This window comes from Pseudoalteromonas sp. 2CM41L (assembly GCF_023161905.1).
Taxonomy (GTDB): Bacteria; Pseudomonadota; Gammaproteobacteria; order Enterobacterales; family Alteromonadaceae; genus Pseudoalteromonas; species Pseudoalteromonas atlantica.
Map to the genome: position 1 here is coordinate 115,344 of NZ_JALNTN010000007.1, position 51,484 is coordinate 166,827.

The window sequence follows — 51,484 nt, forward strand, 5'->3', positions numbered from 1 at the left end:
TTCTTGCCCTACTTTTAGTGGCTCTTGTGGATCAAATACCATTAAATGGTAACCACCAGGCTCAAAGCTTAGGCTTTCATGGCCCTTAATAGTAACGGCTTTAACCTGTTGCATTTTCATCATGCCATTGACATGTTTGTGCTCATGTATTTCTACACGGCCTAAACCTTCGATGGTTGCTTTAGTTAATTTAGCAACACCACCACCGTGGTTAGAAATTGTTAAATAGCCAACACTCGACTTACTACCAGGCAAAAACGCCCTTACTTGTGCATGGCTTACTTCAAGCTTAGCTTCGTCTGTATCGTGGCTGTGCCCAGCATGTGCAGCAACCGATGACGAAAACACATTAATCATTAACGCCGAGGCCATAAAAAAGCACTGCTTCATCATCGCTTTATTCCTTGTGAAAGCATAAAATTTCACTTTAAATTTAACATAGTTAACTAATAATAGTCAGTTAAATTAAGGCTTAAGAGGTTACTTTTTTGTTATCGAGCACCAACCAGCACAGTACAGCTACAAATAATAATGGCCACGCTATCATGACTGAACCAAATAACAGTGCCAAAATGGTGCCAACCAGCGCGACAATCCCGGCGCCTATTAACCCCATAGTCACTAATGCCATTACGGCTACCACTGCAATAATAGCGACTAATACACCAGCCAGCTCAAGCCCCACCCAGCTCATATCTGCAATCCAAAGTGGAAACTGCCATGAATCAAAATGTATTAGCGACACAGTATCAGTAAAAAGTAACACATATACGACAACACATATTGCTAAGGTTTTCATATCCCTCTCCTAATACGCACGCTCTTCAAGGCAGCAGTGAGCAATCAAGTAACCAAGCGCCACTGCAAACGGAAAACTTATAAATAATAAAATAGTTACTAAGCGTGTTGACCACACTGGAAAATCAAGGCGACGCGCTAACCCACTGCATACGCCCGATATTTTTTTATTCAGTGAATCTTTGTACCAACCACGCTGTGTTTTAAAGTTATTCATACTCTACTCCTTAAGCGCTTGGCGCAGTTGTATTGGTATTACTTTGCTTAACACTGGCTTTTAAACGAGCCAGCTCTGCATCTATTTTTTCATTTTTTACTAAAGACTCAATTTGCTCAGCGGTTGATTGCGCTGTATTTGTAAGTTCATAAGCATCAACCTGTGCTTCTATGCCTTCCACTTTTTGCTCTATCATTTCAAAGCGAGACAAAGCATTTGCGACGTTGTCGCTGTGTAATTGCATGTTCACTTTTTCACGTGCAGCAAAAATATCGTGGCGTTTTATTAATTGAGTTTGTTTGCTTTTAGCTTGCGCCATTTTTTGCTGTAAACGCTCACAATCTGCCGTAATTTTCTCTATCGACTCTTTTAGAGTATTTAGCTGAGTGTTTTTTGCTGCAATTTGCTCATCTACTCGCTGCTTTTCTACTAACGCAGACTTGGCTAAATCGTCACGGTTTTTAGCAACTGCCAGCTCAGCTTTTGTTTGCCACAAAGTTAAGTCTTTTTGTTTTTGTGCAATTTGGCGTTTAAGCGTTTTCTCTTCGCACAGTAAGGCTGCGGCCGTGCTTCTACATTCGTTAAGCGCTTCTTGCATTTCACTTAGCATAAGGTTGAGGAGTTTTTCTGGGTCTTCTGCTTTATCCAGCATGGCAGCAATATTGGATTGGATAACATCATTTACGCGATTAAATATACTCATTGTTTTGTCCTGTTGTTTTTAATTGATAACAACAACAAGATTCCAAGAGTTATGCCAAGTAACAAAAAGTTATTTATAAACATTTGAATTCAATTAGTTAGACAACTAATAAGTTATTTTAAACTGACTAAAAACTGAATGCTAATAAGCGAAAATCACTAACTTATTTATCTTTTGACTAAATTTTAGTTATAAAAAAACCACTTTATAAAGTGGTTTTTTTATAACTGGTCAGCGCTTTAGTATTACTCAGGCACAAAACTTAATGCTTTATCCATTACCGACAAATCAGCCTGTTTACCGTGACCATTTTCTGAAAGGTGACGTCTAAATCCGCGCGCCCCTGGCTGCCCCTGAAAAATCCCCAGCATATGGCGTGCTATATGCCAAAAGTTAGCACCTAAACGCATTTCTTCTTCTATGTAATCATACATAGCGCGCACCACATCGTGACGAGTCTGAGTATTAGCCACCTCACCGTAAATCTTTTCATCCACCTCATTAAGCATAAATGGATTACTATATGCTTCGCGACCAATCATAACGCCGTCTATATGCGCTAAATGCGCTAGGCTTTCTTCAATTGTTTTAACGCCGCCATTAATGCTTAAATCGAGCTGTGGGTAGTCTTTCTTTAATTGGTAAACACGTGGGTAATCAAGAGGCGGTACTTCACGATTTTCTTTAGGGCTTAAACCATTTAACCACGCTTTACGGGCATGAATAATAAAGTCATCACAGCCAGCTTTATGGCTGGCTTCAATTAATGCGCATAAAAATTCATACGAGTCTTGCTCATCAATACCGATGCGTGTTTTTACCGTAACAGGAATACTAACTTCGCTTTTCATTGCCGCAACACACTGGGCAACCAGCTCAGGCTCGGCCATTAGGCATGCACCAAAGCGCCCGTTCTGTACTCTATCTGAAGGGCAGCCTACATTTAAGTTAATCTCATCGTAGCCACGCTCACCCGCAAGCTTTGCACACTTTGCTAGCGCCTCGGGATCAGACCCCCCCAGCTGCAAAGCAACCGGCCCCTCGTGCTGATTAAAGTGTAGGTAATCGCCGCGACCAAATAAAATCGCCCCCGTGGTGATCATCTCAGTGTATAAAACAGCGTGCTTACTCATCTTACGATGAAAAGTGCGACAATGACGATCAGTCCAATCAAGCATGGGTGCAACAGAAAAACGTCTGTTTAACGTTGGATTATCTAATGTGCGTTTTTGCAATGTAAAAGCCTCGGGGATTATAAGTAAATGCGCCCATAAAAAGGCGCTGTATTCTACACAAAAGCCTAATTAGCATCAATGTTAGCTGTATATTTGTAAACCAAAATAATGCGCGATACCGTTGAGTATATTTGTAACTGCCACAGAGCTTAAAATTAACCCCATGATTCTACTTATAATACTTGCGCCACTGTCGCCTATTAATTTATGCACATGATTTGCGAGTAACAACAGCACAAGCACAACAACTAATACAACCAACATCATCGACGATGTAGTAACTTGCTCAACCCACGTGTATTCTTCGTTGCGGGTCATCAGTACTGCGCCAAGCATGGCGCCTGGGCTTGCTATAGAGGGAATGGCTAGCGGAAAAATAGCGGTTTCTGTGCTGTCGCGCACACTTTTAATCTCAGACTCGGGCTTACTTTCACCAAAAATCATTGAAAGCGCAAAAATAAGCAGGACTATGCCCCCCGCTATTTGAAACGCCGACAGCGGTATTTCAATTGCATTTAATAGCTGCTCACCGGCAATAACAAAAAAGAGTAAAACCACAGCGGATACACCCACGGCCTTAAAAACAACTTTTCGTTTAAACTTTTCATCTTCCCCTCGTGTCACAGCAATAAATACAGGCACTGTACCTATAGGGTCTATCACCGCAAAAAAGAAAATAAATATAGCTACCAGTTCATGCATTAATGGGGTTCCTAGATAAAAAGTGTTTAATAAAAACGCTGCAAGTACAACACAGTATGTTAGTATATCACGGTAGCGTAAGGATAAGAGAATGATGAATATAGAATCACTCGTAAGTAAAGCAAAACAAGTTTGTGACAACCGTGGTGCGCGTTTTACGCCTATCCGCGAAAAAGTATTTCGCCTATTAGCTAGCGCCCAAGGCGGCGTTGGGGCGTACGATTTACTTGAACAATTAAAAGTAACAGAAACAGGCGCAAAACCTGCAACAATTTACCGTGCGCTAGACTTTTTATCAGAGCTGGGCTTTATTCACAAAATAGAAAGCACCAATGCATTTATGCTTTGCCATCACTTTGATCATATTCATCCTGTGCAGCTATTAATTTGTGACAGTTGTGGCTTTGTAAAAGAGCTGCACTCTACGGTTATTTCTCACGAGCTAAACAACTTAGCAGCAGAAAGCGGCTTTGTTGTATCAGGGCAAACTATTGAAGCACACGGTAAGTGTGAGTCTTGTAGAAGCTAAACCCAAAGTTTGTTTTAAAGCTATACTCATATTTAGATAGCCACTTTAGCACCAATTTTAAGAGTACCTAACATGAATGTTGAGTTCATTAATCCATTTTTATCTTCTTTGATCAATGTGTTATCTACAATGGCACAAACCGAGTTAAAACCAGGTAAGCCGCGCATAAAAACAGACGAAGTCGCCTGTGGCGATGTATCTGGTTTAATTGGCATGGTGGGCGCGCAAACTCGTGGCTCATTTTCAATTACCTTTGATGAAAACTTAGCTCTGACCATCATGGAGCGCATGCTTGGTGAGCGCCCTGACAACATAGACGATGAAGTAACTGATATGGTTGGGGAAATTACTAATATGGTTACCGGTGGAGCTAAAAACTTACTCGGCGAAAAAGGCTATGACTTTGATATGGCTACGCCAATTGTAGTTGCAGGTAAAGGCCACACCATCACACATAAAAGTAAGGGCAAAAAAATAATTATGCCATTTAGCTGTGATGCAGGCGATGCAAATATAGAAGTTAGCTTTGATAAGTTATGAGCTGGCAACAAACTCAAATAACCTTAAAACCGCGTGCTCGAGGATTTCATTTAATTGATGATGAAATACTCGCGCAGCTGAGCGAGCTGGCCAATTATAAAGTTGGCCTATTACATTTGTTTATTCAGCACACATCGGCAAGTTTAACCATAAACGAAAACGCCGATCCAACAGTGCGCATGGATATGGAAAGCCACTTTAACCATTTTGTTCCCGAGCGCCAACCTTACTATCGTCACGATTACGAAGGTGATGATGATATGCCAGCCCATATAAAAACCAGTACGTTAGGGTGTGAATTAAGTATTCCTATAAGCAATGGGCGCTTAGCGCTAGGTACATGGCAAGGTATTTACTTAGGCGAGCATCGCGACGCTGGCGGTGCAAGACGTATTATAGCGACCTTGCAAGGCGAAACCTTTTAACCTTGTATTGACCTCCCCTCCCTTTCTTTTACCCTCGTCACTTCGCATTATTTAAAACCCTTTATATCGCGCGGCGGCATGGGGCCACTCGTGCGTATAATATTTATAAATAATTTTCGTAGGTATAAATCAGATCAAAATATTGTTTTAAAGAAGTGTTTATTTTAGTGGGATATTTAGAGAGATTGGAGCGGCACACGAGGCTCGAACTCGTGACCTCGACCTTGGCAAGGTCGCGCTCTACCAACTGAGCTAGTGCCGCTTTATAGATTGTCAGTAATTTGTCCGTTGGTGCGCGACAGGTCGCGTCCTACGTTCTGGCAACTGAGCTAGTGCCGCTTTATAGATTGTCAGTAATTTGTCCGTTGGTACGCGACAGGTCGCGTCCTACATTCTGGCAACTGAACTAGTGCCGCTTTATAAATTGTCAGTAATTTGTCCGTTGGTGCGCGACAGGTCGCGTCCTACGTTCTGGCAACTGAGCTAGTGCCGCTTTATAGATTGTCAGTAATTTGTCCGTTGGTACGCGACGGGTCGCGTGCTACGTTCTGGCAACTGAGCTAGTGCCGCTTTATATTTTATTCGATACTTCAATTTCTTTGGTTAGAAATTGGAGCGGCACACGAGGCTCGAACTCGTGACCTCGACCTTGGCAAGGTCGCGCTCTACCAACTGAGCTAGTGCCGCTTCATAGTTAGTCAGTAATTTGTCCGTTGGTGCGCGACGGGTCGCGTCCTACGTTCTGGCAACTGAGCTAGTGCCGCATTAAATTTCATTCAATACTCCAATTTCTTTGGTGAGAAATTGGAGCGGCACACGAGGCTCGAACTCGTGACCTCGACCTTGGCAAGGTCGCGCTCTACCAACTGAGCTAGTGCCGCTTTAAAGTTAGTCAGTAATTTGTCCGTTGGTGCGCGACAGGTCGCGTCCTACGTTCTGGCAACTGAGCTAGTGCCGCTTCATAGTTAGTCAGTAATTTGTCCGTTGGTTCGCGACAAGTCGCGTTAAACGTTCTGGCAACTAAGCTAGAGCCGCAGTTACTGATGGTATTTAAACCACTCAAACACACCAACCCCGCGAGGGTTATCGTCTTGAGCGGGGCAGGATTCTACAATAATCTAATGTGTTTGCAAGTGTTTTTTACAAATTAAAGAATTTTTCTCTATACACCTTTAATTCCATAATAGAATCTTTAATGTCATCGAGAGCTAAATGAGAGCCTTTTTTATTTACCTGCTCTAGTACTTCAGGCTTCCAACGTCGGGCAAGCTCTTTAATTGTGCTTACATCTAAATTTCGATAATGAAAAAAGTCTTCAAGCTCGCGCATATACTTATTCATAAAGCGTCTGTCTTGACCTATTGAGTTACCACACATCGGTGATTTACCCGCAGGAACCCACTGCTTTAAAAAATTAAGCGTTTGATCAACCGCGTAAGCCTCATCATATGTACTGGCTTTACAACGAGCAGTCAGACCTGATTTCCCATGCTGTGTAGTACACCATTCGTCCATGCCATCTAACAACTCATCACTTTGGTGAATAGCTATAGTAGGCCCTTCCGCGAGTATATTTAAATCGGCATCAGTTACTACTGTTGCAATTTCGAGTATTTTATCTGTGGCCGGCTCAAGTCCAGTCATTTCCAGATCAAGCCAAATTAAATTAGATTCATTAATAGTCATAGTAACCTTAAACAGTGCTTTTCTTTAGATCCAACGCATTTCGATATATCATATTAGCATCAACCGTCGAGCTAAAGCTTTTTTATACGCAAAGCCGACATTTAAACCAAGGTTATAGGCCAAAAGTGGCAAAACAGAAAAAATTAAGTAAAGGCCAATCTCGCAGGATCAAGGCTAATCATCAAAAGCGCTTAAATAATGCCGATACAAAATTGGCAAAAGGTGGCGCACAAGAGTGGCAAACAGATAATCTGGGCGCAACCGAAAACGCTGTCGTGATCAGCCGTTTTGGCCAACACGCCGATGTAGAAACACAAGAAGGTGACGTATTACGCTGTAATATTCGCCGTACCGTTACTAACTTAGTGTGTGGTGATGAAGTACTATTTCGCCGCGCAAAAGTAAGTGAAGGCGACTTAGCAGGCGTTATTGAAGCAACACAAGAGCGCCGCTCACAGCTTACGCGTCCCGACTTTTACGATGGCGTAAAAGTAATCGCTGCAAATATTGATCAAATTTTAATGGTCTCAGCGGTACTACCAGAGTTTACGCCCAGTATTATCGACCGTTACTTAATTGCCTGTGAAGACATGGGTATAGAACCTATTTTAGTACTTAATAAAATCGATTTAATCGACGACGAAGGCCTAAATGAAATTCAAAAAGTACTCGATATATATCGAGGCCTTGGTTATCAGGTACTGCTTGTAAGTAGTGTAACTGGCGAAGGCATAGATGATTTAAAAAGCGTACTGGTTGATAAAAATAATATTTTTGTTGGTCAAAGTGGCGTAGGTAAATCAACCTTAGTTAACACTGTGCTTCCTGATGCCGAAATATTAACTAAAGAAGTATCAGAAAACAGTGGCTTAGGGCAACATACCACCACTGTATCGCGCTTACATCACCTACCAAGTGGTGGTAACCTAATTGACTCACCGGGAATACGTGAGTTTGGTTTATGGCACTTAGATATTGAACGGGTAACCTGGTGCTTTAAAGAGTTTAGAGAGTTTATAGGTGGATGTCGTTTTAGAGACTGTAAGCATTTAAACGACCCTGGCTGTATAATTCAACAAGCGGTAGCCGATGGCGATATTTCGCAATTGCGATTCGACAGCTACCACCGTATTTTAGAAACAATGGCCGATGGCCGTGCTGGTGCACGCGCACCTCGCGTTTAATTTAGGAAACAATCTGTGAGTTTAGATAAATTTAAAATTGCAATGCAGTATGCAATGCCAAAGCACTTTATTTCACGCGTAGTAGGTAAATTAGCAGCAGCAAAAGCAGGTGCTTTAACTACAACGCTTATTAAACTATTTATTAAACAATATAAAGTAGACATGAACGAGGCTTTGTATGAAGACCCAGCGCACTACAAAACGTTTAATGAATTTTTTACTCGCCCATTAAAAGATGGTGTGCGTCCAATGGCGCAAGGCGAGAACGTAATTACTCACCCTGTTGATGGTGCTATTAGCCAACTGGGCGACATTGTTGATGGGCAGCTAATACAAGCAAAAGGTCATGACTACAGTCTACAAGCACTATTAGGTGGCTCTGAAGATGATACAACACCATTTTTAGGCGGAAAATTTGCTACCATTTATTTAGCGCCAAAAGACTACCACCGTATTCATATGCCTATAGACGGCACACTAAGTAAAATGATTTACGTACCGGGCGACTTATTTTCGGTAAACCCGCTTACAGCGCGAAATGTCCCTAATTTATTTGCTCGTAACGAACGTGTAGTGGCTATTTTTGAAACCGAAATTGGCCCACTTGCTATGGTACTAGTAGGCGCAACCATTGTAGCCAGCATAGAGACCGTTTGGGCAGGCACAGTAACACCACCAGCCGGTAGCGATGTGTTTAGCTGGAACTACCCAACTAAAGGCGAAAACGCCATTACCCTTAAAAAAGGTGAAGAAATGGGCCGCTTTAAACTAGGCTCAACAGTGGTATTAGCATGGGGTGCAGATAAAGCAGACATTTTAGACGACCAACTGCCTGAAACAGTAACACGTTTAAACACCGCATTTGCAACAATTAAAGAAAGTGAAGAGCTGTAAGCCCTCTGAATAAAGACGTTTTATCACATTGCTCTGTTCTCGTAGTTCACGGTTTTGAGTTCAGAGCAATGTTAATCTATAAGCTAAGTTTGATTTCGCTGCACCTGATGATAATTTAAAACGGTTTAAATACAATCATTACTAAATTACGCTTAGCTCTGTAGCAACTTCAATAATACAATCAGCTTACGCTTATCAAGTTTACCCATTTGCTCACTATTACTGAGCGCAAAAATAACCCCTTCGTGTTCGGCGCAATTTATATCATCTCGCGATTCAACCACATTTGCCCATAGTTCTAAATCATCTATCTCTATTTCGTGGTTTACACAACGTGTTAGCACGTCAATCAATACCGGCTTTGTGAGTGTATAACCGGGAGCACCTTCCTCTGCTGGGGTAGAAATAATCACGCTAATAGCATCATCTCTTTGCTCACCAAAGGTAATAAATTCGGCCAATGCTTTTTGTATATTCATAATATTTGTTATTCTTGCTGCTCTACTGCTGATAAGACTTAAAATGACGAGATTAAACTGCTCACAATGCCACACTGCGCTTAGTTGTAATGTAAACGATATAAACGCATGTTGGTGTAACCAATTACCTGCTATTTTACCGCTTGAAGAGTCAGCAACAAGCTGTTTATGCCCGCAATGTACGCTTAATAAAATAAACGCTTATTTAGCGCATATTTATACTCAGCCAATCAAAGCACAAATTGAGTTTGCTAAAAAATTTAGAGGTAATGACAATTTAATCGAAGGGCTAGACTACACCATGCAAAATGGCTACATGGTGTTTAGTAAATGGTTTTTTTTAAAGCGAGGTACATGCTGTAAAAATGGCTGTAAAAATTGTCCTTACAGCTAAATCACAACATGTTGATATACAATACGCGGTTAAATAAGTTCGTTGGGCACATTGTTGCTGTATTGTGCAAATTTATCCGCCCCTTTAAAACGTAACTCAATTGCTTTGATATGCTCTTCTTCGGCGTGTTTCCAAACGCCCGGCACACTATACACATGCTTTAAATAGCAAAAAAACTTATCACGTAGCTGCGGATTAAACTGCCATCCTTGAGCTACATCTGTTACTTGGGCAGCTAAGCCCTCACGAGTATCAGCATGCTTAACTAAGCCTTCTATATTATAACAAGCCTGCCCTACAGTAATTACGCGCTTATTTAGTAACAGTGCTTCTAAACCGACCGTAGAGTTGATAGTGATCACCGCTTCTGCGCATTCAATAAGTTCACAGGTTTTATTGCCGTTTGCAAAAAGTGCAATTGGGTCTTTATTGTATAAATGGGTGTAATGCTTGTGCCACGACGGGTGCTCTTTAAAAACGACCTTTAAACTTGGATCGTTCAACGCTTTCACTGCGCTAACAACTTCATCGTATAGCATTTCCATTGAGTCAATCCATGGCGAAAAGCTCGCTAATTGCGTATCGTGAGGCACTTGAAAAGGCACAAATATGTATCGTTCAGGTATATTTTCAGCTGCAAAATCACAGCGTTTTTTATGGTTTTCTCGTGGGACAAGCGCCGGTGCATCAAAGTTTAAGGCATTATTTGCATTAAAATTTAAATAAAAATCAGGATCTCGACTTAGCGACGCATTAAAGTTAATTCCTTGAGGGTCTAAACTGGTGGTACCCGGAAGCAAACCATTTTCATAATAAAATTGCTTAATACCCAGTGCCTTGGCAGCCATAGCAACGGTAGTATTAGGCAGTTTATTTCCATTCCATATCACCATTACATCAGGGTTAACTTCCGTTAATAAAGCTAAATATTTTGCGTAACGTAAACGCTCAAAAAAGCGCAGCCCCACTTTGTAAACCGCCGATACTAAAGCATTGTTCCAAAGGTTATTACGGGCGCGCTTACGTTTTAGTTGTGCATTAATAACATCGTTAAAATCAACTTTAAACGCTTTACTTAAATAGTGTATAGCTGAAAGCTTTGGCGCCCCCATAACATGCAGTTGGCAATCCATACTCAGCTTTTTGATTATTTTTTTATAGTACTTTGCATGTACATTTTTGCGGGATATAAATAGGTAAGACATACGAGCTGTGCGCGCCAATTATTGTTTATCGGGAAATAATACTAAGTGGACACTATTACAAAAGTAAGGTTCACTGCTACGAGTAAATAATTTACAGATGTTGCCTAAATTCTTATTATTTTACTACGCAGCGGTGCCATCCTAGATAGAATCTCATTTTGTATGCTATGGCTAATATTTTGCTCTTCCATCGCATTTACAAGTAAGTCCACCACATGGTTAAAATCTTTCTCAGTTATGTGCATCCCAGTATGAATATCTACCATAGAGTCACCTTTATACTTGCATGGGCCATCAACTAGCATACACATATGCATAATAAAGCCTTCTCTAAAGTGGCTTATGTCGCTGTGTTCAAAATAATGCAGTACTTGTTCATCATTACCTATTTGGTAAATAAAACTGTCTACAATACGCGTAAGCCCCGCACGGCCATCAAGCTGTTGATAAAGCGATAAATTTGCTGAGCTTGCACACCCGGCCAGGGCACCTAAACACAACCATAAAATGACAACGTTTTTCATTACCAATACCCTGTTACCGATAAGTACCACCCTGTTTGATCGCTCGCACCTGCAATGCTACCTAAATCTAAGTATGCAGCGGTGACACTCACGTGTTTGTTTGGCATCCAAGCAACAAATAAATCTTTCCAGTCTTGTTCACCCAAATTAAGGTTATTAGACTTTTGCCTATACTCTATACCTACGGCAACACTTCGGCTCAAAAACACAGCGGTGCTGCCTTCAAATAAAATTTTTGCATCATCATTTGCCCCACCATAACCAAGCAAACCGAGTTGATTAGCCTCACTGTAGCGAGTTGTGACGTTCCAAAACCAGTTAAGCCCCCCTACTGCGCCTAAGTGGAGTTTACTCGCTGCGAGGTAGTAATCAGTGCCACTAGTATCTTGTGCACCTACGAGGGTCGCAACAGCGCCATCATCAAGGGATTTATGCTGTATACCCACACTCAATTGCGGCCAGTCACTGTAAACTATATCGCCGTATAAACGAATTTTAGCGCCCGTGATAGATTGCTCTATTTCGGTATCAAGTGCAGGCACGTCAAAACGTTGTTGAGCGTAGCTAAGTTCCACACGATTAAATAGGTTAACTTGTGCTCCACATACATCTAAAGTGTAGTCTGTTACATCTGCACGGCTACAAAAGCCATTCACAGAGAACTCGTCTTCGCTGGCGTAACCTGCAAGCTGTGCCCAAGGCACAATACCGCCGCCCCCGCTGCCTTCTATTTGCGAAACCCCGGGGGTCGCTAATAATTTACCCTCGCTTGCTAAACCAGAAAAGCTCGAGCTAAGTAATAACCCAAGTAATAAACACTTAACTTTTTTCATAATATTCCTTTAGCCACTGTTCTAATAATTCTGCTTTTAAAGGCCTACTTAGGTAGTAACCCTGAGCATGGTCACAATGCATAAGTTTAAGTAAGTCTAACGAATCTCTGTTTTCAACGCCCTCTGCAACAACGCTAAAGCCTAGTTGATGCCCTAAGGTAATAGACGACTGCACTATGTATTGATCCTTGCGCGACTCATCTAACTTTAAAATAAAGCACTTATCTAACTTTAGCTCATCAATAGGCAGCATTTTTAATCTCCCCAGTGATGTTTGCCCTACGCCATAATCATCCAATGAAATTTTTACACCGATGGCTTTTAAGTTTTGTAATGCTTTTATGCCTTTTTCTTCATTTTCAATCATGTCGCGCTCAGTTAATTCAACAGTAATGAGGGTTGGATCAACATTGTATTTTTTTAGAGTACGCACTAACGCTGAATGAAAACTCGGTGAGGCAATATCTTGTGCTGATACATTAATTGCTGCCTGCATTTCAATCCCTTTAGCCTGCCAATCAGCCACCTGAGAAACCACAGTGTTAACAACCCATGATGTAAGCTCAACAATAAGCCCCGATTGCTCGGCTAAATCAATAAACAGTTCTGGGTTTACCCAGCTGCCATCTTTACGTTGCCAGCGGATCAGTGATTCGACTTTATTTATTTTTTGTGTGTGTAAATGCAGTTTAGGCTGATAGGTCATAAATAATTGCCCATCATCATCGCTAATGGCTTGTTTAAGCTCATCTAACATTTTAAGACGATCTAAATGCGCTTCGTCTTCACCATTTTGGTAATAATGAATACTGTCTTGGCTATCTGTTGCATTGTCTACGGCAATAAGTACGCGTCGCATTAAATCATCGCTGGCAAGACCTTGCATAGGATACTCGACAACCCCAGCGCTAAAGCGTAAGTTAATTTTTAACGTTTTAATGGTATAACACGCTAATAGCTGTGCCATTAAACCAACTATACCGCTTTTTTTCTCTCTGGCAGCGGCACTTGGAAACACAGTTAAAAACTCATCGCCACCAATACGCGCATGAAAGCCGCCAAGTTCGTCCGAAAAGCCACTAATTCGATTGGCAACCGCTTTTAAACATTCATCGCCTACGCGTGGGCCTAGCTTATCGTTTATATGCCGTAAACCTTTTATATCAATAGCAACCAGGGTGTATTGTGTAGAGGGAGTCAGCTCATCATCGAGTACTTCAAGCATAGCCGAGCGATTATAAAAGCCTGTAAGCGAATCATGGCGTGCCTGAAAACTAATTTTTTGTTCACGCTCGTTAATATCGTTACCCATGTTATCAAAGGCGTTAGCAAGGGTTGCTATTTCGGTACTTTGTTTAGATGCATTAAATTCAAATGCGTAATTACCTTGTGCAAATTGCCTGGCAATAACTGCAAGCTGTGAGAGTGGGGTTGTTAAGTTATTTGCCAGTAAACTACTGGTAATAACCCCCACCAGCATCGTTAAAATGGCCATAATAATTAGCGTAAACAATAAGTTTTCAAAATCGTTATAGCTTTGCGTTAAATCAGCACTGAGCAAAATTGTTACCGCATCCCCTTGTAGGGAGGGCAACATAATATCTTGGTTTTTATATACAGGATAATCACCAAACAAACGCGTTGTTGTGGTGGTGTTAAAGTAGTTTTTAGGTGAAAAAAACTCTGGGCGATTAAGCAACGAGCTTCTTACGAGGTTGTCCTGCTCAGCAATAAAGCTGACATCCATTCCTGTTAGGTTTTTAAGTTCTAGGGCGACTTCGTCATCAATTTTAAAACCCACTAAGCTGTATGCGACCGTTCTAGGCGCCCTTACAGGTAGTAAAATAACTTGATATAACTGATTATTAAGAACAACAAAGCTCGATTGCTCTGGCGAAGTTAATAACTCATCCAGTAACGGCTTTAAATTTTGAGGGTACAAATCTGCATTAGTATTGGCTGAAATTAATTTACCTGATAAATCAATCAGTAGCATAAGCTCTGCATCAATACGCTGGCTGTGATTAAACAACACACTACTTATGGTGCCTGCATCGCGAGTGGCAACCGCTTGCTTAAAGCCAAAGTCGGCAGTGAGTACTTTAGCAGCAGTAAGCAGTAGGCTTTCTTTTGCGCTCAGATATTGCTTATATACATTTTGCGCTACGCTAATATCTTGATTTACTTTTTCTTCTTGAAACTTACTTGTAGACCACCAAAAGCTAGCAATGCTCACCATAGTGGTCAGTAACACTAAGCCTACACATAAAACAATAATGCGGTTTTTTAAACTGTTAGTCATTACCGCCCTTAAACTTACTACCAAAAGTATTTCGCGGTGCTGGGGTGGAGGTATTAATTTTAATTAGTAACTCATTGTTATTGTTTATTGTTATCATTTTTTTATTTTCCAACGGTGCAGTTTGTAGCGCATGCCACACACTCAGCGTAGTCGGTAACGGCGTTATGTCTAAGGATAACTTACCCGTATTATTCGTTTTATAAACGTGTTCACTATTGGCTACATAAATATAGCCAACCATAGAGTCATGAATATTACAGCCTAGTACAACAACACCTTGTTGATCAAAAATTACAGGCTCTTTAGGTTGGCCTGAATAGAGTTTTAGCTGAAAGGGCTTAGCCTGAGAAAAAGAGTAAACATGATGGCGAATATTATCGCTGTTAGGAAAGTTAACCTGCTGGCCTTTTTGCACCACTAGTAAATCAGGTAAAAACGCTTTATGTACTTGGTCCATTACCGCAACGGGTAACGTAGTGCGCTCTGACTTTGTCGCCTTATAAAGCTCAACGATTGCGTCTTTTAGTGGCTGACCATGCTGGTCTTGAATTACTAAATCAATATTTTCACCCAGTACGCCTTGGCTAAAAAATAAAGTAGCGGCGAGTAAATAACCTCTTTTATTAAAAACTTGCTGCACTTGCCTAAACATATCAATACCTAAAAGTTAATCTTAGGTTAAGTTAATTAGAGACCAGCACTAATTGCAAGGAATATAGCCCAGTAACTAAAAATAAAGACTGGGCTTTGTTTTTTTACATACTTTAGTTGTACTATTTTACAATAAGGTCGTAATCAGTATCTAAAATATTAATTACTTCTTGGCGAGGATCTTCAGGAATTACAATCTCTTTGCCAATGATTTTACTGGCAATGCCTACATAAGTGTTAGACACCTCAAGCATGACCGACTCTGGTAAAATAAAGTCTTTAGCAAGCTGCTCACGCTCATCCATGCGGTCTTTATTTAACAGCACGTCACTTTCTGGCACAGTAGAAATTAATAACTGGCGGAACCCTTCTTTAGAGTTTTCGATTATTTTACCATCGCGGTAAGCCGCGCCATCCCATATGCGCGAAGAATCTGGGGTGCCTACTTCATCAATATAAATAAGCTGTTGGTTACCGTCTAAATCCTCTACATAACCAAACTCAAATTTTGTATCTACAAATATTTGATCAAGCTTTGCCAGTTCTTCACTAATTAGCTTAAAGCCCTCAACCAATAGCTTTTCGTATTTAGTCACATCCTCTGCCGATTTAAAATTAAATACGTCTAAATTATCAGTGATATTAGCGCGCGTAATATTCACATCATCAACAGGTGGAATATCAGCCACGCCTTCGATAATACCTTTTGTAGAAGGGGTTATTAGTACGTTTTCAAGCTTTTGGTTTGCCGTTAAGCCCTCAGGTAAATCTATGCCACAAAAGCTGCGAACCCCTTTACTGTAATCACGCCACATGCTGCCGGTTATATATTGACGCGCAATCGCTTCTACTTTTACGGTACTTGCTTTGCGCACAATCCATACATAAGGATGTGGAATATCAACAATGTGGTTACCCGCAAGGCCAGCTTTATCAAATAACTTAAACCAATGAGATGCAACAGAGTTAAGCGCAATACCTTTTCCCGGCACGCCGTTTAAGCCATTTTCGCCTTGCCAAATACAATCAAAAGCAGAAATACGGTCTGAAATAACCATAATTGCCAGCTCAGTTCCTTGCGGAACTTTATAGTTTTTTTCTTTAATGAGGCGTGCGCTGTCTTCATCTGTTAGCCAATAAACCGAACGAACTTTACCGCTGTGTACGCCACCTTTAGTGCGAATGGGTAAGTCATCGTTTACGTCTAAAACTTTATAGCTAGTCATGCTATCTCCGGGGTTAGGGATGCTCATAGAGCAAAGTATGGTATGGGGTTATAAGCGCTATATAATAAATCAGCCTACCCTAAAGCTCAATCAGCACTGAAAACTAAATAACCTGAACTCTGGTTAAGAGACTGACTAGGGCGTGTTGTATTATGGTGATATTTAAATTTATTTTCTCTAGCCAAAGATTTTCAATGAAAGTAAGGCGAATTTACGCGTCAATAGCTGGCCTATTGCAAGTAAACTCAACGCAGTTAGCGCTGAAATAGCTGCTAGAAATAGGTTTATTACCCAGAGCTCAGTTTAAATAACCACGCAATATTTATATGACTGTAATAATGCGGTAAACTTAGCGTGCTAACTAGAGGAGTAACGCTTGGACTACCTAACTGCGACCGCAAATAAAAAATACCTAATGTATATTTCGCAAAATTATTCATACGCTATTTTAAGGCCGCTTCAGGCGCAAATTTTAGCTCATGGTGGAGAAGTTCGGTGGTTTTTAGCGGGTAATGAAGTAAACCCCGACTTTTTAGATGATGATGAGCAGCAACTTCACTCTATAAAAGATGTACATACTTGGAAACCCGACGCAACTTTCGCCCCAGCTAACCTAATACCTACATTCATCCCTGGGATAAAAGTAGCTGTATTTCATGGTTTTGATGCTCATAAAAGAGATACAAATGGTGAAAAAGGGCATTTTGCAATCAGAGGATGCTTTGACCTGTATTGTACGCAAGGTCCAAATACCACCAGGCGGTTTGCAAAATCAGCCATAAAGCATGGCCACTTCAAAGTAGCTGAAACTGGCTGGCCAACTCTAGATCCCTTATTTACAGCACAAGCTGACAACCCATATGCAAGCAATGATGCACGCCCGACATTACTTATTTGTTCCACCTTTTCACACAGGCTCACACTTGCACCTAGGCTTTATGAGCAAATTAAGCACTTTAGTAAGCAAGGGAAATGGCGAATATTGGTGCAATTTCATCCTAAAATGCCACAGGAGTGGGTAGATAAATACAAAGCCTTAAGTAATGAAAACTTAACTTTTGTAGAAACCGACAATGTACTGCCTTTACTTAAAGCTGCAGATGTTATGCTGTGCGACACCTCTTCTGTCTTGCAAATGTTCTTATTACAAAACAAACCGGTAGTAACGTATAGAACGAGGCAGCCTTTCCCGCATTTATTAGATGTTACGCAAGCTTCAGAAGTAGAAAAAAATATTGATTACGCCCTTACATACCCACAGGAGCTAATGGCAGCAATTAGCAACTACTCTAAAGAGCTTCATCCTTATACCGATGGGCAATCTAGCCTGCGTGTACTTAATGCGACAAATGAATTTTTGCATAGCGATAATAATTTGAAACCTAAACCTCTAAACCTTATTAGGCAATTTAAAATGAGAAAAATGTTAAATTATTGGGGTTGGTAACACCACACTGTATGATTGAGCTTGATAATGTAACCTTTAAATGGCATAAAAATGATGCCAAGCCTACGCTAAATATCCCAACCCTTAGAATTGATAAAGGCGAGCATATTTTTTTACATGGTCCCAGCGGCGTCGGTAAATCAACCCTGCTTGCGCTACTGGCAGGTATAAACACACCAAGTAGTGGCAACATACGTATTTTAAATCGTGATTTAAATACACTTAGCAATACGCAAAGAGATGTATTTAGAGCAGAGAATATTGGCTATATTTTTCAAAACTTTAATTTATTACCGTATTTAACACCCATTGAGAATGTCACGCTTGGTTGTGAATTTTCAAAAAGCAGAAAACAAAAAGCCTTACAGCAAACAACAGAGCCCAAGCCAAGCTTACAAAAAGAAGCGATACGCTTATTAACAGCATTAGGCTTAAGTGAGTCTTATCATAGTAAAGATGTTGCCTCGCTCAGCATTGGTCAGCAACAGCGGGTTGCCGCCGCTCGCGCATTTATTGGCAGCCCAGAGCTTATAATTGCTGATGAGCCTACCTCGGCACTCGATACCGCAAATAGAGAAAGCTTTATAAAACTGTTATTCGAACAGGCTAAGCGCGCCAACAGTACGTTAGTTTTTGTAAGCCATGACGAAACATTAAAACCGCTATTTAATCGTGCAATTAGCCTAGTTAGCTTGCAGGAGCAGTTATGATCCTGACTAAGTTAGCTTATAAAAGTTTGCTAAATCGCCGAGCAAGTGTACTGCTCACATTGTTTACCATTGCTATTAGCGTGATGCTTTTACTAAGTATTGAGCGAATTCGCGTGGATGCAAAAACCAGTTTTAGTAATACCATCTCTGGGACAGACCTAATTGTAGGCGCCCGCACAGGCGATATTCAATTACTGCTTTCCTCTGTATTTAGAATAGGTTACGCAAATAATGGGGTGAGCTGGCAAAGTTATCAGTACATCGCAGCTCAACGTGGTGTTAAATGGAGCATTCCTATTAGTTTAGGCGACAGCCACAAAGGCCAAACTGTACTAGGTACAAGCCGTGATTACTTTACCCACTATCGCTTTGGTAAAAAACAAACGTTAAGTTTTCAACAAGGCCACGCGTTTGAGCATTTAAACCAGGTGGTACTTGGCAGCGATGTAGCGAGCCGTTTAGGGTATACACTAGGAGATAACGTAGTAATCTCACACGGGATGGGTAATACGAGCTTTCATCATCATAAAGACAACCCATTCATTATCGTCGGTATTTTAAACGCCACTGGCACGCCAGTAGATAAAACCTTACACATACCTCTAGCAGCTATTGATTTAATACATGGTGGTTCACACTCTGCGAATAATGACGACGATGAGCACGATGAGCACGATGAGCACGATGAGCACGATGAGCACGATGAGCACGATGAGCACGATGAGCATAACAACCTAATCGGTGAGCCAAGTCAAATTACTGCGTTTTTAATGGGATTCGACTCGCCTTTATACACATTGCAAATTAGGCGTAATATCAACCAATACAAAAAAGAGCCACTTCTGGCCATTATGCCCACAGTTACTCTAAAAGAGCTGTGGCAAATGCTCGCCATTGTCGAAAAAGTACTCTTACTGTTTTCAGGCGTTGTTATATTAGTCAGTTTATTGGGCATGTTGACCACACTACTGGCCAATTTAAATCAACGCCGAAGAGAACTTGCTATATTGCGCTCAGTCGGCGCACGGCCATGGCAGCTATTTACACTAATAAGCATGGAATCGTTATTTACAACATTATTAGGCTGCCTAGTTGGCTGTGGTTTGTATTATGGCGTTATGCTTATCAGTAGCAGCTATTTGCAAAGCCATGCAGGCATAAGCGTTAATATTGCCATGCTCTCTTACTATGAACTCACTTTAATAGGCGTTATTATGGCCGCTGGGTTTATAATAGGCTTAATACCAGCTACCCGCGCTTACTTTTATTCGCTTAGCGATGGTATGAGTATAAAAACTTAACTTTAGGAATTTCATGATACTTTTTAAATCCGCGCTTTATTACTGCACGCTAGTAAGCTGCCTACTTATTAGCTTTGTCAGTAGTGCAAACCCGCCGAAAGAAATTTTTTGGGAAGACTTAATCCCGCAAGGGCATGTACAAATAGATACCCAAGCACAGGCTAACCACGAAGGCAGTGAACAAAACTGGGTGCAACCAGAGCTAGATGCTCCTGTGGTTGAAGCATTAAATGGCCAATCAGTGAGCTTACCGGGGTTTGTTGTCCCACTTGAGGGCGACAGTGAAGTTATTACTGAGTTTTTGCTTGTGCCATACTTTGGCGCGTGTATTCACGTACCGCCCCCGCCGCCAAATCAAATCGTTCATGTAACAGTAAAAGGCGGCGTACCCATAGAGAGCCTGTATGATGCGATTGTTGTTACCGGCGTTATCAGTACCGAAACCTGGTCTGGTGAAATAGCCCAAGTGGGCTATAAAATGAAAGCCGTCGGTGTGGCACCGTTTGAGCTATAACACGGCTATTTTTGGCAGTGCTTACAAAACACCGTACTGCGCTGCCCAAGCCTAATTTCTTCAAGTGGCGTTTTACACGTTACGCACGCCTCTCCTTTTCGCCCGTACACTAACAACTGCTGTGCAAAATAACCTGGTTTGCCATCACTTTGGGCAAAGTCTTTAAGGGTTGTACCGCCTTGTGTTATTGCCGCTGCTAGAGTGTCTTTAATAATAGGGATCAGGGTTTGATAACGCTTTAGCGATACTTTGCCTGCTTCGCGTTTTGGGTGTATTCCCGCCTTAAATAACGACTCATTGGCATAAATATTACCTACGCCCACCACCACCGCGTTATCCATAATAAATTGCTTCACGGGGACTTTTTTATTTCGCGATTGCTCGTATACACGCTTTGCAAAAAAATCATCCGTAAGCGGCTCAGGGCCAAGTTTTGAGAGTAACTTATGAACATCCCCCGGTGCTTGCCATAAACAGCAACCAAACCGGCGTGGGTCGTTTAATCTCAGCGCCTTGTCATTACTAAGAACAAACTCAACATGATCATGCTTTTTAAGCGGCTCGCGTCTATCAACAACGCGCAAATTACCCGACATTCCCAAATGTAAAATAGCACTCCCTAATTCGCAGTGCAGCAATAAATACTTTGCACGGCGCTCAATTCGCTCTACCCTCTGCCCTTCTAACTGATAAACATCATCGGGCACAGGCCATCGCATGCTGGCATTATAAATATTTACCTTCGTCACCACCTGGTTTTCTACATGCGGGGTGATCCCCAGTCTACTTACTTCTACCTCTGGTAATTCAGGCATTAATGCAACTCACTTTTTGAAAAATCAACACTTGGAAATAACTGCTTTGCAGTCGCTAAATCAAGCCCCATCACGCGCTGGCTATTTTTTTCCAACAAATAATACTTACCGTTACCTTTGTACAGTAAATAAACCCATGGTAAGCGCTCACCAGCCAACTCAAAGGTGGCCACATACAATGGTGAGTTTGGATTAAATACAACAGACTCATTTACCTGCATCAACGCAGCCGTTTGCCAATGGTTAATTAGCTCAGCTAATTGCTGCTGTGATGCATCCCAATCCCACCTCACGGGCGTATTTTCTTTTAATGCGGTTGTACGCCAACTTGTACCAATACGTTCAATTTTCTGATCAACAAAGCTCAGTGTTAACACAAAACTTTGCAATGGCAGTACCGGTTGTAATGTAGGCTCGTCTTCGCCCCCTAAAAACTGCTTATGCCAGCCATTTAAAAAGAAGATCATAATCAACATCGAAAAAATAATAACGTTGTTCCAACCTTTGCGGCCCAGTCGCATATTTATACACCCAGTAAATTCAAGATTTTAAAGTGTAACTAAAACTTAATTGCACTGTCTATATGTTAAAGGCCACAGACTTTGGTAGAATATCGGCAAATTTAAAGGAGTTCCGTCAATGTCTATGTATGTAGTGGGCCATAAAATCCCAGATTCAGATTCAATTTGTGGTGCAATTGCACTTGCTTATTTAAAAAACCAAATCGATGAGCCAGCAATTCCAACACGCCTTGGTGAAGTGTCACCAGAAACTCAATTTATCCTAGATAAATTTGGCTTCGAAGCACCTGAGCTTAAATTAAGCTACGCTGGCGAAGATGTATATATTGTTGACCACACAGAAAAAACACAAGCACCAGATGATATCGACCAAGCTCGTGTTGTTGGCGTAGTCGATCACCATAAACTAGGCGATTTAACGTCATCTACACCGCTTGAGTGTTGGATCCGTCCGGTAGGCTGTTCAAACACCATTATTAAAATGATGTATGACTTCTACAACGTAGAAATCCCTAAAGATATTGCTGGCATCATGCTATGTGCAATTTTAAGCGATACCGTTATTTTTAAATCGCCGACCTGTACAACGGCTGATATTAAATGTGTAGAAGCACTAGCAGAAATTGCCGGCATTGAAGACTTTAAAGAACTAGGCATGGACATGTTCCGTGTTAAGTCAGCTGTTGAAGACACCCCTGTGCGTGACTTAGTAATGCGTGACTTCAAAGACTTCAACATGAACGGTAACCTAGTAGGCATTGGCCAGCTAGAGGTTATTGACCTTGCAGTGTTTGACGAAATTAAAGCAGACTTAGAAGCCGATATTGCTAAGCTAAAAATTGAAGGCAACCGCCACTCAGTATTTTTACTGCTTACCGACATCATGAAAGAAGGCTCACAAATGCTGATCGCTTCAGATGATGCAAACCTTGTAGAGCAAGCTTACGGTGAAAAGCCGAGCGAAGATAAAGTATGGCTAGATGGCGTATTAAGCCGTAAAAAGCAAGTAGTGCCACCACTACAAGACGTGTTTGCCAAGCTGTAAGTAAAAATAAATATTAAGCACCGCGTTTATCATAAACGCGGTGCTTTTTTTATTGGTAGGCGTGAAGCTTGCTCACGCAAAAAAGGAAAAGCGTAAATAGATTTTATATCAACGGGCCAGCAAGAAAGGCGCCTATAGATGAATTTAACTACGATGCTAATTTTAGCTGTAGACGTAGAGCTTGCTTACGTTAGAAGCGCAGCTTCTCATGGCTTAACCCCGAGTTTAGCCCCGCGAATTACCGCATACTTTATTCACCGCACTCTTTGCAGTTTATATCTTTAATCATTTTAAATTGCTGTTGCTTTAAGCTCAGCGCATCAAAGCTGATAAACACACTACCTGCAACATGCCCTAGCAGCATATTAAGCGTAAGCTGTGCCTGCATAGAGCCTATAATTCCTAACAGTGGGCTTATTACACCCGCATTACTACAATTTACAGCGGGAGCGGCGTCACTTTTTGCAAAAACACAGCCATAACATGGGCTATTGTTTTGCCTAAAATCAAAGCCCATAAGTTGCCCACGACTTGCAATCGCGGCACCTGCAATTAAAGGCAACTTATGAGTAAAGCAATAACGGTTAACACTGTAACGTGTGGCAAAATTATCAGAGCAATCAAGTACTATGTCGGCATTTTTTAAAAGCTCCCCTGCGTTGTTATCATCGAGCTTTTTACAATGCGTCATTATTTCTATTTGATTATTAAGGCTTGTTAATACTTTGCCAGCAGCCGCGACCTTGTTTTGCCCTAAGTGATTAACTTTATACAGCACTTGGCGCTGCAAGTTAGAAAGCTCAACCGCATCATCATCTATTAAAATAAGTGTACCAATACCTGCCGCAGCTAAATACAAAAGTGCAGGGCTACCTAGCCCGCCAGCTCCCACTACTGCTACTGTGGCTGCTTTAAGTGCTAACTGCCCTTCTAGTCCCACTTCTTTTAATAATAAGTGGCGACTATAACGCAGAGTTTCTTTATCGCTAAGCTTATTCATTAGGCTGATTTATAGCACTTTTTAGCGCACTAATTGCTTCAATATAATCATCCGCTTCACTAATTGCTCGTACAACCGCAACACTGCCTACTCCTGTATTTGCCACCTCGCTTGCGCGGGTTAAATCTATGCCGCCAATGGCAACTGTTGGGTAGCTTTGCATTAATAGCACACACTTTTTAAGTTTATCGAGACCTTGTATCTGGCCGCTCATATCTTTGGTCGTGGTTGGGTAAATAGCACCAAATGCCATATAACTTGGTCGGTAGTTGTGCGCACGTAACATTTCGTAAAAGCCATGGGTAGAAAGCCCAAGCCTTAAACCTGCTTCTTTAATTGCTGCTAAATTAGCGGTTTCTAAATCTTCTTGGCCTAAGTGTACGCCGTAGGCACCGTGCTTTATAGCTAACTGCCAGTAGTCATTTATAAATACGTGAGCGTGGTACTTTTTACCCAGCTCTACAGCCTGCTTAATTAACTCATCAAGCTCAAGGTCGGTTTTATTTTTAACGCGAAGCTGCGCCGTAGTAATACCTTGCTGCAAACATTTATCTAGCCAATCTAGGCTATCGACCACAGCATATAGGCCCAGCTTTTTGCTCTCACAAGGTGCAAAATCAGCCGCCATATTAAATTCAAGCGGCACATCAAAATCAAGCTCATCACCAAGCCAGCTGCCAGGCTCTATTACTTGCGGGTAGTCATCTAACTGTGTAGGAAAAGCAGTATGTGCAACAGGGCCTATTCCTTCGCCGTATCTAACTGACTGCTTTAAGCCCTGATTTATATAAGCTTTAGCTAAAATAAAAGCATCTTTTAATGGGTAGTCTTTTGCTAAACACGCGGCAATAACCGAGGCCATGCTACAACCTGTACCATGACTATGAGGGCTTTGAATTTTTTTATTACCAAGCCAATACTCTTCGCCGTTTTGTGTGCAGTAATCTATACAATAACCTGTTGGGTAATCCCAGTGCCCGCCTTTAATAACAACCGCTTTTGCGCCCCAGCTTAATAGCTTTTTAGCAGCGTCTTTCACGGCGCTTGGGCCAATTAAATATACGCCTGTTAATAATTGAGTTTCGTGCGTGTTAGGCGTTATTACATCCACCAGCGGCATTAAGCATTCTTTAATGGCACTTACGGTATCTTCCTCTGTTAATACATCACCACTTGAAGCAATTGCAACGGGGTCGTAAACAATTACAGGCGGTACAGGCCATTTAGCTTTATAATGCGCTATATGCTCGCTTATCAATTGAATTTGCTGCACATTAGCCAGCATGCCAATTTTAATTACTTTGGCTTTCATGTCGCTTTCGAGTGCGAGTAATTGCGATTCAATAATATCGGTAGATACCGCGTTAATGGCCTCTACACCTAAGCTATTTTGCGCCGTAAGCGCGGTAATTGCAGTACAACCATGCACGCCAAAACTTTGCATTGCTTTTATATCGGCCTGAATGCCTGCGCCACCACCTGAGTCTGAGCCTGCAATTGTCCACACTAAATTATTCATACTCTTTATTTCCTTACTGCTGATGCCAAAACGGCATACCCATTGTAGGGGTTGAGGGGGCTGCTAAGTCTTTTTCAGGCATTGCTTTGGCATTATACGTAAAGCGCCCTGCCTCTACCGCGGCTTTAAATGCACGGCTCATCGTAATTGGGCAGCCAGCCCCTGCTATCGCTGAATTTAATAATACCGCATCATACCCTAATTCAAGCGCTTGACAGGCATGCGAAGGCAAACCAAGCCCCGCATCTACAATTAATGTTGTGTTTGGTAAGCGCTCACGAATTGTTTTTAAATTATAACTATTTAAAAGCCCCTTACCGGTGCCAATAGGCGCGCCCCAAGGCATAAGCACCTCACACCCTAGCTCGTTTAAACGCTGGCAAAGAACTAAATCATCGGTGCAGTAGGGTAATACTTTAAAGCCATCATCAATTAATATTTTTGTGGCTTCTAACAATGCGAATGGGTCAGGTTGTAAGTTGTAGTCATCACCTATTAGTTCAAGCTTAATCCAATCGGTTGCAAATACTTCACGGCACATTTTAGCAAGTGTTACGGCTTCTTTTACACTGTGGCACCCTGCGGTATTAGGCAGTATTTTAAGGCCGGTGTTTTTTATAAGCTGCCAAAAGTCATCCCCTGCGGCAGCGCTTTGCTGGCGCCTTAATGACACCGTTACTATTTGCGCGCCAGAGGCTTTTATAGACTCTTCCATCACTGCTGGAGAGGGGTAAAGCGCCGAGCCTATTAATAAACGGCTATTTAGTTGCTCGCCATAAATAGTTAAGCAATCGTTACCTTGCATAATGCTACCCGCCTTGAATAGGCGATAACAATTCAATGCTATCCCCTTCGTTAATTGTGGTGCTGGCGTGCAGACTTTGTGGAATAAATTCGCCATTTAGTGCCACCGCGAATGGAGGCTTTGCACCAAAATTTTGTAATACATCAACAAGCATTGCACTTTTAATAGTTAGCAGCTCACCATTAATTGTTATAGTCATTTATTACTCACCCTATTTGAGATAACGCATCAGCCACTAAGGCGGGCCCTAACATATAGCCATGACGATATAAGCCATTAATGCTAATTACGTTACCTGTTTTTAAAACCGCAGGGCGGTTATCGCTAAATGCGGGGCGTAACCCGCTTTGAATATTTAACAGCCGCGCTTCGGCAAACCCGCTGTGCACAGTGTAGGCCGACGAAAGTAGCTCAAGCGTGGAGCGTACTGTTGCAGGGCCGCTATCATCAGACTCTATTTCAGTTGCACCAATTACATACTCATTATTAGGTTTTGGCGCTATATAAATTGGGTAGCGCGGGTGCATTAAACGTACCGGCCGCGTTAAATTAACCTCAGGTGCATGTAATCTAGCCACTTCACCGCGCACGCCTCTAAGGTGTTTATCGCCTTTAGCACCTAAGCCACGACAGTCAATAATGTAATCAAACGCGCGGTTATTCACCTCGCCGTTTTGAATGCTAACGCGTTGGTTAAAAACAAACTTAACCTTACGTTTATTAAGCATGGTAAAGCTTGCTTTATAAAAGGCCTGGTTATCTATTTGCCCTTCGCAGGGTAAAAACACACCTTGGTTAAAACGATTAGCTAATTCGGGTTCTAACTGTGTTATTTGCTGAGCATTTAACGCCTGCGCGCTGTGCCCTGCTATAGGCTTAATACGCAGGCTAAAGCTTTGTAAGTCACCTTTATCTTGCTGGTGCGCCACAACCAGCGTGCCTTTTTGCTGATAAAAAACCTCGCCTTCAAGCTCGCTCACTATCTCTGGCCAGCGCTTGAGTGAATTTAGCCCCATGATGGCTAAATCCGTTTCACACAATACCGACTCAGCAAGCGGAGCAAGCATTGCCGCAGCCACTTTACCGGCACTATTTTGCGTGTGTTCGTCACTGGCTTCAAACACGGTTACATGATGCGCCTTACTAAGCTCAAGGGCGGCTAATCGCCCTGCTAAACCAAACCCCACAACAGCAATGTTGTAAAACATAAAACCTCCTTTTAGTAACAGGCTAGCAGCTATAAGCCGCTAGCCTGTTACTGGCTTATATTGCTTTGTGGTAAATTTCTGAGCCCGTTTGTTTAAACTCTTCAGATTTCGCTTTCATTTGCGCTTCTACATCAACCATTTTGATCTCAATTGCATCACCAACATTGTTAGGATCGATCCCGCGTGATTCGAGATCTTTGGCGTAATCGCGTACCTCTTGGGTAATTTTCATTGAGCAAAATTTAGGGCCACACATAGAGCAAAAGTGCGCTACTTTGCCAGACTCTTGCGGTAGGGTTTCGTCGTGATATTCACGGGCACGCTCTGGGTCTAAACCAATGTTAAATTGGTCGTGCCATCTAAATTCAAAGCGCGCTTTTGATAATGCATTATCGCGCTCTTGCGCGCCGGGGTGGCCTTTGGCTAAATCGGCCGCATGCGCTGCAATTTTGTAGGTAATTAAGCCCTCTTTTACATCTTCTTTATTGGGCAAACCTAAATGCTCTTTTGGTGTTACATAACACAGCATGGCACAGCCGTACCACGCTATTTGTGCAGCGCCTATACCCGATGTTATATGGTCGTACCCTGGTGCTATATCGGTCGTTAATGGGCCTAATGTGTAAAAAGGCGCTTCGCCACAATGCTCTAATTGTTCATCCATATTGGCTTTAATCATATGCATTGGCACATGGCCTGGGCCTTCAATAAATACTTGTACATCGTGTTTCCACGCAATTTTTGTAAGCTCCCCTAACGTACGTAGCTCACTAAATTGCGCTTCGTCGTTGGCATCGGCAATCGAGCCTGGACGAAGGCCATCTCCGAGCGAAAAACACACATCGTATTGTTTTAAAATTTCGCAAATATCTTCAAAGTGCGTATATAAAAAGTTTTCTTTATGATGCGCTAAACACCACTTAGCCATAATTGAACCACCGCGCGATACAATACCGGTTACTCGCTTTGCCGTCATTGGCACGTAACGCAGCAATACACCGGCATGAATAGTAAAGTAATCAACGCCCTGCTCGGCTTGTTCAATCAAGGTATCGCGAAATATCTCCCACGTTAGGTCTTCGGCCACTCCGTTTACTTTTTCAAGCGCTTGATAAATTGGTACAGTGCCAATGGGCACAGGCGAGTTACGTACTACCCATTCACGGGTTTCGTGAATGTAACGCCCGGTTGATAAATCCATTACGGTATCGGCACCCCAGCGGGTAGACCACACCATTTTTTCTACTTCTTCTTCGATTGATGAGCTTACCGATGAATTACCAATATTCGCGTTCACTTTAACTAAAAAGTTACGGCCAACTATCATGGGCTCGGTTTCGGGGTGGTTAATATTATTTGGTAAAATAGCGCGACCGCGGGCTATTTCGTCGCGTACAAATTCAGGGGTAATAAAATCGGGAATACTCGCCCCAAACGATTCGCCTTTATGCTGTGCTGCTAGCAGCTCTTCTCTAATTTGTGCACGACCCATGTTTTCGCGTATGGCTACGTATTCCATTTCAGGGGTAATAATGCCTTGGCGAGCATAATGCATTTGCGTCACGTTTTTGCCCGCTTTACCACGGCGAATTTTAGGTAAATGATCAAAGCGAATATGATCAAGGCCGTCATCGGCCATACGTTGCTGAGCAAATTGCGAAGTGACTGAGTCGAGCACTTCGGTGTCGTTGCGCTCTTTTATCCACTGCTCACGAAATTTAGGTAATCCCTTACGTACGTCTAATTCAAAGTTAGGGTCGGTATACGGGCCTGATGTATCGTAAACACGCAGTGGATCGTTTGGCTCATACACAGGGTTTTGCTCATCGCCACCAATAAACGTATCGCTTAATGTAATTTCGCGCATACCCACGCGTACACCGCTTTGGCTGCCCTCAACATACGCTTTTTGTGAGCTTGGAAATGGCTGACCCGTTAAATTATAAATGTAATCTGACGCAGCAGCGCGCGTTTCTCGTCGTGTAGACTTATTTGTAGTGTTTGACATGACTTACCTCATTGCTAAAGGGTTGTCTTGTCAGATATTCCATAAGGAATAGAGAAAGATCGTAAAGCAGTGGTTACGCTGCTTTGCGGCCTAAAATGGCTAGTTATTTTGTTGTGCGCATAAAAAAAGACGCACAAGCGTCCCATTTTAGGCAGCTTGTTCCCTACGCAGGTTTTAACCTGATCAGGTTCACGGATCCCGCTTTCGCGATCTCAGCCTTAATTATTTAAGGCACTCCGACAAGTAAAATTATGTTCGTTGATTTGCTATTTTTATCAAATCAGCGTTGAGTGTACGCCAGTTAAAAATTGCCTGCAAGGGGCAGTTTTAAATACTCATGCCACTACTTTGCAATAAATAAAAAAGTTTGATCGCCCTGCATAACTAACTGTGAGCCTTGCATGGTAAGCGTTGCACCTTCTCGTAGCGCTTGTAAAAACTGCTGCTCTAGCGCATCAACGTCTGCTCCGCACGACTTACGCGTCATGCCAAGTTTATTAACGCTAATACTGCTGTCTTTAAGCTCGCCTTCACCAAAAAACTTATTACATCCTGCAAACCCGTTTACTTGCAACGCTTCAATAAAGCTCATTGATGCACTGTAAGAGGCCGGCACAGCTAAACCATCAACCTTTGATAGTTGCCATTGTGTGTACTTTAGCTGCTCAGTGGTCACCGTCCCTGTGGCTGTACAACCAATACATAAACCGATTAAAAGCATCGGTAGTGCTGCTAATTTCATGCTATTTCTAACTAAATATTTAATTACCGTAATAGTAACAATTTTTATGCGGTTTATCCGTTAAAAATGCATGTTTTAAATGTAAATTTTTGTTCTATGATAGTTTAGAGAGTGTTGAACTTTGCAGATTAAAACATGTACACAGTAAGGGGGCTTTAATCGCCTTGCTTGATTTGTAACTTAGTGGGCTCGATAACAGCACCTACGCTACCCGCTATTTACGATAAACAATCCCACTACCTAGGCGCTGCTTTAAAACAAACTAGGTTAAATTTAATGCCAAAGGTCACAGCCCCTAAAAATTATACTCGCTAATCTTGGGTGTAATTTTTAAATAAATTATCTATTTCTGGAGGTAAAAAAGGGCGCCCTTTTTCATTAACCGAGGTGCCTATAACTTTGGCTTGTAGCATTACTTTGTTGTCGTGTTTACGCACTAAGGTTTGCTTAAACGCAAACTTTATACGGCTTATACGCTCAGGTTCAACTGCTATATAAAATTCATCATCTGGTACAAGCGAATGTTTATAATCAACCTCACTTCGTATCACTACTAAGTTAACTTTTTGCTTTGCTAGCAGTGCAAAATCAACCCCATTTGCAAATAAAAACTCATGGCGAGCATGCTCTAAATAATTAAAGTACACACTGTTATTTACAATTCCTTGTAGGTCACATTCGTAATGGCGCACTTTAAAATCAACTTTAAAGGTCATATTAGTAATCCTGATTATTTAACGTATAATCGCTGCGTTATAACACAAGTATTAAAATAATTGCTACCATACGAGTCCCCAAAATGGAGTTAAGTAACCTAATGAACTTACGTTTGTCTTTAATTACTGCGGCGTTATTACCGCTAATTAGTACACCACTTATAGCAAACGCTGATGACAGCGACCTAGAACGAATTGTTGTTACAGGCGACTTTCAACGTGAAAGCATTCAAACATTAAGCGCTAGCGCTAGCCTATTTAGCAAAGATGAAATTAATCAACGTGGTGCAAGTTACTTAGACGAAATGCTAGGTAGTACAGCCAACGTAAACTTTACATCTGGTGCCTCTCGTGGTCGTTATATTCAAATTCGTGGAGTGGGACTTCGTTCACAATTTGTAGATCCAATTAACCCATCGGTTGGCTTAGTTATTGACGGAATTAACTACTCGGGTTTAGGTGGCAGCTCATTATTATTTGATATAGACCAGGTAGAAATTTACCGCGGCCCGCAAGGCACTCGCTTTGGTGCAGACGGCATGGCCGGTATGATCCAAATGGAATCAGCTCAGGCAACTGCCGATCCGAGCTTAAAATTACAAGTGGGTATGGGTACTTATAACTCGCGCGAAGCAGGCCTTGCAGCAAGTACAGGATTAACCGACGACACAAGTGCCCGCGTCAGCTACTTTCGCAGAAAATCAGATGGCTACGTAGATAACCTATATTTAAACGACGAAACTCAACAACAGGATGAGCAAGTAGCCCGCTTTAAATTAAACAGCCAACTTACTGAGCATTTAAACACAGAGTTAAACCTGCACTACATAGATATAAACAACGGCTACGATGCGTTCACGCTTGATAACAGCCGTAATAGTGTAGCCGACGAGCCAGGCCAAGATAATCAACAAAGCTACGCCATTGGTATTAATAATACCTACACAGGTTTTGATGCCTTTGATGTAAGCTTAAACCTTTCAGCCATTGATACAGAGCTACTTTACAGCTTTGATGAAGACTGGGTATGTAACGATGCAAGCGAGCCACAATTATGTGCAGCTGGCTTACATCCTTGGGGTTATAGCTCAACCGATGTGTACACGCGTGATCGCGATGATCAATCGGCTAATTTACAATTTAATTCTAAAACAGGTAATTGGGTTGCCGGTGTTTACTATCAAAACCGCGACGTAGATTTAGAGCGCGAATACACTTGGCTTGCAAGTCCATTTGCATCAACCTACGAAACCAGTAACGTAGCTGTTTACGGCCAAGTAGCCACACCTATAGGCCCTAAAACCACGCTCATTACCGGTTTACGTGTAGAGCAATACCAAGGTGATTACACCGACAGCAACGGCTTTATTGAAGAGACTGAGGACGTAATGGTAGGCGGTAAAATAGCACTTGAATACCAAGTGATTGATCGCACTATGATCTACACCAGCATTACCCGTGGTTATAAAGCTGGCGGTATTAATTCAGAAGCATTAGCCAAAGCTAAAGATGAAGGCTTAAACCTAGATGCTGATTTTTTCCAGCAGCATACAAGCTTTGACCCAGAATACCTTTGGAGCGGCGAGTTTGGCGTTAAGGGTTCATCGCTTGATGATAAATTTACCCTGCGTTTAGCAGCATTTTATATGCACCGCGACAACATACAGCTAAAAGCATGGCAAGTAGAAGGTCAGCAATTTACAGGCTACGTTGATAACGCAAGCTCTGGTAGCAACTACGGGCTAGAAGTTGAAGGTAGTTACCAACTTACCGAAGATTTATTCTTAACAGGTAGTGCCGGTTACTTAAACACAGAAATTGACGACTTTGTAACGCAATCTGGCTTAAATCAAGACGGTCGTGAGCAAGCGCAATCACCTAAATACCAATACGCATTTAGCGCACGTTACAACTTTACTAATGAGCTGTACGGTATGATTGGTGTTGAAGGTAAGGACGATTACTACTTCTCAGATAGCCATAATTCAAAAGCACCCAGCAGCAATTTAGTAAACCTAAGTTTAGGCTACGAAGCCGACATGTGGGCAGTGCGCGCATGGGCACGTAACGTATTTGACGAAGAAGTACCAACCCGCGGCTTTGAGTTTGGTAACGACCCACTTGATGGTTACGCTACACACACCTACGTACAATTAGGTGAGCCAAGAGTAGCGGGTATAACGTTTACGTTAGAGCTGTAAGCTTTAAGCTGTTAGCAAAAATAAATATTAAGCACCGCGTTTACAATAAACGCGGTGCTTTTTTATTGGTAGGCGTGAAGCTTGCTCACGCAAAAAGAAAAAGCGTAAATAAATTTTATTTCAACGCGCCAGCAAGCAAGGCGTTTACAATTAATTATTACTTCTTCACTACTGCATGTTTTCTGTGGTGATAAAATTTCTTTAGTTTTTACTTAAAAGAACAATTTTGACCACCGAGGGCGCAGCGCGCTACACTGAGACGTTGTTTGCTCTTCTCCTTCACTTCTCCGTGTTCTCTGTGGTGATAATAATTTCTTAATTACTGATGCACTAGAACAAAACGCTTTTACCACCGAGAACACCGAGGCACTGCCACTACACTGAGAAACACACAAGTAGCAGCGAGTTTATCTCCCGTCTGGCATTTAATACAAAACACGCGGCATAAAGCCGCGACTACAACATGACCCTCTAAAGCGCAGCGCCTCCTAACCTCTTTGTGAAGAAATAACTTAACCTTTATTGCACAAAGAGAATAAAAAGAGGAGTAAATGAGAAAACATACAAGTAGCAGCGAGTTTACCTCGCGTTTGGGTTTATTGTTTTAACGCGGCATAAAGCCACGCCTGCAGGTAAAGCGTTACGCCCTATCTACATCAAACGCGATGACTTCTTTTATTGTATCTTTAGCGGTGGCTAGCATAACTAACCTGTCTATCCCCATCGCAACACCTGCACATTGCGGTAAGCCGTGCTCAAGTGCGGCGATTAAACGCTTATCCATAGGCACGTGGTTTAACCCATTGGCGGCGCGATAAGCGTTATCTTCATCAAAGCGCTTTGCCTGCTCTTTAGCATTAGTTAGCTCATTAAAGCCGTTCGCTAATTCCATATTTTTATAATAAAGCTCAAAGCGCCCTGCTACGCGGTTATCATGCTCACAAATCTGTGCCAGTGCCGCTTGCGATGCCGGAAAGTGATACACAAAACACGGCTTAGTTTGCCCAATAGTTGGCTCTACTTTCATACAAAATAACAGCTGCAGTAAGGTATCTTTATTGGTTTCGTTTTTGGCTATATCGGCAAAGCCGTGATCGCTGGCAAGCGTTTGCAATTGTCTAAGCGTAGCTGTTAATGGGTCAAGCGCTAACACTTGCTCAAACGCTTGTTGGTAAGTCAGTCGCTCTGCAGGCTCTACATTTAAAATGAGCTGCATTAGCTCATCCATTTCATCCATTAATGCAAACTCATCAAACCCAGGGCGATACCACTCAAGCATGGTAAATTCGGGGTTATGATGGCGTCCCGCTTCTTCATTTCTAAATGCCTTACAAAGCTGAAATATGGGCCCTGAGCCTGCTGCTAGCAAACGTTTCATTGCAAATTCAGGCGATGTTTGTAAATAAAGCGGCAAGCCACCAGCGTGGCCTGGGCCTACAAACTGCGTATTAAAACTTGCTAAATGCACATCGGTTACACTGGCACTGCTTAAGCTCGGTGTTTCTACTTCCATTACATTACGCGTATAAAAAAACTCACGAATGGTTCGCAGTATGGCTGCACGCTGCTTAAGGGTGTTTATGCTTGCACTAGGTGCCCAAGGTGTTGCTGACATATTTTCTCCAAAAAAAATCCCAGCTTAAGCCGGGATTTTATAAACCGTACTCAAGCTTACTTAACACGGCCTACGTATTCACCGCTACGGGTGTCTACTTTAATTACTTCACCAATTTGTACGAATAATGGAACGCGTACTACTGCACCAGTGCTAAGCGTTGCAGGTTTACCGCCTGTGCCCGCTGTATCGCCTTTAAGGCCTGGATCAGTTTCAGTGATCTCAAGCTCAACAAAGTTAGGTGGAGTAACCGCGATTGGGCTACCGTTCCATAATGTAATAGTACATACATCGTTTTCAACTAACCATTTAACGGCATCGCCAAGTGCTTTTTCGTCAGCGGCAATTTGTTCAAATGTTTCGTTGTTCATGAAATGCCAAAACTCACCGTCTGTGTATAGGTACGCTAAGTCGGTATCCATTACATCGGCGCCTTCAACTGATTCACCCGATTTAAAGGTTTTTTCAAGCACCTTACCAGAGATAAGTTTGCGGATACGAACACGGTTAAACGCTTGGCCTTTACCAGGTTTTACCATTTCATTTTCTAAAATACTGCAAGGTTCGCCGTCCATCATAATTTTTAGGCCGCCCTTGAACTCGTTGGTGCTATAATTCGCCATCGTTTCCTCTATTTAATTTTTTTCGAGTAATCTACGTGCCAATGATACAAAGAAATGAAGCAAATTTGCATAAAAACTGGCAAAAAGAATTAGCAAATGTAGTTACCTGCCCAAAAACCTTGCTTGAAATGGTCGGTTTATCGAGCCAAGCCCATGAAAACGACCTAAAAGCCCGCAGTTTATTTCCGGTACGCGTGCCAGTCCCTTTTATAAAAAAAATACGCAAGGGCGATGCAAACGACCCCTTATTGCTACAAGTTATGCCACGCCATCAAGAGTTTTTAACCAAAACAGGTTTTAATAAAGACCCTTTACTAGAGCAAGACAACGAACAGCCTGGGCTTTTACATAAATATAAATCCCGTGTTTTAATTATGTTTAAAACTGGCTGTGCAGTAAATTGCCGTTACTGCTTTAGGCGCCACTTCCCGTATCAAGAAAACCAGCTTAATAAAAAAAGCCTGCTTGATGCGCTGAGCTATATAAAATCAGATGCCAACATAAACGAAGTGATTTTAAGTGGTGGCGACCCACTTATGGCCAAAGACGATGCCATTAGCTGGTTTTTAGATGAGCTTGAACAATTACCTCAAATTAAACGTATGCGAATACACAGCCGATTACCTGTGGTAATACCTGCGCGAATTACCGATGAGCTATGCGCGAGGCTAAAGCAATCACCGCTAAAAATTATATTTATTAACCATATAAATCACGCCAACGAAATAGACGACGAGTTTAAAGCCGCCATGCAAAAGCTAAAGCAAGCAGGCGTAACGTTATTAAACCAAGCAGTTATTTTAAAAGAGGTGAACGACACCGTTGAGGCACAAATAAATTTAAGTGAGGCGTTATTTGATGCAGACGTACTGCCTTACTATTTATATTTGCTAGATAAGGTTGAAGGCGCAAGCCACTTTGATATAGAAGAGCCACAGGCAATAAAAATAATGGCAGAACTATTAAAAGCCCTGCCTGGATTTTTAGTGCCTAAATTAGTAAGAGAAATAGGCGGTCAAAAAAGCAAAACACCTATCGACCTTAAGTTAGTTTAAACGTATATATTTACATTGTTACCCAGTGTTGCAGTAACCGACTGAGCCGGTGATTGCGCACTTGTTGGTTGGGCAGCACCTTCAATTAGTGCAAGTGCTGCTGCGCCATCTGCTAATTGCTGCTTTTTAGACAAAGCAGCGGTATATACTTCACCACCTTGGCCAGAGCTAGACATAGCGGGTAGATTTCCACCTGATATATTCATCGTTATAAGCCTTAATCAACCTGACATTTAAATGTAATCCAAGTACTATATCGGCAATGCAGTACAAAGCTTTAGGAAAACCATGGATTCTATAATTGAACAACTCAACGCTAACTTAAAAATTGTTTATCGCCAAGCACTTGATGCCGACAAAAAACTAGATGAGCTACAGCAACAAGGCCACGGTAAATTTAAAGCCTTGTTCCCAGCCGATGCCGGATTTAGTTTTGAAGCTAAACGCTTTAAGCCATACGTACTTGATGTAGCAGCCGATGTAGAAAGCTTAAGCACAGATGGTTTTGATGAAGAAAAGCTTAAAACAACGGTTATTAAGCTACAACAGTTACTTACCCTGCTCGCTACGTTTAAGTAATAGCGGTAAGCAAGAATAAATATTAAGCACCGCGTTTGCAATTAACACGGTGCTTTTTATTAGTAGGCGTGAAGCTTGCTCACGCAAAATATAAACATAATGTGCCGCCTCTAAAGCGACCCGCCTCTTAACCTTTCAGTGAATAAATAACTTAATATTTTGCACAAAGAGAAGTGAAAGAGGAATAAATGAGAAAACAAGACAAATACTTATTTTAAGCTTATCTTTTCCTCTAAAGCACAGCGTCTCTTAATCTTTTTGTGGATTAATTTTTTAATTTTTTAATTTCTTGAAAAAATGGAGTGCAGAGCTAGTAGCAGCGAGTTTACCTCGCGTCGGATATTTTGCATTAATAAATATACGCAGCATAAATTCCAAATGAACCAGCAAGCAATGCGCCTACAATAAATTTAACCACGGAGCTTGTTTGGGCTGTAGACGTAGCGCTTGCTCACGTTAGAACTGAAGCTTCTCATGGTTTTAAAATATAATAATAACCACTGCTTTTAAACGCCAGCAAGCTGCGTGTCTACTAGGTGATACTTAACACCTCTATGTTTTCAATCGAAGCAGTGAAGCCTACTCACGCAATACTACCTAATCTAAATTTGCTAAAATTTGCTCGCCAAACCATTCGGTTATTAAGCGTTTTTCATAAAAAAACGGCTCGTCGCGACCCATTTTTATTTTATCCATAAAGCCCATGTCTTTAAGCTCTACATCGTCCTCTTCACTCACTACACTCCCTTTATTATCGCTTAGCGAGTAATTGAGCTTAATGCGCGGAAAATAAATAGGTTTTACTACGCGTATTTCATCCATACCGCCATAGCGCACGTCCCCTGCTAAATCGATATCGGTTATTTCTAAATTTAGCTTGTAGCCTTTTGGCAATTGCTCGGCCAGTTTAGAAAAATGTTTTTCGAACTGAGTAGCAATTTGTTTATGGTACGACGCTTTACCCTGGCTAGAAGCGCGCACATCGCGGTAGTCTTTAAAATCTTGCCACTTAACTACAGATTCTCCAGCGTGTGCAAATGCAGGTAATGTAATACACATTGCCATAGCGATTGTTTTAACTGAATTCATAGCATTCTCCAAAGGGGCAGTACTAATTATTTAGACTTAGCCCAGTAATAGACCATACAAGTTTAACACTAGTTTATTAACCATTACTTAATTAACCTATTTTAATACGCTTTTAAAATAAAGCATGTAAATACTAAGAATATGTGATGAAATTAAGATAATTGAAAAAGGTATCCACGGAGCATTCATGGCAATTTTAGTAACAGGCGGCGCAGGCTACATAGGCTCACACACCGTTTTAGAACTTTTACAGCAAGGCAGCGAAGTTGTTGTTGTTGATAACTTAAGCAACGCATCAAAAGAGTCGCTTGCACGCGTAAAGCAAATCACAGGCAAAGAAGCCACGTTTTACCAAGGCGACATTCTTGATAAAGTTTTTTTAGATGCCATTTTTACAAGGCACACTATAGAGAGTGTGATTCATTTTGCTGGCTTAAAGTCAGTAGGTGAGTCGGTAGCTAAACCTGTTGAGTACTATCAAACAAACGTACAAGGTACGCTTACACTTGTAGATGCCATGCGTGATGCAGGCGTATTTAAATTAGTATTTAGTTCATCAGCCACAGTTTACGGCGACCCTGCAAGCTTACCAATTAAAGAAGACTTCCCGGTAGGTGGCACAACTAATCCGTACGGCACATCAAAACTGATGGTTGAGATGATGCTGCAAGATATTGCTAAATCAGATGAGCGTTTTGCATTTGCTATTTTACGCTACTTTAACCCAGTGGGCGCACATGAGTCAGGCTTAATTGGCGAAGATCCAAATGGTATTCCTAATAACTTATTACCATTTATTGCCCAAGTTGCAGTAGGTAAATTAAAGCAGCTTGCTGTATTTGGTGATGACTACGACACCGTTGATGGCACTGGTGTGCGCGACTATATTCACGTTGTAGATTTAGCAATGGGGCACTTAAAAGCGCTTGATAAAATTGCCAACAATACCGGCGCACTTGTATATAACCTTGGCACAGGCAATGGTTACTCTGTACTGCAAATGGTTAACGCCTTTATAAAAGCCAGCGGCCAAGACGTTCCTTATCAAGTATCGCCTCGTCGCCCTGGCGATATTGCTGCATGTTACGCCGCGCCAGAAAAAGCACTTAATGAGCTAGGCTGGGAAGCGGTGCGTGGAATAGATGCCATGATGGAAGACACATGGCGTTGGCAATCAAATAACCCTAATGGTTATAAAAGTTAATTAAACATACTTTTTAATTTTAGGTGTGAAGCTTGCTCACGCAAAACTGCTAATACTCAATACGCGGCATAAAGCCGCGACTACAACGTTACCCTCTAAAGCGCAGCCTCTCTTAATCTCTTTGTGAATAAATAACTAAACCCCCTATTGCACAAAGAGAAGAAAATGAGGAGTAAATGAGAAAACATATAAGTAGCAGCGAGTTTATCTCGCGTCTGGGTTTATTATTTTAACGCGGTATAAATACCAAATGCGCCAGCAAGCAAGGCGCCTACTTAAAAACACAATGTCGTAGGCGTGAAGCTTGCTCACGCAAAACTGCTAATACTCAATACGCGGCATAAAGCCGCGACTACAACGTTACCTTCTAAAGCACAGTTCACCCGCATCTATTTTTGCTTGGTAAAGCCTTAAAATTTGTGGGTAGTTTACTGACATGGGGTTTCACTATCGGCTATAATCGCCGCCATTGTAGCCGACTAAAAATGTGAACCAAAATGAAATTCCCTTGCCGCTTAGATAAATTTATTAGCCACCTAGCCGAGCTACCACGCTCAAAAGCTCGCGCGGGTATTAAACGCCAAGAAGTGCAAGTAAATGGGGAAGTTGTTAGCACGTTCGATTTTCAAGTAACCCAGCAAGATGAAGTAACATTTGCTGGTGAGCCTATGGTATTTTTAGGCAAACGCTACTTCATGCTACACAAACCTGTAGGCTACGTGTGTGCCAATGTAGATGAACTACACCCCACCGTATTTGATTTACTCGATGAGCCAAATATGGCCGACTTTCATGTAGCAGGTCGCCTTGATATAGACACCACCGGCTTAGTACTTATTACTAACGATGGCGATTGGTCGCACCGTATTACCTCGCCAAAGCACAACAAATTAAAAACCTACTTAGTAGAAACACAAGAGCCTATAACCGAAGAAGCATTAGAGCAACTACGCAACGGCGTACAACTTCACAACGAAAAAGATCTCACCCGTCCAGCTAAAGCAGAAGCACTTGCCACCTACAGCTTACGTTTATCAATCAGCGAAGGTAAATACCACCAAGTTAAACGCATGTTAGCCGCGGTAGGTAACAAAGTGGTAGAGCTACACCGCGAGCAAATAGGTAATATTATACTGGACGAAAACTTAGCAAGTGGAGAGTATAGGGAGTTAAAAGAGGGAGAGGTAAAACTATAGAGCGGTCAGCGGTCAGCGGTCAGCGGTCAGCGGTCAGCGGTCAGCGGTCAGCGGTCAGCGGTCAGCGGTCAGCGGTCATTTTTAATGTTGCGATTAAACTAGTCAACATTTTTGAAAGCGCTACGGTTTCATCAAGCCACTTTCGACCAACGGACTTATCTATATAACAAATATCTATTCCAATATAAATTTGCGTTCTTGCTTCAGCTATTGATGAGCGAGCGATATCTAAAAACCTCACTTTTTCTTTATTGCTGTCTCTTGTCATTCCCTCGGCTATATTACTAGGAACAGACAAGCCAGAGCGCGTTAATTGATCTCTAAATCCGTAATCTTTTATAGTGCTAGTCGCTTTATAAATATCAGCACTTAAGCGAGCAGATCGTTTCCATACTTCCAAGTTTTCAAAGTTCATGGGCTAAATCCTAGCTATTTACTGTTAGCTTAGAAGTATTTCAAGAAATAGAAACCCTAAACGCAATTAAAGCCTAAAACTGACAGCTGACAGCTGACAGCTGACAGCTAAAAGCTAAAAGCTAAAAGCTAAAAGCTAATAACTAACAGCTTATAACTCCCCACTTTTCTTACGATTTTATCTGCACTAAATCAAAGTCAGCCATGCCTGGTACAATCGCTTGCAAGCGTGATTCGGTCACATCGAGTGCGTTTAAACATTCACAGTATTCAGAGGCTTTAAGCTCAAGTTGCTGAGCCTTTTTTTGCAGGGATTTATCTATTTCTTTAGAGATAATATCCATACGTTGGCCCATGTCGTTAATGCGGTCTTCAATATTACCTTCGCGTGATTTAAACGCATCACCAAGCGACATTAAAATAGCCCCTAACGAGCCATGTACGGCAGAGTGTATTTGCTGGCTAATTTCTTTAGTGAAAAAATCATCTATTTGCGAGAGCGACTGTGGCGCGATAAAAAAGAAGTCATCACCGCGCTTAAATTTGTCCATAAGTGCACGCTCTACGTACTGGAGCTGGGTTTTTAGCACCTCTGGCTCTTTGTCAGACATCCCCTCGACTACATGTTCAATGGCGCTTAAACCTAAGTTAACACCATCGGTAGCCAAATTAACAAGCTCCGGCACCGTATGGCGAATACCATGGCTAAATTGCTCAAGTACTTTGCTTTCTTCAGTGCTTAAATCAACCCAGTAACCTCGAATAAAAAGCTGGCTATTATTATTAATTTGTACGCGCGTTTGGCCTTTATCAAGAATACGTATAACGTCGTCGGTAATTATTAAGCCATGACTCAACTCAACATCACACTGTGACTGAGCTAAAACAGCAGAGCTTGAAAGTGCTAAACACAACGCCAATATCGAACGAGATAACAACGCCATATACACCTCAACAAGCTAAAAAAGGAAGGCAAGTAGGTTAACAAAAAACCAACTTTATGCAAGAAAATTTAGCGAAGCATATAATGGGATTAATAGGTTAAATATTCTTAATAAAAAGCCGGTGAAGCATTCACATCACCGGCAATTAAATACCTATTCTTGCTATGCCCAATTCAATACGCAATAGCTATAATCATTAGCACAAAGCCATCCACATATGTAAAACTAAAAAGTGTTAAGATGTTGTTCTATTTAGCAAGTTTATTTAAGTATCGAGTAAAGTCATCACCAAGCTTACTATCACGCATGCCGTATTCAACAATCGCTTTTAAGTAACCTAGCTTATCGCCACAGTCGTGAGAACGACCACTCATATGAAATGCTTCAACGGTTTCTTGAGTCATTAGCGCATCAATAGAGTCTGTTAACTGTATTTCACCACCAGCGCCCACAGGCGTTTTAGCAAGTAGCGGCCAAATGCTTTTACTCAATACGTAACGCCCTACTACAGCAAGGTTTGAAGGTGCCTTGTCGGCATCTGGTTTTTCAACCATTGTTTTAATTGCCGCACTGTTACCTGGTGTTAGCTGTACGCCGTTAATATCAGCAATACCGTATTTACTTACATCATCTTGTGCTACTGGCTCTAGCATAATTTGACTTGCTTTAGTCTCGTTAAAGCGTTTGATCATCGCGGCTAGGTTTTCAGTTTTTTGATCGGCCGTGTAAGCATCAAGTATTACATCAGGGAGTAATACTATAAAGTCGTCATCACCTACAATTGGCTTTGCACATAAAATAGCGTGCCCTAGGCCTTTAGCTTCGCCTTGGCGTACACTCATTACCGTTACATCAGTAGGACAAATAGAGCGTACTTCTTCAAGTAACGCACGCTTAACGCGCTTTTCTAAGGTTGCTTCAAGCTCGTAGCTGGTATCAAAGTGGTTTTCTATGGCGTTTTTAGAGCTGTGTGTTACAAGTACAATATCTTTAATACCTGCAGATACACACTCACTCACTATGTATTGAATCAATGGTTTATCTACAATTGGTAGCATTTCTTTAGGAATTGCTTTAGTCATAGGTAACATACGTGTGCCAAGGCCGGCAACAGGAATTACAGCTTTCATTGGTAGTCCTTTGTTTGTAAATTAATTATTTTTAAGTTAACAGGTTATATGTAGATGGGGGCTGAATGAATGGGAAGCTATCAGCTATCAAAATGTAAATTAAACTATTTTTAAGTAAACACTGATTTCAAAAAGCAGTGTTTACCTCGCTATAAAGCTTACTTATAAAAGTTTTTATACCACTTTATTAGCTCTCTAACGCCTTGCTTAACATTTACTTGGGCTTTGTAGCCAGTTACTTTAAACAAATCTTGCATGTCGGCATATGTTTTATAAACGTCACCCGCTTGCATTTCGCGAAAGTTTTTATTTGCCTCAATACCAAGCTCGGCCTCAATTGCTTCAATAAACTTCATTAGGTTTATTGGACTCCCATGGCCAATATTATAAATAGCATAAGGAGCAGAGCTAGTAGCTGGCGAACCGCTCTCTACTCTCCAGTCTGGGTTTGCTTGAGGTATAACATCAGCAGCACGTACAACAGCTTCTACAATATCGTCAATGTAAGTAAAGTCACGCCACATATCACCATTGTTATTTATATCAATAGTATCCCCATCAAGTATCTTTTTAGTAAAAATATACGGCGCCATATCAGGACGACCCCACGGGCCATAAACTGTAAAAAAGCGCAGCCCAGTAGTTGGTAAGCTATATAAATGCGAATAGCTGTGAGCCATTAGTTCATTAGCTTTTTTAGTCGCCGCATAAAACGATACAGGGTGATCAACACTATCGGTAGTTTCAAATGGCGTTTTTTCATTTAGGCCATAAACAGAGCTAGATGATGCATAAACAAGGTGCTTAACATTGTTATGCCTACACCCTTCGAGTACATTTAGGTACCCCACTAAATTAGAGTCGGCGTATGTATCTGGGTTCTCTATTGAGTAGCGTACGCTCGCTTGCGCAGCTAAATGTATTACTTTATCAAACTGTTGTACTACAAATAACTCGCTCATTACTGAGCGCTCACTTATATCGAGCTTAATAAACGTAAAGTTATCGTGGCTTTCAAACTGCGCCAAACGTGCTAATTTTAAATTTACATCGTAATACTCGTTTAAATTATCAATACCTACTACAATATGGCCCGCAGCTAATAATTTTTGACACGTTGCAGCACCAATAAAGCCCGCAGCCCCTGTAACTAAATACTTCATAAAATTCCTAATTTAAGCAAAAAAGCCGCATCAACATACATTTCAGCGGCTTTTAAAAGTAATCTCTAACAGCTATTATCTAATCAATCACTACCAAATAAATCACGCGTATATACTTTATCTGCAATGTCGCTAAGCTCCTCAACCATACGGTTAGAAACCACCACATCAGATATCTGCTTAAATTCGTTTAAGTCTTTTATTACGCGCGAATGATAAAACTCGCTCTCTTCAAGAACAGGCTCAAATACGACAACCTCAATACCTTTTGCTTTAATACGTTTCATAATGCCTTGAATAGCAGAGGCTCTAAAGTTATCTGAGCCTGTTTTCATTACTAAACGGTACACGCCCACGATTTTGGGGCTACGCTTAATAATTGAGTCAGCAATAAAGTCTTTACGTGTTGTATTAGCGTCTACAATAGCGCCAATTATATTATTTGGTACACTTTGGTAATTAGCACGCAATTGTTTAGTGTCTTTTGGTAAACAGTAGCCGCCATAGCCAAACGACGGATTATTGTAATGCTTTCCAATACGTGGATCTAACCCTACACCTTCGATAATCTGCTTACTATTTAGCCCATGCGCTTCTGCATAACTATCAAGCTCATTAAAATAAGCAACTCGCATTGCAAGGTAGGTGTTAGAAAATAACTTAATAGCTTCGGCTTCTGTTGAGTCGGTAAATAACACTTCAACATCTTGCTTAATTGCACCTTGCTTAAGTAAGTTAGCAAAAATAGTTGCGCGCTCGCTTTGCTCGCCCACAACAATACGTGATGGGTGCAAATTATCGTAAAGCGCCTTTCCTTCACGTAAAAATTCAGGGGAAAATATTAAGTTTTCAACATTCAGCCGCTGCTTTATATCAGCAGTAAAGCCTACCGGAATAGTCGACTTAATCACCATAACTGCATTAGGGTTATGCGCCATAGTATCTTTAATTACCGCTTCAACAGAACTAGTATTAAAGTAGTTATTTTCAACATCGTAATCAGTGGGTGTAGCTATAATTACGTAATCAGCGTTTTTATAAGCGGCTACTTTGTCGGTAGTGGCTGTAAAGTTTAAGTCATCACGTGTTAAAAATTCGCTAATTTCTTTATCAACAATTGGTGACTGCTTATCGCTTAAAAGTGCTATTTTTTTTTCGTCAATATCAAGTGCAACCACTTCATTATATTGCGATAAGAGCATAGCATTTGAAAGGCCTACATAGCCTGTACCTACCACTGCAATTTTCATATTAATCCTTTAAAATTAAAAGTTTAAAATTAAGCATTTTATATAAGTAGTGAAAGTTCTACTCATAATAGCTTACAAGCTGCTCAATAAAACTAGCGACTTGTGATTTAGGTAGTTCATTAATGCCCGCGGCAGCAGCTCGGCCCCCACCTGTAGCAAACTTACTACATATATCTACAGCACCTTGTTTGTTGTTAAGCGGCGCTCTCACACTTACTAAATAGCTGCCTTTGTTATTAAAGGTAAATACTGCATGAGCCTTATTCGGAGACTGATTAGCAAGATCGTTACCTAAAACGCCACTTACCCGGCGAGCCCAAGCCGCATCTTCTAATAAAATTACTTTGGCAGTATCACAATCATGAAGGACTTGTGCATTAGCTGCTTTTTCCATATCGGCTTTATAAGCTCGCTCAAGAGTATAATAAACCGAGCTTTTATCGTTTATTGCATCAAACGGCGATTTATATTGTAAAAGAAGCTCAAACAAACTTTCTGGGGCGAAGTGTAAATCAGCCACTTCACTTCCGTAGCCGTTATAATTTATGTAAGTACCAAACGCTTTTAACTGTGACTTTTGTAAATCGTTTAAATTTAACTTGTCAGCCTCGCTATCTGCTTTAGCAAATAAATTATCACCGTAAGCGGCTGTAATAGCCCATAAGTGAAACTGCTTATCTAGTAAATCACTAACGATTAAGCTGGTACACATATTCGCATCAAGATCGATATGCGCATATAAATTAGCATGATTAGGTATATCGCCAGCTTTATGGTGATCTACGTACATAACACGAGCTCCAGCACTTAAAGCATCGTGAAGCGCAGGCATATTTTTTTCCATTGAAATATCCAACACTCGAATGCAATCACCCTCTTTTGGTGTGATTTTTTGCATTAGTTGAATATCGCGTTTTACCCCTGTTACCTTAATTGTATCGGTAGGGTTAGCTAATTGAAGCTGAAGTAAAGCGATAATACCATCGGCATCACCGTTAAAAATGTCATATTTCATAATACTCTCAAGTACCAAAATAGAAAAAGTATACCAATATAATTAAAGGCAGTTCTTAGGAAAAGCATCTTTATACTATCGGCAAAACAACAAATAATTGCTTTCGCAAGTAAAGCCAAACCAATTGATAAACTTAATACTCAACAGCTGTTAGCTGCTAGTATCTACAATTTTATTTTTTATCAAATAATCTACAATTTGCTCTGCACATTGTTCAATGGTTTGGTCAGCTGTTTTAACATGTATATCGGGGTTTTCGGGCACATCAAATGCTGAACTAATCCCTGTAAAGTTTGGTATTTCACCTGCGCGCGCTTTCTTATATAAGCCCTTTGGATCGCGGCTTTCGCAAACAGCAAGCGGTGTATCAATAAACACTTCTACAAACTCACCTTCATTTACTATACTTCGAGCTTGAGCGCGGTCAGCTTTAAATGGCGAAATAAACGCAGTAGATACAATAAGGCCCGCATCTACAAATAATTTAGCAACTTCACTTATGCGGCGAATATTCTCAACACGGTCTTCATCACTAAATGTAAGCCCCTTATTTAAGCCCATGCGTATATTATCGCCATCAAGCAAATAAGTATGGCAGCCTAATGAAAATAGCTTTGCTTCAACAGCATTTGCCACTGTAGATTTTCCTGAACCACTTAAGCCAGTATACCAAAGCAATACAGGCTTATGACCATTGTGCTGTTGCTTCTGTTTTCTTGACACTGTTTGAGCGTGCCATACTATATTTTCATCTTGGCTCATTGGAATACCCTTGTTCTAAACTATCTAATATATTACTACTAAAAAGTGTTTGCGTGTAGAAGTAAAAAGACTATTGAAAAGCCATGCATATATTTTAACCTTTGCAGCACTCATTTAACTTAACTCAAAACGATTTGACCACCGAGAGCACAGAGGCGCTGCGCGCTACACTGAGAAGTTATTTATAACGCCAGCAAGCTGTGCGTCTACAAGTAATAATTACTTCTCCTTCTCTTCTCTGTGTTCTCTGTGGTGATAAAATCACCTTCGTTGTTTATTTAGAAACAAATCTACCACCGAGGACACCAAGGCGCTGCGCGCTACACTGAGAAGATATTAATAACGCCAGCAAGCTGCGCGTCTACAAATTACTTCTCCTTCTCTTCTCTGTGTTCTCTGTGGTGATAAAATCACCTTCGTTGTTTATTTAGAAACAAATCTACCACCGAGAGCACAGAGGCGCTGCGCGCTACACTGAGAAGGCATTAATAACGCCAGCAAGCTGCGCGTCTACAAGTAACTATTACTTCTCCTTCTTTTCTCTGTGTTCTCTGTGTTCTCTGTGGTGATAACAATCTCTTAATCACTTTATGCATTTAGCCCAAAACAATTTGATCACCGAGGCGCTGCGCGCTACACAGAGAAGATATTAATAACGCCAGCAAGCTGTGCGTCTACAAGGAATAATTACTTCTCCTTTTCTTCTTTGTGTTATCTGTGGTGATAACAATCTCTTAATCACTTTGTGCGTTTAGCCCAAAACAATGTGACCACCGAGGCGCTACACTAAAAAGCAACCGTAATTAATAATGCCAGTAAGTTACTCGCGTAAAATGCCCCTAATTTACACTAAAAGGAAAAAACACAGGCACAAACACCAGCACAACCAGCGCATACACTATGCTAATAGGTAAGCCTATTTTTACAAAGTCGTTTAACCTGTAATTACCTGCATTAAATACCATCAAGTTAGTTTGATAACCATACGGGCTAATAAAACTTCCGCTTGCAGCAAACGCTACCGCCATTACAAAAGGCAACACATCTACACCAAACCCTAAAGCCACGGTATAGCCTATAGGAAACATCAACGCCGCAGCAGCGTTATTAGTTACAAACTCGGTCATTAGCCAAGTTACTACATAAACTAATACAAATGCAGTGTACACATACCTAGGGTCATCAAATTGACCTATAAATCCACCTAACAATTCAACCACGCCAGAGTTAACCAGCGCACTCGACAGTAAAAGTGCAGATGAAACCACTAGCCATATATCAATCGGGAACCGTCTTACTAACTCATTAGTAGTTAAACTACGAGTAAATAAAAGGCCCCCGAGCAATAATACTAGCCCCTCTAATAAATCTAGCACTCCAGCAGCCGCTAATGCTATTGTGGTTACAAAGCCCCCAATGGAAAGCCAAGCTCGCCAGCCATTAATTCTACTTTCAGGCTCTACACCAGATAAGGTTAAAAAGTTTTTATTTATATTTGTTCGAGATTTATAATCATCACCCACGGCTAACACTAAAAAGTCACCAGAGCGAATTATTACATCACCTAGCTTACCCGAAACCTGTTCACCATCTCGTCTTATTGCCACTACAGCAGCATCAAACAATGCCCTAAATCCCGTAGTTTTAAGCGTGCGCCCTACAATTATACTTTCAGACCGAACAACTACCTCAGTAAGGTTGCTATTTAAAGCACCATTTTTTTCTGCAAAAATTTCTAAACCTGAAAACTGCCCTAGCTGCAATAATTTAGTTATGTCACCGCAAAAAATAAGTCTGTCCGAAGGCTGAATTACTTCCGCCGGTGAAACAGGGCTAATAAGCCTGCCTGATCGCACTATTTCAACTAAAAATAATGATTCCAAATGCCTAAGCCCATTAACCTCAACAGAGCGCCCAACTAACTCAGAGCCTGTAGAAACTTTAGCATCAATAAAATACCCCTCTGAAGTAGCATTATTTTGCTCAATACTTGGTAACATTCGGGTGCATAAAAACATAGCTAAACCACAGCAAAGTACCAAAATAGCACCCACAGCAGTAAATGAAAAAAACGATAACGACTTACCCGACGCCTCAATATACATTGAGTTAACGATTAAATTAGTAGAAGTACCTATTAGCGTAAGCGTTCCACCTAAAATAGAGGCATACGATAAAGGTAATAGTAGTTTACTGGCAAAATGGTGGGGGTTATTCCTAATAGGCGAAAGTAACGTAGCCACAACCGCAGTATTATTTAATATAGAAGAAAAAAAAGTGGTAATACCAAACAACCTAAACCAAGTCGAAAAGTAGCTATCAACAATAGTTTTTGAGGCAATAACTCTTAGCAAGCGAGTTTTCTCAAGTGCTAAGGAGCATAAAACAAGCAAAATTAATGTTACAAGGCCAGGGTTTGCAATACTTGTTAAAAACTGATCTTTAGTCACTAAATCGCAAGTGATTAAAGCAATAAGTGTTGCACCAAAAACAGCAACAGGGCGCGTTTGTAAAACAATTAAACCTAAAATTGTAAAAGCAAAAATACAAAGCGTTAGATATGCATCTAATGGCATGGTTAAAGTAGCCATCCTTAGTTAACCTGAACCCTGGATAATAAACCTATCTCTAGCAGCTATTTTCAGTGCTAACTGCGTTAAACTTACTTGCAATAGGCCAGCTATTGACGCGTAAATTCGCCTTGTTTTCATTGAAAATCTCTGGCTAGAGATAATAAATTTAAATATCACTATAATTCAATATGTTTGTAAGTCTCTTAAACAGAGTTCAGGTTAGTTAATAAAATGCGGGCTCTCAAAGAGCCCGCTATATCTCGAGTAATCTAACGGATTACTTTTGCATCCCAATGAGGAAAGTGCTTACGAACTAACGCATTAAACTCAACTTCAAACGCAGAGTGCTCGCTTTTAGGCTTGTTGCCTTTACCGTTTAATGGCTTACGTATCATACCCGCACCAACCGTTACGTTAGTTAAACGGTCAATCACAATAAACGCACCAGTGTGTTTATTTACATCATATGCATCAAATTGGACGGGCGCTGTTAATGCAAATTGGCAGTTACCAATTTCGTTTAGATTTAATTGTGATGCTTCTTGCTGCTCTAGCGTGTTCACATCAACCTTATAGTTAACAACCTCAGCGTAACCATAAACCGATTTACTTCCTACTTTAATTTCGTATTCACGGTCTACATGAAGAGCTTCTTCAGTCATCCATACTACGTCTGCTTCAAAGCTATCAGCTGAATGTGGCTTTTGGTGCGGACGTACTAGCATATCACCACGGCTTACATCTATTTCATCTTCAAGTGTTAATGTAATAGCCATACCTGCTGATGCTTTTTCTAGGTCGCCATCAAAAGTTACTATTGATTTAACCTTACTCTCTTTACCTGAAGGTAGTGAAGCAATTGTGTCGCCCACTCTAATGTCACCCGCAGCAATCGTACCGCTAAAGCCCCTAAAGTCTAGATTTGGGCGATTAACATATTGCACCTGTAGCCTAAACTCATCGTTTTTCGCATGGTTTACTTGTACAGTATTCAGTAGCTTCATTAACGTTGAACCAGGGTACCAGCTCATAGCTTCGCTTTCGTTTACCACATTATCGCCACGTAGCGCCGAAATTGGCACAAAACGTACATCATCAAACGAAAGATCCTGCGCAAACTCGCGGTAATCTTTTTTAATGTTTTGATAAACCGACTGCTCGTAACCTACCGCATCCATTTTATTAATAGCGACAACTACGTTTTTAATACCCAATAAAGAGCAAATATAGCTATGGCGACGTGTTTGCACCTGCACACCGTGGCGCGCATCAATTAAAATAATAGCTAAATCACACGTAGAAGCACCCGTTGCCATATTACGCGTGTACTGCTCATGCCCAGGCGTGTCGGCAATAATAAATTTACGCTGATCTGTTGCAAAATAACGGTACGCAACATCAATCGTAATACCTTGCTCGCGCTCAGATTGCAGGCCATCCACTAAAAGAGATAAGTCAAAATCGTTATCAGTGGTATTAAAACGTTTTGAATCCTTTTCGATGGCAGCCATCTGATCTTCAAAAATCATTTTGCTATCATAAAGCAAGCGGCCAATTAATGTAGATTTACCATCATCCACGCTACCACATGTTAAAATACGTAGCATGTCTTTGTTTTCGTGTACTTTTAAGTAAGCTTCAATATCTGTAGCAAGTAAGTTTGGTTGTGTTTGTTCGGTCATTTTAAGTCCTTTATAAGCTGTAAGCTGTAAGCTATAAGCTATAAGCTATAAGCTATAAGCTATAAGCTATAAGCTATAAGCTATAAGCTATAAGCTATAAGCTATAAGCTA

Annotated in this window: 53 protein-coding genes, 3 tRNA genes and 1 riboswitch (1 of these 57 running past the window's edge); of the genes, 16 read left to right on the top strand and 40 right to left on the bottom strand. The window is 41.3% G+C overall.

Annotated elements, in window-relative coordinates; translation table 11 throughout:
* The 6 genes from MTF64_RS10780 to MTF64_RS10805 form a co-directional block, all read right to left on the bottom strand.
* A protein-coding gene (locus tag MTF64_RS10780; protein WP_029773289.1) for a copper chaperone PCu(A)C crosses the window boundary here: on the bottom strand, window positions 1-393 show its 5' portion. 120 nt of this gene lie to the left of the window's left edge; 393 of the gene's 513 nt are visible here — the first part of the coding sequence; the start codon lies at window positions 391-393; its stop codon lies off the left edge, out of view.
* A 79-nt stretch (window positions 394-472) separates the two neighbouring features.
* The gene (locus tag MTF64_RS10785) at window positions 473-799 is read right to left on the bottom strand and encodes a hypothetical protein (protein WP_024031509.1); all 327 of its coding nucleotides are present in this window, start codon (window positions 797-799) and stop codon (window positions 473-475) included.
* 9 nt (window positions 800-808) lie between these two features.
* The gene (locus tag MTF64_RS10790) at window positions 809-1,015 is read right to left on the bottom strand and encodes a PspC domain-containing protein (protein ID WP_024031508.1); all 207 of its coding nucleotides are present in this window, start codon (window positions 1,013-1,015) and stop codon (window positions 809-811) included.
* Between the two features lie 10 nt (window positions 1,016-1,025).
* Window positions 1,026-1,718 (bottom strand): PspA/IM30 family protein, encoded by a 693-nt coding sequence (locus MTF64_RS10795; protein WP_248451334.1) that lies wholly within the window; start codon window positions 1,716-1,718, stop codon window positions 1,026-1,028.
* 245 nt (window positions 1,719-1,963) lie between these two features.
* Window positions 1,964-2,953, bottom strand: a complete 990-nt coding sequence (dusA, locus tag MTF64_RS10800) for a tRNA dihydrouridine(20/20a) synthase DusA (RefSeq protein ID WP_282447007.1) — start codon at window positions 2,951-2,953, stop codon at window positions 1,964-1,966.
* Window positions 2,954-3,034: 81 nt separating this feature from the next.
* A complete protein-coding gene (locus tag MTF64_RS10805) occupies window positions 3,035-3,655 on the bottom strand; it encodes a MarC family protein (protein ID WP_004589061.1) in 621 nt (206 codons plus the stop codon).
* Between the two features lie 94 nt (window positions 3,656-3,749).
* Between MTF64_RS10805 and MTF64_RS10810 the strand changes: the two genes are divergently transcribed.
* The 3 genes from MTF64_RS10810 (at window position 3,750) to MTF64_RS10820 (ending at window position 5,149) form a co-directional block, all read left to right on the top strand.
* A complete protein-coding gene (locus MTF64_RS10810; protein ID WP_029773280.1) occupies window positions 3,750-4,184 on the top strand; it encodes a transcriptional repressor in 435 nt (144 codons plus the stop codon).
* Between the two features lie 72 nt (window positions 4,185-4,256).
* On the top strand, window positions 4,257-4,724 hold the full coding sequence (locus MTF64_RS10815) for a chemotaxis protein CheX (RefSeq protein WP_029773279.1): 468 nt from the start codon (window positions 4,257-4,259) through the stop codon (window positions 4,722-4,724).
* Window positions 4,721-5,149 (top strand): secondary thiamine-phosphate synthase enzyme YjbQ, encoded by a 429-nt coding sequence (locus MTF64_RS10820; RefSeq protein ID WP_054983902.1) that lies wholly within the window; start codon window positions 4,721-4,723, stop codon window positions 5,147-5,149. Before MTF64_RS10815 ends, MTF64_RS10820 begins: the two co-directional genes overlap by 4 nt.
* A 186-nt stretch (window positions 5,150-5,335) precedes the next feature.
* Here MTF64_RS10820 and MTF64_RS10825 read toward each other — a convergent pair.
* The 4 genes from MTF64_RS10825 to orn all read right to left on the bottom strand — a co-directional run bounded on the left by MTF64_RS10825 (window position 5,336) and on the right by orn (window position 6,835).
* Window positions 5,336-5,411 (bottom strand) — tRNA-Gly (locus tag MTF64_RS10825).
* Between the two features lie 349 nt (window positions 5,412-5,760).
* Window positions 5,761-5,836: transfer RNA gene (locus MTF64_RS10830), tRNA-Gly, on the bottom strand.
* 118 nt (window positions 5,837-5,954) lie between these two features.
* Window positions 5,955-6,030 (bottom strand) — tRNA-Gly (locus MTF64_RS10835).
* A gap of 259 nt (window positions 6,031-6,289) precedes the next feature.
* The gene (orn, locus tag MTF64_RS10840) at window positions 6,290-6,835 is read right to left on the bottom strand and encodes an oligoribonuclease (RefSeq protein ID WP_121637980.1); all 546 of its coding nucleotides are present in this window, start codon (window positions 6,833-6,835) and stop codon (window positions 6,290-6,292) included.
* 125 nt (window positions 6,836-6,960) lie between these two features.
* Here orn and rsgA point away from each other — a divergent pair, with 125 nt between their 5' ends.
* On the top strand, window positions 6,961-8,019 hold the full coding sequence (gene rsgA / locus MTF64_RS10845; RefSeq protein ID WP_248451335.1) for a small ribosomal subunit biogenesis GTPase RsgA: 1,059 nt from the start codon (window positions 6,961-6,963) through the stop codon (window positions 8,017-8,019).
* A gap of 15 nt (window positions 8,020-8,034) precedes the next feature.
* Window positions 8,035-8,913 (top strand): archaetidylserine decarboxylase, encoded by an 879-nt coding sequence (asd, locus tag MTF64_RS10850; protein WP_004589055.1) that lies wholly within the window; start codon window positions 8,035-8,037, stop codon window positions 8,911-8,913.
* A gap of 152 nt (window positions 8,914-9,065) precedes the next feature.
* Here asd and MTF64_RS10855 read toward each other — a convergent pair whose 3' ends face one another.
* The gene (locus MTF64_RS10855; RefSeq protein ID WP_248451336.1) at window positions 9,066-9,392 is read right to left on the bottom strand and encodes a hypothetical protein; all 327 of its coding nucleotides are present in this window, start codon (window positions 9,390-9,392) and stop codon (window positions 9,066-9,068) included.
* Between the two features lie 43 nt (window positions 9,393-9,435).
* On the opposite strand from MTF64_RS10855, the gene MTF64_RS10860 reads away from it, so the two are divergent.
* Window positions 9,436-9,786 carry a cysteine-rich CWC family protein gene (locus MTF64_RS10860; protein WP_029773276.1) on the top strand — a complete coding sequence of 117 codons (351 nt, stop codon included), beginning with the start codon at window positions 9,436-9,438 and terminating at the stop codon, window positions 9,784-9,786.
* A 29-nt stretch (window positions 9,787-9,815) separates the two neighbouring features.
* On the opposite strand, the gene MTF64_RS10865 is transcribed toward MTF64_RS10860, so the two are convergent.
* From MTF64_RS10865 to MTF64_RS10890, 6 genes are all read right to left on the bottom strand, one after another.
* A complete protein-coding gene (locus MTF64_RS10865; protein ID WP_248451337.1) occupies window positions 9,816-10,919 on the bottom strand; it encodes a capsular biosynthesis protein in 1,104 nt (367 codons plus the stop codon).
* A 176-nt stretch (window positions 10,920-11,095) separates the two neighbouring features.
* Complete coding sequence (locus MTF64_RS10870; protein WP_024033336.1) at window positions 11,096-11,515, bottom strand: group 1 truncated hemoglobin; 420 nt, start codon at window positions 11,513-11,515, stop codon at window positions 11,096-11,098.
* Window positions 11,515-12,348 (bottom strand): DUF3034 family protein, encoded by an 834-nt coding sequence (locus MTF64_RS10875; protein ID WP_248451339.1) that lies wholly within the window; start codon window positions 12,346-12,348, stop codon window positions 11,515-11,517. Before MTF64_RS10875 ends, MTF64_RS10870 begins: the two co-directional genes overlap by 1 nt.
* On the bottom strand, window positions 12,335-14,650 hold the full coding sequence (locus MTF64_RS10880) for an EAL domain-containing protein (RefSeq protein WP_248451340.1): 2,316 nt from the start codon (window positions 14,648-14,650) through the stop codon (window positions 12,335-12,337). Before MTF64_RS10880 ends, MTF64_RS10875 begins: the two co-directional genes overlap by 14 nt.
* Entirely contained in the window at window positions 14,643-15,302 is a 660-nt protein-coding gene (locus MTF64_RS10885) for a methylamine utilization protein (RefSeq protein WP_248451342.1), read from the bottom strand. The genes MTF64_RS10880 and MTF64_RS10885 overlap by 8 nt, the downstream gene beginning before the upstream one ends.
* Window positions 15,303-15,423: 121 nt before the next feature.
* Complete coding sequence (locus MTF64_RS10890; protein ID WP_248451343.1) at window positions 15,424-16,527, bottom strand: phosphoribosylaminoimidazolesuccinocarboxamide synthase; 1,104 nt, start codon at window positions 16,525-16,527, stop codon at window positions 15,424-15,426.
* A gap of 376 nt (window positions 16,528-16,903) precedes the next feature.
* Here MTF64_RS10890 and MTF64_RS10895 point away from each other — a divergent pair, with 376 nt between their 5' ends.
* The 4 genes from MTF64_RS10895 to MTF64_RS10910 are packed head-to-tail and all read left to right on the top strand — an operon-like array spanning window position 16,904 to window position 20,499.
* The gene (locus MTF64_RS10895; RefSeq protein ID WP_198401360.1) at window positions 16,904-17,974 is read left to right on the top strand and encodes a CDP-glycerol glycerophosphotransferase family protein; all 1,071 of its coding nucleotides are present in this window, start codon (window positions 16,904-16,906) and stop codon (window positions 17,972-17,974) included.
* Window positions 17,975-17,985: 11 nt separating this feature from the next.
* Window positions 17,986-18,684 (top strand): ABC transporter ATP-binding protein, encoded by a 699-nt coding sequence (locus tag MTF64_RS10900; RefSeq protein WP_248451344.1) that lies wholly within the window; start codon window positions 17,986-17,988, stop codon window positions 18,682-18,684.
* Window positions 18,681-19,985, top strand: coding sequence for an FtsX-like permease family protein (locus tag MTF64_RS10905; RefSeq protein WP_248451345.1), 1,305 nt, complete (start codon window positions 18,681-18,683; stop codon window positions 19,983-19,985). Before MTF64_RS10900 ends, MTF64_RS10905 begins: the two co-directional genes overlap by 4 nt.
* A 13-nt stretch (window positions 19,986-19,998) precedes the next feature.
* The gene (locus MTF64_RS10910; RefSeq protein WP_004589066.1) at window positions 19,999-20,499 is read left to right on the top strand and encodes a DUF3299 domain-containing protein; all 501 of its coding nucleotides are present in this window, start codon (window positions 19,999-20,001) and stop codon (window positions 20,497-20,499) included.
* A gap of 5 nt (window positions 20,500-20,504) precedes the next feature.
* On the opposite strand, the gene mutM is transcribed toward MTF64_RS10910, so the two are convergent.
* Window positions 20,505-21,314: a bifunctional DNA-formamidopyrimidine glycosylase/DNA-(apurinic or apyrimidinic site) lyase gene (gene mutM, locus MTF64_RS10915; protein WP_248451347.1), complete on the bottom strand. Its 810-nt coding sequence runs from the start codon at window positions 21,312-21,314 to the stop codon at window positions 20,505-20,507.
* Window positions 21,314-21,835, bottom strand: coding sequence for a hypothetical protein (locus tag MTF64_RS10920; protein ID WP_248451348.1), 522 nt, complete (start codon window positions 21,833-21,835; stop codon window positions 21,314-21,316). The genes mutM and MTF64_RS10920 overlap by 1 nt, the downstream gene beginning before the upstream one ends.
* 118 nt (window positions 21,836-21,953) lie before the next feature.
* On the opposite strand from MTF64_RS10920, the gene MTF64_RS10925 reads away from it, so the two are divergent.
* Entirely contained in the window at window positions 21,954-22,880 is a 927-nt protein-coding gene (locus MTF64_RS10925) for a manganese-dependent inorganic pyrophosphatase (RefSeq protein WP_054983913.1), read from the top strand.
* Between the two features lie 250 nt (window positions 22,881-23,130).
* On the opposite strand, the gene MTF64_RS10930 is transcribed toward MTF64_RS10925, so the two are convergent.
* The 8 genes from MTF64_RS10930 to MTF64_RS10965 form a co-directional block, all read right to left on the bottom strand.
* Window positions 23,131-23,880, bottom strand: a complete 750-nt coding sequence (locus MTF64_RS10930) for a HesA/MoeB/ThiF family protein (RefSeq protein ID WP_248451349.1) — start codon at window positions 23,878-23,880, stop codon at window positions 23,131-23,133.
* On the bottom strand, window positions 23,873-25,399 hold the full coding sequence (gene thiE / locus MTF64_RS10935; RefSeq protein ID WP_248451350.1) for a thiamine phosphate synthase: 1,527 nt from the start codon (window positions 25,397-25,399) through the stop codon (window positions 23,873-23,875). Before thiE ends, MTF64_RS10930 begins: the two co-directional genes overlap by 8 nt.
* 13 nt (window positions 25,400-25,412) lie before the next feature.
* Window positions 25,413-26,204, bottom strand: a complete 792-nt coding sequence (locus MTF64_RS10940) for a thiazole synthase (protein ID WP_248451353.1) — start codon at window positions 26,202-26,204, stop codon at window positions 25,413-25,415.
* 4 nt (window positions 26,205-26,208) lie between these two features.
* Window positions 26,209-26,403 carry a sulfur carrier protein ThiS gene (gene thiS / locus MTF64_RS10945; protein WP_096739084.1) on the bottom strand — a complete coding sequence of 65 codons (195 nt, stop codon included), beginning with the start codon at window positions 26,401-26,403 and terminating at the stop codon, window positions 26,209-26,211.
* A gap of 7 nt (window positions 26,404-26,410) precedes the next feature.
* Complete coding sequence (locus tag MTF64_RS10950; protein WP_248451355.1) at window positions 26,411-27,412, bottom strand: FAD-dependent oxidoreductase; 1,002 nt, start codon at window positions 27,410-27,412, stop codon at window positions 26,411-26,413.
* A gap of 55 nt (window positions 27,413-27,467) precedes the next feature.
* Window positions 27,468-29,420, bottom strand: coding sequence for a phosphomethylpyrimidine synthase ThiC (thiC, locus tag MTF64_RS10955; RefSeq protein WP_248451356.1), 1,953 nt, complete (start codon window positions 29,418-29,420; stop codon window positions 27,468-27,470).
* Between the two features lie 143 nt (window positions 29,421-29,563).
* Window positions 29,564-29,669: riboswitch (TPP riboswitch) on the bottom strand.
* A 94-nt stretch (window positions 29,670-29,763) separates the two neighbouring features.
* Window positions 29,764-30,162, bottom strand: a complete 399-nt coding sequence (locus MTF64_RS10960; RefSeq protein WP_223230610.1) for an META domain-containing protein — start codon at window positions 30,160-30,162, stop codon at window positions 29,764-29,766.
* Window positions 30,163-30,473: 311 nt separating this feature from the next.
* Window positions 30,474-30,878 carry an acyl-CoA thioesterase gene (locus MTF64_RS10965; RefSeq protein ID WP_004589047.1) on the bottom strand — a complete coding sequence of 135 codons (405 nt, stop codon included), beginning with the start codon at window positions 30,876-30,878 and terminating at the stop codon, window positions 30,474-30,476.
* Window positions 30,879-30,961: 83 nt separating this feature from the next.
* Here MTF64_RS10965 and MTF64_RS10970 point away from each other — a divergent pair, with 83 nt between their 5' ends.
* Entirely contained in the window at window positions 30,962-33,079 is a 2,118-nt protein-coding gene (locus tag MTF64_RS10970) for a TonB-dependent receptor (protein ID WP_248451357.1), read from the top strand.
* Window positions 33,080-33,719: 640 nt separating this feature from the next.
* On the opposite strand, the gene epmA is transcribed toward MTF64_RS10970, so the two are convergent.
* Complete coding sequence (epmA, locus tag MTF64_RS10975) at window positions 33,720-34,694, bottom strand: elongation factor P--(R)-beta-lysine ligase (protein WP_248451359.1); 975 nt, start codon at window positions 34,692-34,694, stop codon at window positions 33,720-33,722.
* A 56-nt stretch (window positions 34,695-34,750) separates the two neighbouring features.
* Complete coding sequence (gene efp / locus MTF64_RS10980; RefSeq protein WP_004587956.1) at window positions 34,751-35,317, bottom strand: elongation factor P; 567 nt, start codon at window positions 35,315-35,317, stop codon at window positions 34,751-34,753.
* 41 nt (window positions 35,318-35,358) lie between these two features.
* On the opposite strand from efp, the gene epmB reads away from it, so the two are divergent.
* Window positions 35,359-36,372: an EF-P beta-lysylation protein EpmB gene (gene epmB / locus MTF64_RS10985; protein ID WP_029773264.1), complete on the top strand. Its 1,014-nt coding sequence runs from the start codon at window positions 35,359-35,361 to the stop codon at window positions 36,370-36,372.
* On the opposite strand, the gene MTF64_RS10990 is transcribed toward epmB, so the two are convergent.
* On the bottom strand, window positions 36,369-36,578 hold the full coding sequence (locus MTF64_RS10990; RefSeq protein ID WP_024031488.1) for a hypothetical protein: 210 nt from the start codon (window positions 36,576-36,578) through the stop codon (window positions 36,369-36,371). The genes epmB and MTF64_RS10990 overlap by 4 nt on opposite strands.
* An 82-nt stretch (window positions 36,579-36,660) precedes the next feature.
* Here MTF64_RS10990 and MTF64_RS10995 point away from each other — a divergent pair, with 82 nt between their 5' ends.
* Entirely contained in the window at window positions 36,661-36,951 is a 291-nt protein-coding gene (locus tag MTF64_RS10995) for a hypothetical protein (RefSeq protein WP_004587953.1), read from the top strand.
* A gap of 597 nt (window positions 36,952-37,548) precedes the next feature.
* On the opposite strand, the gene MTF64_RS11000 is transcribed toward MTF64_RS10995, so the two are convergent.
* Window positions 37,549-38,040, bottom strand: coding sequence for a DUF3016 domain-containing protein (locus MTF64_RS11000; protein ID WP_248451360.1), 492 nt, complete (start codon window positions 38,038-38,040; stop codon window positions 37,549-37,551).
* Between the two features lie 187 nt (window positions 38,041-38,227).
* Between MTF64_RS11000 and galE the strand changes: the two genes are divergently transcribed.
* Window positions 38,228-39,244, top strand: coding sequence for a UDP-glucose 4-epimerase GalE (gene galE / locus MTF64_RS11005; RefSeq protein WP_064386952.1), 1,017 nt, complete (start codon window positions 38,228-38,230; stop codon window positions 39,242-39,244).
* Window positions 39,245-39,741: 497 nt separating this feature from the next.
* Window positions 39,742-40,440 (top strand): 16S rRNA pseudouridine(516) synthase RsuA, encoded by a 699-nt coding sequence (gene rsuA, locus MTF64_RS11010; RefSeq protein WP_248451361.1) that lies wholly within the window; start codon window positions 39,742-39,744, stop codon window positions 40,438-40,440.
* A gap of 61 nt (window positions 40,441-40,501) precedes the next feature.
* Here the strand turns inward: rsuA and MTF64_RS11015 are convergent, their stop codons facing one another.
* From MTF64_RS11015 to cysN, 9 genes are all read right to left on the bottom strand, one after another.
* Complete coding sequence (locus MTF64_RS11015) at window positions 40,502-40,855, bottom strand: four helix bundle protein (RefSeq protein WP_024032429.1); 354 nt, start codon at window positions 40,853-40,855, stop codon at window positions 40,502-40,504.
* A gap of 169 nt (window positions 40,856-41,024) precedes the next feature.
* A complete protein-coding gene (locus tag MTF64_RS11020; protein WP_064386118.1) occupies window positions 41,025-41,798 on the bottom strand; it encodes a YggN family protein in 774 nt (257 codons plus the stop codon).
* Between the two features lie 248 nt (window positions 41,799-42,046).
* Window positions 42,047-42,928 (bottom strand): UTP--glucose-1-phosphate uridylyltransferase GalU, encoded by an 882-nt coding sequence (gene galU, locus MTF64_RS11025; RefSeq protein ID WP_096739071.1) that lies wholly within the window; start codon window positions 42,926-42,928, stop codon window positions 42,047-42,049.
* Window positions 42,929-43,086: 158 nt separating this feature from the next.
* The gene (locus MTF64_RS11030) at window positions 43,087-44,091 is read right to left on the bottom strand and encodes an NAD-dependent epimerase (RefSeq protein WP_248451362.1); all 1,005 of its coding nucleotides are present in this window, start codon (window positions 44,089-44,091) and stop codon (window positions 43,087-43,089) included.
* An 83-nt stretch (window positions 44,092-44,174) separates the two neighbouring features.
* Window positions 44,175-45,341 (bottom strand): nucleotide sugar dehydrogenase, encoded by a 1,167-nt coding sequence (locus tag MTF64_RS11035; RefSeq protein WP_248451364.1) that lies wholly within the window; start codon window positions 45,339-45,341, stop codon window positions 44,175-44,177.
* Between the two features lie 58 nt (window positions 45,342-45,399).
* Complete coding sequence (locus MTF64_RS11040) at window positions 45,400-46,356, bottom strand: DHHA1 domain-containing protein (protein WP_248451367.1); 957 nt, start codon at window positions 46,354-46,356, stop codon at window positions 45,400-45,402.
* A 150-nt stretch (window positions 46,357-46,506) separates the two neighbouring features.
* Window positions 46,507-47,118, bottom strand: coding sequence for an adenylyl-sulfate kinase (gene cysC / locus MTF64_RS11045; protein ID WP_248451369.1), 612 nt, complete (start codon window positions 47,116-47,118; stop codon window positions 46,507-46,509).
* 839 nt (window positions 47,119-47,957) lie between these two features.
* Window positions 47,958-49,694, bottom strand: coding sequence for an SLC13 family permease (locus tag MTF64_RS11050; RefSeq protein ID WP_248451391.1), 1,737 nt, complete (start codon window positions 49,692-49,694; stop codon window positions 47,958-47,960).
* A 266-nt stretch (window positions 49,695-49,960) separates the two neighbouring features.
* The gene (cysN, locus tag MTF64_RS11055; protein ID WP_248451372.1) at window positions 49,961-51,373 is read right to left on the bottom strand and encodes a sulfate adenylyltransferase subunit CysN; all 1,413 of its coding nucleotides are present in this window, start codon (window positions 51,371-51,373) and stop codon (window positions 49,961-49,963) included.
* Window positions 51,374-51,484: the final 111 nt, after the last annotated feature.

Excerpts from the sequence above, each read along its gene's own strand:
- thiS (WP_096739084.1), bottom strand. The coding sequence starts at position 26,403 with ATGACTATAACAATTAATGGTGAGCTGCTAACTATTAAAAGTGCAATG.
- MTF64_RS10940 (WP_248451353.1), bottom strand. The coding sequence starts at position 26,204 with ATGCAAGGTAACGATTGCTTAACTATTTATGGCGAGCAACTAAATAGC.
- MTF64_RS10920 (WP_248451348.1), bottom strand. The coding sequence starts at position 21,835 with ATGCGACTGGGCCGCAAAGGTTGGAACAACGTTATTATTTTTTCGATG.
- galE (WP_064386952.1), top strand. The coding sequence starts at position 38,228 with ATGGCAATTTTAGTAACAGGCGGCGCAGGCTACATAGGCTCACACACC.
- MTF64_RS10810 (WP_029773280.1), top strand. The coding sequence starts at position 3,750 with ATGAATATAGAATCACTCGTAAGTAAAGCAAAACAAGTTTGTGACAAC.
- rsuA (WP_248451361.1), top strand. The coding sequence starts at position 39,742 with ATGAAATTCCCTTGCCGCTTAGATAAATTTATTAGCCACCTAGCCGAG.
- mutM (WP_248451347.1), bottom strand. The coding sequence starts at position 21,314 with ATGCCTGAATTACCAGAGGTAGAAGTAAGTAGACTGGGGATCACCCCG.
- MTF64_RS10865 (WP_248451337.1), bottom strand. The coding sequence starts at position 10,919 with ATGGATTGCCAACTGCATGTTATGGGGGCGCCAAAGCTTTCAGCTATA.
- MTF64_RS10880 (WP_248451340.1), bottom strand. The coding sequence starts at position 14,650 with ATGACTAACAGTTTAAAAAACCGCATTATTGTTTTATGTGTAGGCTTA.
- MTF64_RS10790 (WP_024031508.1), bottom strand. The coding sequence starts at position 1,015 with ATGAATAACTTTAAAACACAGCGTGGTTGGTACAAAGATTCACTGAAT.
- thiE (WP_248451350.1), bottom strand. The coding sequence starts at position 25,399 with ATGAATAATTTAGTGTGGACAATTGCAGGCTCAGACTCAGGTGGTGGC.
- MTF64_RS10965 (WP_004589047.1), bottom strand. The coding sequence starts at position 30,878 with ATGACCTTTAAAGTTGATTTTAAAGTGCGCCATTACGAATGTGACCTA.
- MTF64_RS10785 (WP_024031509.1), bottom strand. The coding sequence starts at position 799 with ATGAAAACCTTAGCAATATGTGTTGTCGTATATGTGTTACTTTTTACT.
- MTF64_RS10905 (WP_248451345.1), top strand. The coding sequence starts at position 18,681 with ATGATCCTGACTAAGTTAGCTTATAAAAGTTTGCTAAATCGCCGAGCA.
- MTF64_RS10815 (WP_029773279.1), top strand. The coding sequence starts at position 4,257 with ATGAATGTTGAGTTCATTAATCCATTTTTATCTTCTTTGATCAATGTG.
- cysN (WP_248451372.1), bottom strand. The coding sequence starts at position 51,373 with ATGACCGAACAAACACAACCAAACTTACTTGCTACAGATATTGAAGCT.
- MTF64_RS11030 (WP_248451362.1), bottom strand. The coding sequence starts at position 44,091 with ATGAAGTATTTAGTTACAGGGGCTGCGGGCTTTATTGGTGCTGCAACG.
- MTF64_RS10820 (WP_054983902.1), top strand. The coding sequence starts at position 4,721 with ATGAGCTGGCAACAAACTCAAATAACCTTAAAACCGCGTGCTCGAGGA.
- MTF64_RS11000 (WP_248451360.1), bottom strand. The coding sequence starts at position 38,040 with ATGAATTCAGTTAAAACAATCGCTATGGCAATGTGTATTACATTACCT.
- MTF64_RS10950 (WP_248451355.1), bottom strand. The coding sequence starts at position 27,412 with ATGTTTTACAACATTGCTGTTGTGGGGTTTGGTTTAGCAGGGCGATTA.
- MTF64_RS11020 (WP_064386118.1), bottom strand. The coding sequence starts at position 41,798 with ATGGCGTTGTTATCTCGTTCGATATTGGCGTTGTGTTTAGCACTTTCA.
- epmA (WP_248451359.1), bottom strand. The coding sequence starts at position 34,694 with ATGTCAGCAACACCTTGGGCACCTAGTGCAAGCATAAACACCCTTAAG.
- MTF64_RS10890 (WP_248451343.1), bottom strand. The coding sequence starts at position 16,527 with ATGACTAGCTATAAAGTTTTAGACGTAAACGATGACTTACCCATTCGC.
- MTF64_RS10805 (WP_004589061.1), bottom strand. The coding sequence starts at position 3,655 with ATGCATGAACTGGTAGCTATATTTATTTTCTTTTTTGCGGTGATAGAC.
- thiC (WP_248451356.1), bottom strand. The coding sequence starts at position 29,420 with ATGTCAAACACTACAAATAAGTCTACACGACGAGAAACGCGCGCTGCT.
- MTF64_RS10795 (WP_248451334.1), bottom strand. The coding sequence starts at position 1,718 with ATGAGTATATTTAATCGCGTAAATGATGTTATCCAATCCAATATTGCT.
- MTF64_RS10995 (WP_004587953.1), top strand. The coding sequence starts at position 36,661 with ATGGATTCTATAATTGAACAACTCAACGCTAACTTAAAAATTGTTTAT.
- MTF64_RS10990 (WP_024031488.1), bottom strand. The coding sequence starts at position 36,578 with ATGAATATATCAGGTGGAAATCTACCCGCTATGTCTAGCTCTGGCCAA.
- MTF64_RS10885 (WP_248451342.1), bottom strand. The coding sequence starts at position 15,302 with ATGTTTAGGCAAGTGCAGCAAGTTTTTAATAAAAGAGGTTATTTACTC.
- MTF64_RS10925 (WP_054983913.1), top strand. The coding sequence starts at position 21,954 with ATGTCTATGTATGTAGTGGGCCATAAAATCCCAGATTCAGATTCAATT.
- efp (WP_004587956.1), bottom strand. The coding sequence starts at position 35,317 with ATGGCGAATTATAGCACCAACGAGTTCAAGGGCGGCCTAAAAATTATG.
- MTF64_RS11040 (WP_248451367.1), bottom strand. The coding sequence starts at position 46,356 with ATGAAATATGACATTTTTAACGGTGATGCCGATGGTATTATCGCTTTA.
- MTF64_RS10870 (WP_024033336.1), bottom strand. The coding sequence starts at position 11,515 with ATGAAAAACGTTGTCATTTTATGGTTGTGTTTAGGTGCCCTGGCCGGG.
- MTF64_RS10970 (WP_248451357.1), top strand. The coding sequence starts at position 30,962 with ATGGAGTTAAGTAACCTAATGAACTTACGTTTGTCTTTAATTACTGCG.
- MTF64_RS11015 (WP_024032429.1), bottom strand. The coding sequence starts at position 40,855 with ATGAACTTTGAAAACTTGGAAGTATGGAAACGATCTGCTCGCTTAAGT.
- MTF64_RS10860 (WP_029773276.1), top strand. The coding sequence starts at position 9,436 with ATGACGAGATTAAACTGCTCACAATGCCACACTGCGCTTAGTTGTAAT.
- MTF64_RS10930 (WP_248451349.1), bottom strand. The coding sequence starts at position 23,880 with ATGAATAAGCTTAGCGATAAAGAAACTCTGCGTTATAGTCGCCACTTA.
- MTF64_RS11035 (WP_248451364.1), bottom strand. The coding sequence starts at position 45,341 with ATGAAAATTGCAGTGGTAGGTACAGGCTATGTAGGCCTTTCAAATGCT.
- MTF64_RS10900 (WP_248451344.1), top strand. The coding sequence starts at position 17,986 with ATGATTGAGCTTGATAATGTAACCTTTAAATGGCATAAAAATGATGCC.
- MTF64_RS10875 (WP_248451339.1), bottom strand. The coding sequence starts at position 12,348 with ATGAAAAAAGTTAAGTGTTTATTACTTGGGTTATTACTTAGCTCGAGC.
- orn (WP_121637980.1), bottom strand. The coding sequence starts at position 6,835 with ATGACTATTAATGAATCTAATTTAATTTGGCTTGATCTGGAAATGACT.
- galU (WP_096739071.1), bottom strand. The coding sequence starts at position 42,928 with ATGAAAGCTGTAATTCCTGTTGCCGGCCTTGGCACACGTATGTTACCT.
- MTF64_RS10960 (WP_223230610.1), bottom strand. The coding sequence starts at position 30,162 with ATGAAATTAGCAGCACTACCGATGCTTTTAATCGGTTTATGTATTGGT.
- epmB (WP_029773264.1), top strand. The coding sequence starts at position 35,359 with ATGATACAAAGAAATGAAGCAAATTTGCATAAAAACTGGCAAAAAGAA.
- cysC (WP_248451369.1), bottom strand. The coding sequence starts at position 47,118 with ATGAGCCAAGATGAAAATATAGTATGGCACGCTCAAACAGTGTCAAGA.
- MTF64_RS10855 (WP_248451336.1), bottom strand. The coding sequence starts at position 9,392 with ATGAATATACAAAAAGCATTGGCCGAATTTATTACCTTTGGTGAGCAA.
- MTF64_RS11050 (WP_248451391.1), bottom strand. The coding sequence starts at position 49,694 with ATGCCATTAGATGCATATCTAACGCTTTGTATTTTTGCTTTTACAATT.
- MTF64_RS10910 (WP_004589066.1), top strand. The coding sequence starts at position 19,999 with ATGATACTTTTTAAATCCGCGCTTTATTACTGCACGCTAGTAAGCTGC.